The organism is Bacillota bacterium (genome assembly GCA_030705925.1).
GTDB lineage: Bacteria > Bacillota > Clostridia > Oscillospirales > Feifaniaceae > JAUZPM01.
In genome coordinates, this window is sequence record JAUZPM010000013.1 from 1 (window position 1) to 41,322 (window position 41,322).

The 41,322-nt window shown below is 40.1% G+C and carries 36 protein-coding genes, 1 pseudogene and 1 riboswitch; of the genes and pseudogenes, 17 read left to right on the forward strand and 20 right to left on the reverse strand.

Going from position 1 to position 41,322, the window contains the following annotated elements:
- From Q8865_03355 to Q8865_03390, 8 genes are all read left to right on the forward strand, one after another.
- On the forward strand, positions 1-3,936 hold a 3,936-nt coding region (locus tag Q8865_03355), incomplete at its 5' end, for a GDSL-type esterase/lipase family protein (GenBank protein ID MDP4152468.1).
- Positions 3,937-4,053: 117 nt separating this feature from the next.
- Complete coding sequence (locus Q8865_03360) at positions 4,054-5,580, forward strand: hypothetical protein (protein ID MDP4152469.1); 1,527 nt, start codon at positions 4,054-4,056, stop codon at positions 5,578-5,580.
- Positions 5,577-6,662, forward strand: a complete 1,086-nt coding sequence (locus Q8865_03365; protein MDP4152470.1) for a glycosyltransferase — start codon at positions 5,577-5,579, stop codon at positions 6,660-6,662. Before Q8865_03360 ends, Q8865_03365 begins: the two co-directional genes overlap by 4 nt.
- Entirely contained in the window at positions 6,659-7,771 is a 1,113-nt protein-coding gene (locus tag Q8865_03370; GenBank protein ID MDP4152471.1) for a polysaccharide pyruvyl transferase family protein, read from the forward strand. Before Q8865_03365 ends, Q8865_03370 begins: the two co-directional genes overlap by 4 nt.
- A 1-nt stretch (position 7,772) precedes the next feature.
- A complete protein-coding gene (locus Q8865_03375; GenBank protein ID MDP4152472.1) occupies positions 7,773-8,945 on the forward strand; it encodes a Coenzyme F420 hydrogenase/dehydrogenase, beta subunit C-terminal domain in 1,173 nt (390 codons plus the stop codon).
- Positions 8,945-9,427, forward strand: coding sequence for a Cys-tRNA(Pro) deacylase (gene ybaK, locus Q8865_03380; protein ID MDP4152473.1), 483 nt, complete (start codon positions 8,945-8,947; stop codon positions 9,425-9,427). Before Q8865_03375 ends, ybaK begins: the two co-directional genes overlap by 1 nt.
- 30 nt (positions 9,428-9,457) lie before the next feature.
- Positions 9,458-9,592, forward strand: coding sequence for a hypothetical protein (locus Q8865_03385; GenBank protein MDP4152474.1), 135 nt, complete (start codon positions 9,458-9,460; stop codon positions 9,590-9,592).
- A gap of 9 nt (positions 9,593-9,601) precedes the next feature.
- Positions 9,602-9,754: a hypothetical protein gene (locus Q8865_03390; protein ID MDP4152475.1), complete on the forward strand. Its 153-nt coding sequence runs from the start codon at positions 9,602-9,604 to the stop codon at positions 9,752-9,754.
- A 78-nt stretch (positions 9,755-9,832) separates the two neighbouring features.
- Here the strand turns inward: Q8865_03390 and Q8865_03395 are convergent, their stop codons facing one another.
- Complete coding sequence (locus Q8865_03395; GenBank protein ID MDP4152476.1) at positions 9,833-10,063, reverse strand: HPr family phosphocarrier protein; 231 nt, start codon at positions 10,061-10,063, stop codon at positions 9,833-9,835.
- 120 nt (positions 10,064-10,183) lie between these two features.
- Here Q8865_03395 and mtaB point away from each other — a divergent pair, with 120 nt between their 5' ends.
- From mtaB to Q8865_03410, 3 genes are all read left to right on the forward strand, one after another.
- The gene (mtaB, locus tag Q8865_03400) at positions 10,184-11,488 is read left to right on the forward strand and encodes a tRNA (N(6)-L-threonylcarbamoyladenosine(37)-C(2))-methylthiotransferase MtaB (GenBank protein ID MDP4152477.1); all 1,305 of its coding nucleotides are present in this window, start codon (positions 10,184-10,186) and stop codon (positions 11,486-11,488) included.
- Positions 11,489-11,585: 97 nt separating this feature from the next.
- Positions 11,586-15,296, forward strand: coding sequence for a phosphoribosylformylglycinamidine synthase (locus Q8865_03405; GenBank protein MDP4152478.1), 3,711 nt, complete (start codon positions 11,586-11,588; stop codon positions 15,294-15,296).
- 14 nt (positions 15,297-15,310) lie between these two features.
- Positions 15,311-16,237 carry a PHP domain-containing protein gene (locus Q8865_03410; protein ID MDP4152479.1) on the forward strand — a complete coding sequence of 309 codons (927 nt, stop codon included), beginning with the start codon at positions 15,311-15,313 and terminating at the stop codon, positions 16,235-16,237.
- A 104-nt stretch (positions 16,238-16,341) separates the two neighbouring features.
- Here Q8865_03410 and Q8865_03415 read toward each other — a convergent pair whose 3' ends face one another.
- From Q8865_03415 to Q8865_03465, 11 genes are all read right to left on the reverse strand, one after another.
- The gene (locus Q8865_03415; GenBank protein ID MDP4152480.1) at positions 16,342-16,938 is read right to left on the reverse strand and encodes an ECF transporter S component; all 597 of its coding nucleotides are present in this window, start codon (positions 16,936-16,938) and stop codon (positions 16,342-16,344) included.
- Between the two features lie 104 nt (positions 16,939-17,042).
- A riboswitch (TPP riboswitch) is annotated at positions 17,043-17,153 on the reverse strand.
- A 34-nt stretch (positions 17,154-17,187) separates the two neighbouring features.
- The gene (purD, locus tag Q8865_03420) at positions 17,188-18,447 is read right to left on the reverse strand and encodes a phosphoribosylamine--glycine ligase (protein MDP4152481.1); all 1,260 of its coding nucleotides are present in this window, start codon (positions 18,445-18,447) and stop codon (positions 17,188-17,190) included.
- Between the two features lie 11 nt (positions 18,448-18,458).
- Entirely contained in the window at positions 18,459-20,003 is a 1,545-nt protein-coding gene (purH, locus tag Q8865_03425) for a bifunctional phosphoribosylaminoimidazolecarboxamide formyltransferase/IMP cyclohydrolase (GenBank protein MDP4152482.1), read from the reverse strand.
- Between the two features lie 4 nt (positions 20,004-20,007).
- The gene (purN, locus tag Q8865_03430) at positions 20,008-20,616 is read right to left on the reverse strand and encodes a phosphoribosylglycinamide formyltransferase (protein ID MDP4152483.1); all 609 of its coding nucleotides are present in this window, start codon (positions 20,614-20,616) and stop codon (positions 20,008-20,010) included.
- Entirely contained in the window at positions 20,610-21,650 is a 1,041-nt protein-coding gene (purM, locus tag Q8865_03435; protein MDP4152484.1) for a phosphoribosylformylglycinamidine cyclo-ligase, read from the reverse strand. The genes purN and purM overlap by 7 nt, the downstream gene beginning before the upstream one ends.
- An 89-nt stretch (positions 21,651-21,739) precedes the next feature.
- The gene (purF, locus tag Q8865_03440; GenBank protein MDP4152485.1) at positions 21,740-23,149 is read right to left on the reverse strand and encodes an amidophosphoribosyltransferase; all 1,410 of its coding nucleotides are present in this window, start codon (positions 23,147-23,149) and stop codon (positions 21,740-21,742) included.
- Positions 23,142-23,873 (reverse strand): phosphoribosylaminoimidazolesuccinocarboxamide synthase, encoded by a 732-nt coding sequence (locus Q8865_03445; GenBank protein ID MDP4152486.1) that lies wholly within the window; start codon positions 23,871-23,873, stop codon positions 23,142-23,144. Before Q8865_03445 ends, purF begins: the two co-directional genes overlap by 8 nt.
- Positions 23,866-24,375: a 5-(carboxyamino)imidazole ribonucleotide mutase gene (gene purE, locus Q8865_03450; GenBank protein MDP4152487.1), complete on the reverse strand. Its 510-nt coding sequence runs from the start codon at positions 24,373-24,375 to the stop codon at positions 23,866-23,868. Before purE ends, Q8865_03445 begins: the two co-directional genes overlap by 8 nt.
- Positions 24,376-24,699: 324 nt before the next feature.
- Complete coding sequence (locus Q8865_03455) at positions 24,700-25,620, reverse strand: SPFH domain-containing protein (GenBank protein MDP4152488.1); 921 nt, start codon at positions 25,618-25,620, stop codon at positions 24,700-24,702.
- A gap of 27 nt (positions 25,621-25,647) precedes the next feature.
- Positions 25,648-26,079: an NfeD family protein gene (locus tag Q8865_03460; GenBank protein MDP4152489.1), complete on the reverse strand. Its 432-nt coding sequence runs from the start codon at positions 26,077-26,079 to the stop codon at positions 25,648-25,650.
- A 45-nt stretch (positions 26,080-26,124) separates the two neighbouring features.
- Positions 26,125-26,691, reverse strand: a complete 567-nt coding sequence (locus Q8865_03465; protein MDP4152490.1) for a DUF1836 domain-containing protein — start codon at positions 26,689-26,691, stop codon at positions 26,125-26,127.
- 266 nt (positions 26,692-26,957) lie between these two features.
- On the opposite strand from Q8865_03465, the gene pyk reads away from it, so the two are divergent.
- Both pyk and Q8865_03475 read left to right on the forward strand, forming a co-directional pair.
- Positions 26,958-28,709 (forward strand): pyruvate kinase, encoded by a 1,752-nt coding sequence (gene pyk / locus Q8865_03470; GenBank protein ID MDP4152491.1) that lies wholly within the window; start codon positions 26,958-26,960, stop codon positions 28,707-28,709.
- Positions 28,710-28,940: 231 nt separating this feature from the next.
- Positions 28,941-29,102, forward strand: a pseudogene (locus Q8865_03475) (transposase).
- 126 nt (positions 29,103-29,228) lie between these two features.
- Here Q8865_03475 and Q8865_03480 read toward each other — a convergent pair.
- The gene (locus Q8865_03480; protein ID MDP4152492.1) at positions 29,229-29,405 is read right to left on the reverse strand and encodes a hypothetical protein; all 177 of its coding nucleotides are present in this window, start codon (positions 29,403-29,405) and stop codon (positions 29,229-29,231) included.
- 152 nt (positions 29,406-29,557) lie between these two features.
- On the opposite strand from Q8865_03480, the gene Q8865_03485 reads away from it, so the two are divergent.
- Together Q8865_03485 and Q8865_03490 are read left to right on the forward strand one after the other, a co-directional pair.
- Positions 29,558-29,839 carry a hypothetical protein gene (locus tag Q8865_03485; GenBank protein ID MDP4152493.1) on the forward strand — a complete coding sequence of 94 codons (282 nt, stop codon included), beginning with the start codon at positions 29,558-29,560 and terminating at the stop codon, positions 29,837-29,839.
- 23 nt (positions 29,840-29,862) lie between these two features.
- Entirely contained in the window at positions 29,863-30,132 is a 270-nt protein-coding gene (locus tag Q8865_03490) for a pro-sigmaK processing inhibitor BofA family protein (GenBank protein ID MDP4152494.1), read from the forward strand.
- Positions 30,133-30,217: 85 nt separating this feature from the next.
- On the opposite strand, the gene Q8865_03495 is transcribed toward Q8865_03490, so the two are convergent.
- The 6 genes from Q8865_03495 to rplM form a co-directional block, all read right to left on the reverse strand.
- Positions 30,218-31,216 carry a 3D domain-containing protein gene (locus Q8865_03495; protein MDP4152495.1) on the reverse strand — a complete coding sequence of 333 codons (999 nt, stop codon included), beginning with the start codon at positions 31,214-31,216 and terminating at the stop codon, positions 30,218-30,220.
- Between the two features lie 402 nt (positions 31,217-31,618).
- Entirely contained in the window at positions 31,619-32,377 is a 759-nt protein-coding gene (locus Q8865_03500) for a methyltransferase domain-containing protein (GenBank protein ID MDP4152496.1), read from the reverse strand.
- 36 nt (positions 32,378-32,413) lie between these two features.
- Positions 32,414-32,617, reverse strand: coding sequence for a hypothetical protein (locus tag Q8865_03505; protein MDP4152497.1), 204 nt, complete (start codon positions 32,615-32,617; stop codon positions 32,414-32,416).
- An 18-nt stretch (positions 32,618-32,635) separates the two neighbouring features.
- Positions 32,636-33,166 carry an alpha/beta hydrolase gene (locus Q8865_03510; GenBank protein MDP4152498.1) on the reverse strand — a complete coding sequence of 177 codons (531 nt, stop codon included), beginning with the start codon at positions 33,164-33,166 and terminating at the stop codon, positions 32,636-32,638.
- A 147-nt stretch (positions 33,167-33,313) separates the two neighbouring features.
- The gene (gene rpsI, locus Q8865_03515) at positions 33,314-33,718 is read right to left on the reverse strand and encodes a 30S ribosomal protein S9 (protein ID MDP4152499.1); all 405 of its coding nucleotides are present in this window, start codon (positions 33,716-33,718) and stop codon (positions 33,314-33,316) included.
- A gap of 14 nt (positions 33,719-33,732) precedes the next feature.
- On the reverse strand, positions 33,733-34,161 hold the full coding sequence (gene rplM / locus Q8865_03520) for a 50S ribosomal protein L13 (GenBank protein ID MDP4152500.1): 429 nt from the start codon (positions 34,159-34,161) through the stop codon (positions 33,733-33,735).
- A gap of 197 nt (positions 34,162-34,358) precedes the next feature.
- Here rplM and Q8865_03525 point away from each other — a divergent pair, with 197 nt between their 5' ends.
- The gene (locus tag Q8865_03525; GenBank protein MDP4152501.1) at positions 34,359-35,111 is read left to right on the forward strand and encodes an ATP-binding protein; all 753 of its coding nucleotides are present in this window, start codon (positions 34,359-34,361) and stop codon (positions 35,109-35,111) included.
- A 26-nt stretch (positions 35,112-35,137) separates the two neighbouring features.
- Here Q8865_03525 and Q8865_03530 read toward each other — a convergent pair whose 3' ends face one another.
- The gene (locus tag Q8865_03530) at positions 35,138-35,581 is read right to left on the reverse strand and encodes a C-GCAxxG-C-C family protein (protein MDP4152502.1); all 444 of its coding nucleotides are present in this window, start codon (positions 35,579-35,581) and stop codon (positions 35,138-35,140) included.
- Between the two features lie 228 nt (positions 35,582-35,809).
- Here Q8865_03530 and Q8865_03535 point away from each other — a divergent pair.
- The coding region (locus Q8865_03535) for a cadherin-like beta sandwich domain-containing protein (GenBank protein ID MDP4152503.1) at positions 35,810-41,322 on the forward strand (5,513 nt) is incomplete at its 3' end.

Consider the following 41,322-nt stretch of genomic DNA (forward strand, 5'->3'; position numbering starts at 1 on the left):
AATGAGCAGAACAACGATGCATATGATTCTCTTGAGATCTATAATGCATCAGGGCATACGCTTAATTTGAAGGATTACAAGATTGGCGAAAAAGTTGATTCAGGTAAAATGGACGACCCGTTATTTACAGGAGATACTGTTTTTACAAATATTAACGACATAACAAAAACTTCAACTATGTGGGGCAATACTGATAAAGAGCCTTCAGAAATACCAATGAAGGCCGGAGAGGCATGGACGGTTTGGGTCAAATACCTTCCTAGTGTAGTAAATTATGATGTAGACAGTTTCAAAGCACTTAATTATGATAATCTTGCAAATGTTGTGCTCTATGCGGATCCTAATAAATCGGTTCTCGCAGAGTGGCCGGCAGACAAGGGACCTACAGCAGCCCCGTCTGATAAATATGATCCTAACAGAAGCAATTTTTATTTGACGAATTTCGGGATTTACGGCACCAGCGATTCAAAACGTATCTTTTTGTATGTATTAAAAAAGACGGCAGAAATTGACGGCTCAAATATTCAGTCAGTCGTCAAAAATCCTGATGATATAGTGTCATATGCTAAATACTATCGTACAAGCTCCGTCGACAGCGGTGCGTCAAATCTGTTAACATATGCGGGCGACGGCTGCATGAAAATGTCGAACAGCAATGTTGATAACAGCATGGGCAAGATTTACAACTGGCAAAAGCCCGTTTATTCTTTTGACAAAGAAGCACCGCAAATCACTTTTAACCCACCGGCTGTTTTATCACCCGGAAGTGCCAATATTACCGCATCAGTTAAAGATGACTATGATCTAAGGGTCGGACGTGTATATTATAAGACTGATTCGATGAGCGATTGGATGTCTGTTGAAGATGATTTTACATTTGACGATTCTAGAGATAAAACTGCTGCGACTTTAACAACAAAGATTCCTCAGGTGAAACTTGATGGCACATCAAAAGTTGAATATTATATCGAGGTTTCAGATGGCGGCGGCAATAAAACGTATGCCGGATCGAGGGATAACCCTTACACTGCTAAAGTAAGTGACCAGGTAGCACCTGTAGTCAGTGATATTTACCCCGCAGACGGAAAGGCGATTTCCGGAATGTTTACCGGCTATGTCTCGGCAAAACTGTCTGATGATTTTGGGATTGATCCGTCTTCCGGAGTTGTTACGATTAAGCAGGGTGACACGGTAGTCCTTAACAGACAAGTTCCGGCCAAGGGCGTGTCTGATATTGGCCTTTGGTGTAATATAAATGACAAGTACTTTTTGCCCGGCAGTTACAAATTAACCGTTTCTGTTAAAGATAAATCCGGAAATATTGCTGAGAATACGACCTCATTTACCTTTAAGGCACCCGAGGCAGGACATATTTATCACATGTCACCCAAGGTGACAAACCTCGGCGAAAATACTACACTATCTGCTGCTATAGGCGAAAGTGCAGATACAATGACACTGCACTATGGACTTGCGGGAAGCGGTAAGTTTGATACGATTGATATGAGTGCAGCAGAAAAAAATGACGGGTATTCTGTATTTACTGCTGACGCGGCTTCGGATAAATTCGCATCTCTTGGGCGTATCGATTACTATTTTACATCCGGTGATGTAACATCTGATACTTACACAGTTTCGACTGACGGTAAGTCTTTCTCTGAATTACTTTCTTCAGATAAACCTTTACGCTGGCTGTTTATAGGGGATAGTATAACGCATAACTTCTCACATACTGGGGCTATGAATAACTATGTTGAGATGCTCGAACAGCGGGTAAAAGTTGAGATGGGCAGATCGAATGACGTATTTGTCAACTCTGGTGTCAGCGGTCAAAAAACTAATGACGTTTTAGTAGGTATTGAGCAGCAAGCTTTGCAGTTTGAGCCGGACGTCATATTTATAAATATCGGCATGAATGACAGAGGGGCAATCAAACCTGATGACATTGCACTATTCAAGTCAAGACTCAACACAATCGTAGACAAGCTTCGCAATATCAACGGAAAAGTTCCGAAAATATGCCTTTTGACTGTTGTTCCCAGAGGCTCAACATACACAATGGATTATATGGCGAATTATGAAACTGTAAATCAGATCTACTATACTCATCTGGATATTGTTCGCGAACAGGGACTTCAGTATGTTGATCTTTTCAAACCGTTTATGTTGGAGCGTGACGTTGACCCGATAAATAACGTAGCTAATTTCCATACAGACCCTACCCATCCGAACCGCAGAGGTCACCTGCTTATGGCAACAAGCATTATGAAGGGCATTGGCATTTACGATCCCAAAAACAGCGCAGTTTGCAGTCTTAACGGGGAAGATTATTTAAACAATGTTGATATAAGACCTGCTGCGAAAATCGATTATTCTTCTGATGGATCAGTAAGCGGAACATTCAAAAAACTTGTAGGCGGATCAATAGACTGGGGTATCATAGGAGCAAATCAAATGCTCGGCATGAGCACCTATACCGGTGGCAGAAGCCTTTCAAGGCAGTTGGAAAACGGCATTAGAAACCGCACATCGACTGCTTCTGTATATGAAAACCGTGTGCTGAACTTCTCGACGGCCGACGCCACGCCAGGATATTTTGCCGAAAATCTTAATACTTTAATCGGACCAAATACTCCAGACAGCAGTCATCCTATTAAATATTACATCATAATGCCGGAAGTTCCGGACGTTTATAAGGATGGATATCAGCATTCGGCCGACAAGGTTGCACAGTATAAGGCAGATGTTACGGCTCTGCTAAGCAAAACTAAAGCTGATCTAAATATTATTGTGACGCCTCCCGCATCCTCTGATGCGAAAATAAATGGCTATCTCGCCGATTATGTTAAGGCGTTGCATGAGATAACTCTTGATGATTCGTCTGCACTTATTGATGTATATAAAACAATGAATGATAATATGAACAATATCCCGTGGCTGTCACGCAACTGGTTCTTACAGGATGGAACAATCAACTATGTTGCTGCACGTGATATTGCGATGATGATTCTTACATCAATAAACGAAAATGGCGGCGATATTTTATATTCTGACCTTTCAACCACATCTTTCAGAGATACCGGAAGCGGAACCCGTTATGATAATATAGCGCCAAGTTACACAACAGACGGTCTTAATACGGTAATCGATGTTTCAAATATTTTAAGCGATAAACTTTACAGCGGAAAAGACTTAACCTTTGCGGTAAGCAGGGAACCAGCAGTTAATACTCATTTTAACAGCGGTGATGACAAACAGATCGCGTATGCAAAAGCAAATGATGGGAAAATAACGATCCGTGAAGGAAAAGCCGGGACATATACCTATCGTGTGTTAGTACAGGATAAAGGACTAACGACAGAACTTAAAGATATTACCGTTACACTTTCAGGGGGGACAGCCGTTACCGATATTGCTCCTGAACATTGGGCATATGATTATGCAATGGGACTTTTGAACGTGGGAATTATAAGCGGTGAGTCAGCAGATAACGGCATATCATTAAGACCTTCCTCTAATATTACCAGAGAGGAAACTGCAAAGATCCTGACCGGCGTGTTTAACCTTCCGGTTGTGACAGGAGAAATTGCAAACGGTGATAATTCATCCGACTGGGCAAAAGATTATCTTGCGACAGTTAATGCAAAAGGCATCATGCTAGGAACAGACGGCATGATGAACGGCCGAAATACAGCGACAAGAGCTGAGGTTGTCGCAATGCTCGGCAGGGCAATGGGTAACTCTGATGCGGATCTTTCTAAGCTTGAGGGATATGCCGATAAAGGAAGTATTCCTGATTGGGCTAAAAGCGGCGCTGCTGTATTAATTAAAGCAGGCGTCATAGGCGGGTATGATGACGGTTGTCTGCATCTTGAACGCAGCATAACACGTGCTGAACTATTTGCAATGGTTTCACGTATCCTAGCCTCTAAATAATAGCTGACATCAAAAGCGGGAGTTAAAAAACTCCCGCTTTTTTGATGCATTAATGCTTATTGTGATTATCAAAAAATTACTATATAATAAATTTAAAGTTTTTAAATTGAGGTCGCTATGAGCAAAAAATACATGCCGTTAAATCTTGCCTCGAATATTATAATGTTTTCGGTCAGCTTTGGTATAAGTTTCTTTTTATCTCCGTTTATTATAGACAGACTGGGAAGGGAAGCTTATGGTTTTATCGGGCTAATTGGAAACTTTATCAGCTATGCCTCAATAGTGACTATAGCGTTAAATTCAATGGCTGGAAGATTTATAACTATAAAAATACACGAAGACGATATGAAATCCGCAAATATTTATTTTAATTCAGTGCTTATAGGAAATTTATTTTTATCTTTGGTCTTTTTAATTATATCTGCAGTGCTTTTAATTAATCTGCAGCTGATATTGCACATCCCGGAACATTTGACTTCTGACGTTAAAACCGCTTTTTTCCTTGCTACAATCGAGTTTATAATCTCGCTAATATCATCTGTTTTTGGAGTTGCAACATTCGTCAGGAATAAACTATACCTCTCATCATGGCGCAGTATTCAGTCGAATATTATTAGGGTTACAGTAATCATTATTTTGTTCACATTGATGCCAGCTAGGATATCATTTTTAAACATAGCTACGTTAACTGCAGCTGTGTTTGTTTTATTCACGAACATACATTTTACTAGAACACTTACGCCAGATATAAAAATCAGTAAAATATACTATAATGCTTGTGCTGTTATTGAACTTTTAAAATGTGGTGTCTGGAATACATTCAGTCGCTTAAGCCAGATTTTAAATACAGGTTTGGATCTGCTTTTAACAAATATTTTCCTTGGCGCTTCTTTAATGGGTACTCTTAATATATCAAAAACACTTCCGACTTATTTCATTACCTTTACCGCGACAATCGTTTCGGTTTTTGCCCCTGAGCTTACAATAGCATATGCGCACAAAAATACCGAACAAATAATAAAAACGACAAAACAGTCGGTAAAGATAATGACTTTCTTCACCAGCCTGTTTTTCGCATTTATTATCATATATTCGAAGCAGTTTTACAAGCTGTGGCTGCCGTCTCAGGATGCGAATTTAATTTATATCCTTACAGTTTTATCCGTGATACATATGCCTTTATCGAGCGGAGTAAACTCACTTTATAATATATTTACTATAACGAATAAAGTTAAAACAAGCTCGCTGGTGCTTTTATCAAGCAGTATATTAAATGTTATAATTGTTGTGACATGTGTTAAAATATTACCTCAAAATGTAGCAATATATGCTGTCGCGGGGATAAGCTCGATGCTTGCGCTGCTTGTGGTTTTATTTTTTACCGTGCCGTTTGCCTCTGCATGTCTTAAAATTTCGTTAAAAACTTTTTACCACGACTTGATTTTGTGTATTATAGGCAATGTAATTGCGTCGCTTATATTTTTAAGCGTGAAATATTTTATTCCGGCAACAAGTTGGACACTGCTGCTCGCAGCGCTTGCAGTAAGCGGAATATTAACTGTAACTGTGAATTTCTTTGTGCTTCTAAATTCAAATGAACGGGCGTTTTTAATAGACAGGTTGCTGAAAAGAGGGCAGGTATGAAGAAGGTTTTATTTATTAATGACTTTCTCAGCGGTGGAGGGACAGAAAATAGCCTTGGTGCTTTAACGGAAGCACTTGCAGACAAGTTTGATATTACAGTTTTAACGATCTACAGGCATAAAGATCCGTACTTAATTTTAGACAGAAGGATAAAATACAAATATTTATTTTTAAAAAGAGAGTGTCCCGATTTTTTATTAAGGCAGTTAAGGAGAGTTAGACGCAGATTATTTATTGCGTTTCATAGATATGATATTGCGGTTTCATATAAAGAGGGACCTTGCGCTAAACTTTGCTCAAAAATAAAATCTTCTAGAAAGTTTGCGTGGATTCACGCTGACTTTTCTACATTTCACTGGACTGATGGCTATTTTAAAAAAGGTGAAGAAAAGCGTTTACTTGAAAGCTTTGATAAAGTAATTGCTGTGTCTGAAAAATCAAAAGACGGGTTAGTTTCAGCAGTTAGAATAGAAAAAGAAAAAATATCGGTAATTCCCAATATTATCGATAAAGAAAAAATCGAAAAGTTATCTAAAGAAAAAGTCAACATAAAAAAGCCTGAAATGCTGCTATTAAGCATAGGAAGACTCGATAGTATTAAGTGCTATGACGGGTACCTTGAAATTTGCAGAAAGCTTTGGAATGAAGGATATCACTTTGAGGTATGGCTAGTGGGCGACGGACCTATGCGCAGCTTGCTAAAGTCATATATTGATAAATTTGGTCTTATAAATGTAAAACTTATAGGTAATATTGAGAATCCATATCCGTATTTAAAAATGGCTGACTGGTTTGTTCATCCTTCGCATAGTGAAGGCTTTGGCATTGTACTTGCTGAAAGTGCTGTGCTCCACGTCCCAATATTATCGACTGATTGCGGTATAGCACGGGAGGTTATAGGTGAAAACGGGGGAATTGTAGTTAATGATGACGCGGCGCTGGAAATGGGGCTGCGCAGGGTTTTGCAAAATAAAGAACTGAAAAAAGATGCTGAAACATATCTGAAAGAACATGAGCCTACTTACGATAAGAATTATGTTGCAGGTATGGTAAAGAAGTTATTTGAGGCGGAAGATATATGAGAGTAGGAATTTTAACTTTTCATATGGCTCATAATTACGGCGCAATGCTTCAGGCGTATGCGCTTTGCCGGACTGTCCGGAGTCTGGGGGTTAAATGCGAGGTCATTGATTATCGTTTGCCTGAGATATACGAATATTATAGAAAAGAAAATCTGGAAGACGCAATAATAAAAAACGGATACCTGATTGGATTGCTGAAGTTTATAAAATGGCATATTACCGGTTACTACAGACGCGATAAAAGGTGGCTTTTATTTCATAGATTTATGACGAATGATATAGGCATATCGGGTAAATGTTTAAGCAAAAAGGAAGATCTATTAAAGCTAGATTATGATGCATACATTTGCGGAAGCGATCAGATATGGAATAAAGACTTGACCGGTGGAATCAAAGGAGAATACTATTGTGATTTTGCAAAAGAATCCGCACTAAAAATCTCTTATGCTGCAAGCCGTGGAGTCAATTTTTTAACTGATGATGAAAAGAATGAGATATTAAAACTATTAAGCAATTTTGATTTTATAAGTGTCAGGGAGGCAGAATTTCAAAAATATTTGTCTGAAAACACAGATTTAGATGTCCGGCTTGTTTTAGACCCGAGTTTGCTTATAACATGCGAGGATTGGAAACAAATTGCTAAGCCGTCAAAATTAAATGATTATGTGCTTATTTACAAAGTTGAAAAAAATGATTTAATATATGAGTTGGCAAGACGCATAGCTAAAGAAAAGAGGCTTGAGATTGTTGAAATTACATATCAAAACGATACAAGCCTTATTGATGTTATACAGCTTGAGAATGTAGGGCCTAAAGAGTTTGTTGGTTTGATTGAGTCTGCTGAATTTGTCATAACAAATTCTTTTCATGGAACCGGTTTTTCGATTTTATTTAATAAGGATTTTTATTGCATACCGCATTCAAAGTTCAGAAGCCGGACAGATTCTCTGCTTTCAGAGCTGGGACTCGGCTCACGCTGTATTACGGATGCTGAAAAATATAATGTAAATGAGCATATAGATTATACGGTCGCTTATAAAAAACTTAATGATTTAAGAAAAATATCTATCAAATTCCTTAAAAATGCTTTATTTAACAGGGAGCAATAGAATGCCGGACTTTTATCTTGATTCTAAAAACAAATCCCAATGTTATGGCTGCGGGGCATGTGCAAATATTTGTCCTAAAGACAGTATAAAGATGAAACAGGACGATGAAGGATTTTTATATCCATCTGTTAACAAGAAAAACTGTATCGAATGCGGGCTTTGCCGAAAAGTTTGTCCTTTCAAAAATACTTTTAGACAAGATATGTTAACTTTTCCTGAGTTTTATGCCGCTTGGGCTTTAGACGAGAATATCCTCATGGATAGCAGCTCAGGGGGTATGTTTCATATAATTTCAGAGCAGTTTTTAAACCGCGGAGGAGTTATAGTTGGGGCAAAATTTGATGATGATTTTAATGTAATACACGATGTGGCAGAAACAAGAAAAGAAAGAGATCTGTTTAAAAGGTCTAAGTACGTCCAGAGCGAAAAAAAAGACATATACAAGGAAGTTCGCAGATATTTAAAAAACGGTGTTCCTGTTTTATTTACAGGAACACCATGTGAAGTTCAGGGACTTTACGGTTTTCTAGGCGGCGATGACGAAAATCTTTGCACTATTGATTTTGTTTGCAGCGGCGTTCCAAGCCCATTAATATTTGATAAATTTAAGAAAGAACTTGAAAACAGAAATGCTTCTAAAATTAAGAGCATCAATTTTAGAAGCAAGAAAAACGGTTGGGATAAGGCAACATTCGAAGCTGAGTTTGAAAATAATAGTAAAATTAGTTTGCCGCTTAAAGATACTTCTTTTGGAAGGCTGTTTTCAAACGGACTTTCCATTCGTCCTTGTTGTTATGAATGCAACTTTTCTACAAAAGAAAGGAAATCTGACATAACTATAGGCGATTTTTGGGGTATACAAAATATAGATGAATCACTGCTTAATAACAACAGGGGAGTTTCGCTTTTGATAATTAACAGCGGAAAGGGGATTGACATTCTTTCAGGGATAAAAGAACAGTTGTTTTTAAGAAAATGCAGTATAAATGAGGCTATGCAGCCAAGGCTGCATACTCCTCCCGCATATTACGGTGATCGTGAAAGCCTATTTGATTGTATTAAAAAGTTTGACTGCTCAAGGTCGGCGGATTTTGCCATCAGTGGGAAATGCAGATTGGTTTTTAAAATAAAAAGAAAAATAAAGTATTTATACAATAAAGCGAGGGCAATATAATGGCACAGGCAGTAAAAACAAATGCGATGAGAATTTTAGAAAAAGCTAAAATCGATTATTCTGTATTTACATACGATTCTGATGAATTTTTAGACGGCGTAACGGTTGCAGGAATGGTAAATAAACCTGTTGAAACTGTATTCAAAACGCTTTTAACAGTTGGCGCCGGCAACAATGTGTATGTTTTTGTTATCCCTGTCGCGGCGACACTTGACATGAAAGCCGCCGCTCGTGCGGTTTCTGAAAAATCTGTTTCCATGCTGCCTGTTGCAAAAATTACTGCTGTCAGTGGGTACATCAAAGGAGGCTGTTCTCCAATTGGAATGAAAAAACAGTATGCTACTGTTATTGATGAATCCGCGCGTGACTTGAAACTTATTACATTCAGCGCCGGAAAACGAGGTATGCAGCTTGAAACATCGCCTGAGGATCTTGCAAAAGTCGTAGGTGCAACTTTTACAGCTGTAATAGAAAAGGATTGATTTTCGCATAATAACACTGAGGTGATAAATATGCCTAAAGACAGTCAGCCAGACAACAAAAAGGCACGTATAGAAAAAGCTGATGGAAAAACGCCTATTACTGCTGAAAGCAAAAATAACAGCAGAAACGCCAAAAAACAATCTATAAAACACAACGATGTGTAAAGGAGCATTATGGCTAAAGCAGGAATGCGCAGACCCGATCCCAGAGAACCTCATGGAACGGAATCAGATATAAGAATGAATATCCCTAAAAATGATGTAAAACCGGTTCCTGAAATAAAGGGAAAATCTAAGCGCGGGCATGAAAAAGCAAAACCAATGTAAAAAGCCGTGAGATTAACCCTCACGGCTTCAAGCTTTACAGACACATTAATGCATAAGAGAAATTGAACTTCCCTGTTTTTATTTTATTTCAAATTGTTTAATATCTTCAAAGAAAGTATCAACATTATCTCCATATGCAGTAAGCTTTATTGGCTTTGTAAGGTCTAAACTAAATATGCCCATAATGGATTTTGCATCAACGACATATCTGCCGGAAGTAAGGTCAATATCAAAGTCATATTTCGATACAATAGCAACAAACGCCTTGACGTCAATTATTGAATTGAGCAATACGTTAGTAGTTTTCATGCTAATCATCCCCCTAAAAATAAAATGGTTATTTATTTGTGGCATTTATACTGTTATAATATCAGAGAAACAAACAAAAAACAAGGGTAAATGTAAATTTCCTAATGCGGAGGGAAATTAATGAAAGCAGCAGTTTTGACTTTGGGTTGCAAGGTCAACCAGTATGAGTCTGACGTAATAATGCAAAGGCTTGTAGATGAAGGATTTAAAATAGTAGATTTTGATGATTTGGCCGATGTTTATATTGTAAATACATGTTCGGTTACCGCGGTCAGTGATAAAAAGTCGAGACAGGCGTTAAGAAGAGCGAAAAAACAAAATCCTGAGGCAGTCGTTATAGCAGCGGGATGCTATCCCCAGATTGCTAAACAGGAACTTGCTTCAATGGAAGAAATTGATATCTGTGTTGGAACTGAAAATAAATACGATCTTGTAAAACTTGCGAAAGAAGAACTTAAGAACCGCAGAAAAATAATTGATATTCCAGACAATAGAGATTATATTCCGTATGAAATCGATTTTATTACAGAAACTTACTCGCATACCCGTGCACATATCAAAATTGAAGACGGATGCAACAACTTTTGCTCTTACTGCATAATACCATACACCCGCGGCAGAGTAAGGTCAAAGCTCATAAGCGATGCGGTGAGTGAATTTTACGGACTTGCTGAAAAAGGATATAAAGAGATAGTGCTGACCGGCATTGAGGTTTCTTCTTACGGACACGATACGGGTGAACAACTTATAGACCTGCTTGAAGGACTAAATACAGCCGCAAGGAATTATCCTGACCTTAGGGTAAGGCTTTCTTCACTTGAGCCCCGTATCGTTACAGAAGAATTTACAGAAAAATTATCTGCGCTCGAGCGGATATGTCCCCAGTATCATCTATCCCTTCAAAGCGGAAGCGATGCGGTTTTAAAGCGTATGAACCGAAAATACAGCGTTTCAGATTATTACCGCGCACTCATTATGCTGCGAGAGGCAAGAGAAGAGGCAATGTTTACAACAGACGTTATCGTAGGCTTTCCGGGTGAAACAGGGGAGGAATTTTTAGAGACATGCTCTTTTGTGCGTGAAGCGGAATTTCTGAAAGTGCACGTTTTTCCATACTCAGTGAGACCGGGCACAAAAGCTGCGGAAATGGATGGACAAATCACAAAAGAACAAAAAGAAAAAAGGGTTCATTTTTTAGATAATGTATCTAAAAGCATACGTGCTGAAATTATTGAGAAGCAAAAAGGAAAAACATTTGATGTTTTGTTTGAAAGCGAAATCGGGACAGATATGTATGAAGGATTTTCCGAGAATTATATTCCGATAAGAGCCGCAAGCAAAACTGATATCCGGGGAAAGGTTCTTAAAGTACGCATTTCAAAGTCGGAAGATGACTTTTGTTATGGAGTTATAGAAACCGTTTAATTAAGCTTCTATTTTTATAAAGATTTTACATTGTTTTTAACCTTAATATTTGATATTCTATATATATAATTATATATTAAATATAAGGGGTAGCTTTATGGTTTATCGGATATACTCTGAAAAAAAGGCCGGATATAACGTTGAAGCACAGGCAATCTGTAAGGATTTAAACCAAAATCTTCAGATTGCTTCTGTTATTTCTGTACGTATCTTTAACCGCTATGATGTCGAGGGCATTTCAGCCGAAGTTTTTGAACTTGCTAAAAATTCCGTATTCAGTGAGCCGCCTGTAGACGATACATACGCTGAATTGCCGGAAATCATCGGTTCGCACAGGATCTTTGCATCGGAATATCTGCCCGGTCAGTTTGACCAACGCGCTGCATCAGCGGCAGAATGTATCGAGCTTATTACGTGTGAGGAACGCCCGATTGTCAGGACTGCACGTATTTACGTACTGAAAGGTGAAATCAGCGACAGTGATTTCATTGCAATAAAGGATTATCTTATTAACAAGGTTGAAAGCCGCGAGGCTTCGCTTTCCACATATGAAACACTAAAGCAAAAACTGGACATTCCAAGCGAAGTTGAGACCCTGACTGGATTTAATTCATTAAATGAAACCAAAATAGAGGAATTTTTATCTTCTCATGGTCTTGCTATGGATAAGCAGGACCTTTTATTCTGTCAGAAATATTTCAGAGATACAGAACACAGAGATCCAACCATTACAGAGATACGCGTCCTTGATACTTATTGGTCTGATCACTGCCGTCATACGACCTTTCTGACTGAAATCGAAAATATAGATATCAAGGCTCAGTACATCAAAAAAGCTTTTGAAAAATATGAAAACATCCGCAAAACGTTATATGTCAGCCGCAAAAAGCCTATGACATTAATGGATATTGCAACGATCGGTGCTAAAGAACTGAAGCGTCAAGGTATCTTAAAGAACCTTGATGAAAGCGATGAAATAAACGCCTGCTCAGTAAAAGTTAAAGTTAACATTGATGGGAAGCCGCAGGATTATGTGTTGATGTTTAAAAACGAAACACACAATCATCCGACGGAAATAGAGCCGTTCGGCGGCGCGGCAACCTGTCTTGGCGGCGCTATACGAGATCCTCTGTCCGGGCGTTCATACGTATACCACGCAATGCGCATAACAGGCGCGGGCGATCCAAGAGAAGCTGTTTCAGAGACGCTTCCAGGCAAGCTTCCTCAGAAAAAGCTTACAACAACCGCGGCGGCAGGCTTTTCATCTTATGGCAATCAAATCGGGCTTGCGACGGGATATGTTAATGAGGTTTATCACGACGGTTATATCGCAAAACGTCTTGAGACAGGAGCAGTAATAGGAGCTGCACCGATAGACAATATTAGGCGTGAGGAACCTGTAAAAGGCGACATTATAATTTTGCTTGGCGGCAGGACAGGCCGTGACGGCTGCGGCGGCGCAACCGGCTCGTCAAAATCTCATACCGCTGAATCCCTTGCTACATGCGGAGCTGAGGTTCAAAAGGGCAATCCGCCTGTTGAACGTAAAATTCAAAGATTGTTCAGAAAAAAAGAAGTTACATCTTTAATCAAACGCTGTAACGATTTCGGCGCCGGCGGTGTATCCGTCGCTATAGGCGAACTTGCCGACGGGCTTATTATCGATCTATCAAAGGTGCCAAAAAAGTATGACGGACTTGATGGAACTGAACTTGCTATTTCAGAATCGCAGGAGAGAATGGCGGTTGTCGTCTCATCCGAAGATGCTGACAGATTTATAGATCTTGCAAACTTTGAAAATCTCGAGGCTACAAAGGTTGCGGAAGTTACCGACGATGAACGGCTTACAATGCTTTGGAACGGCAAGGAAATCGTCAGCATTTCAAGGGAGTTCATAAATACTAATGGTGCGCCTAAGTATACAGATGTTGTTATAGACAATCCTAAGATCGATAAACTGTTTGAAGAAAAATCAAACGGTTCTATTAAAGACAAATGGATATCAACTCTAACTGACCTTAACGTTTGCTCACAGAAAGGGCTTGTTGAGCGTTTTGATTCAACTATCGGTGCCGGAAGCGTCACATTGCCTTATGGCGGCAAATACCAGCTCACACCGTCACCGTTTATGGCTGCCAAGTTTCCTGCCTTAAAAGGAGAGAGCACAACAGCTTCCGTAATGGCATACGGTTTTAATCCAAATGTAAGCTCTCAGAGCCCATATCATGGTGCGCTTTATGCAGTAGTTGAATCTGTCTCACGTCTTGTCGCGGCTGGCTGCTCATATGAACAGGCTTACCTTACACTCCAGGAATTCTTCCCACGCACAAATGGGGTTCCGTCAAGATGGGGGCTGCCTTTTGCGGCTCTTCTAGGAGCATTGACTGCCCAGCTCGAACTTGGCACAGGCGCAATCGGCGGAAAAGACAGCATGTCGGGTACCTTTGAGCATATTGATGTGCCACCGACGCTGATATCATTTGCTGTATCAACATTAGAGGCAGATAAGATAATAACCGCTGAATTTAAAAAAGCGGGAAGCAGCGTTTATTTGATAAGTCCTTCATACGATCAAGACAAATTAATAGACTTTGAAAGCCTTAAAACTAATTTCAAATATATAAATAAACTTGCAGGTTCTGGCGACATTAGTGCCGCCTACGCATTATCCACAGGCGGAATCGCTGAAGCTGTGTCTAAAATGGCTTTTGGTAATAAATTCGGTTTTGTGTTTGACAAGGGCTTTGATACCTCATTACTGTTTAAGCAGAATTATGGTGCAATCCTTGTTGAGTCGGATAAGGAAATTAACGGTGTAAAGGTAGGAACCGTTACAGAAACAGGGCATATTGCTGTTGAAAATGAAGATATCGATCTCGAAGAAATACTGAGTAAATACGAAAACGTATTTGAAAAAGTGTTCCCAACTAGGGCAAAACAGGACTTAAACAGTGCCAAGGATTATACCTTTACAGGCAGAAGCACTGCCGTGCCGTCTAACAAAGTCGCAGAGCCGCGTGTTGTTATTCCTGTATTCCCCGGAACAAACTGCGAATATGACAGTGCTAAAGCTTTTGAGAGGGCAGGCGGAAAAGCTGATATTTTTGTAATAAATACTCTTTCGCCCGAAAGGCTTGCAGAATCAATTAAAGAACTTGAAAAACTCATCCGTCAAAGCCAGATAGTTATGCTTCCGGGTGGATTTTCGGGCGGTGACGAGCCTGAGGGCAGTGCGAAATTTATTGCCGCAATATTCAGAAACGAACGCATCCGCGACGCGGTCACCGAACTGCTTGAACAACGTGACGGTCTCATGCTTGGTATCTGCAACGGATTTCAGGCGCTTATAAAACTTGGACTTGTACCTTTCGGCCGCATAACAGAGCTAAAATCCGATTCTCCAACATTAACATTCAATAATATCGGTCGTCATCAGTCGATGATGGTAAATACGAAAGTGTCTTCAGTAAAATCGCCGTGGCTTTCACTATGCAATGCGGGCGATATTCATACAATCGCCATTTCACACGGCGAGGGCAGATTTGTTGCGCCTGCAGAGACAATACGCAAGCTTGCCGAAAATGGTCAAATTGCAACCCAATATGTCGGTCTTGACGGTAAGCCGACAATGGATATGCCGTTCAATCCTAATGGCTCGATAGACGCAATCGAAGGCATAACAAGTCCTGACGGAAGGGTATTCGGCAAAATGGCTCACAGTGAGCGTGTGGGCAGTTATGTTGCCAAGAACATTATTGGAAATAAAGATCAGAAAATATTTGAAGCGGGGATACAATATTTCAAATAAGGGAGAGAGAGTTAATGGCTAGACAATATCTTATTAGAAGTGAGGGTAATTGGTATAAATCCAATCTTCACTGTCACACAACCTGTTCTGACGGGAAGCTGACCCCGGAAGAGGTAAAAGAGCTTTATAAATCTCACGGGTACAGCATTGTCGCATACACTGATCATAATAAGCTTATCAACCATAAGGAACTTAATGACGATAAATTTCTCGCTCTATGCGGCTATGAAATTGATGTTATCGATCATTCAAAGCCATATCAGCGTTGCTGTCATTTAAACGCAATTGCAAAAAATCCTGAAACAGCTGAGTTTCAGGGTTCGCTTGAAGAATACTCTGCAGATCATATTAATAAAATGATTGAAAAATTAATTTCATCGGGGTTTATTGTAAACTATAATCATCCGTCTTGGTCGATGGTGGAATCTGAAGAAATATCAAAGCTTCATGGGTTTACGGCTATAGAAGTTTATAATCACAGTGCACAGATGCATTTAAATTCAGGTTGTTCCTCAACGCAATACGGACTGTTTATAAGAAACGGCGGAAAAGCATATTCTATAGCGGCCGATGATAATCATAATTTTGATAAAATCAGAAGCACAAGTTCTGACTCACTTGGAGGTTTTACTGTTTTAAAAGCCACCGATTTATCATACAAATCGATCATTGATTCGTTTGAAACAGGTAATTTCTACTGTTCATCAGGGCCTGAAATATATGACTATTATATAGAAGACGGCAAACTTTGTTTGCACTGTTCGCCAATTGCAAGCGCCCTTCATAGAAATGAAAAGATCATCGGCGGGCATATCTCTTCCTCGGAGAACGACATTACATATGTAGAGTTTCCTATACGCGAAGAACAGCCATTCGGTTATATTGAAATTTCAGATTTAAACGGAAAAACAGCATTTACTAATCCAGTTTATTTTAAATAAAGTTTATTCTTAAATTCAGAAGTTGTAAAAGAGAACCTCCTATTGCAGGTATTCTACAATAGGAGGTTCTTTTCTTTAATTTTTTAAGTTGTTTTAATAAATTTCTATTTTGCTTGAATCAGTTTCTTTACTGCGGGGATAGATGCCAGAACAAAGCATTCTACTGCAGCTATTATTGTTTCAGGCAACATATATGAAATATTATATACGAATGAATAAATTACTGTTGCTAAAAAAGTATCTTTCTGACCGCCTGTCCAGTAACCCCAGATAATGATACCGGCAACAAATAGGCATAAAAAGCGTAAGAATAAACCCAAAACCGCACCTGTTGCAAGTGATACTGAAACTGATTTTTTTGACCATTTTGAGCATAGACCAGCAGCGTAACCTATAAGTGCACTTGCAAAAAGGTATTCAAGAATTACGCTTGCAGTTACAGCCTGCCACGAAACACCATAGCTTAGAAGCTCTGCGAATCCGCTTATAAGCAAATTCAGTACACTAAGTGCAAAACCGGTAAATGCGCCCCACTTGGGTCCGTATTTGTATCCGATTATTATAATGGGGACAAAACGTCCGAAAGAGACAGAGCCGCCCATTGCCCACAGACCCTTAAATTTCAGCATTGGTAATGATAGGATTACTGCGACTGCAAGCATTACGGCTGTCTCTGCCAGTCTTCTGGTTTTTTGATTCATTTTATATTCCTCCAAATAATTAATATACATAAAAAGTCCGCTTATGGATAGCCATAAGCGGACTAAAATTCTTATAATACGTTATGCCCATATTGAAGGCGCACCTGGTATTCTAAAAATCTCCCTACGCTGGCATTATCCATCTCAGGTTATAGGGTTTGAAACCTTAATGGTTTCCTCTCAGCCGAGTTCACTCAGCACCCCTGATTCTTTTAAATTATAACATTATAGAATATTACAAGTCAAGGTTTAACGCGTTTTTCCGATATCATGTCTGAAATAACTGCCTTCAAAATGTATGCTTTCACAGGCTTTATACGCTTTATCGAGGGCAGTATCAAGGTTTTCACCCATAGCTGTTATACCAAGAACACGTCCGCCTGATGTAACGATTTTGCCGCCAGTTATTTTTGTCCCGGCATGGAAAACGGTAATATCCTCAGCGACGCTGTCAAGTCCAGTGATAGGATAACCTGTCTGGTATTTACCCGGATAACCGCCCGAAGCCATTACAACACATGCGGCGGCTTTTTTATCCCATTCTATTTTTATTTTATCAAGACTGCCGTCTATGACAGCATTCATGACTGTAAGAAGATTGGTTTTAAGCCGAGGCAGCACAACCTGCGTTTCAGGATCTCCGAAACGTGCGTTATATTCGATCACATACGGTTCATTGTTGCAAACCATCAGCCCGAAGAATATAACGCCTTTGAAAGTCCGACCTTCTTTGTTCATAGCGTCTACAGTGGGTAAAAAGATCTTATTCATACACTTTTCTGCAATTTCATCCGTGTATAGGGGGTTGGGTGAAATGTTGCCCATACCGCCGGTATTAAGCCCCTTATCGCCATCGAGCGCACGCTTGTAATCCCGTGCACTTACCATAGGAACAATAGTCTTGCCATCTGTGAAAGAAAGAACGGAAACTTCAAATCCGCTTAAGAATTGTTCAATAACGACATGATTGCCCGATGATCCGAATTTGCCGTCGCACATTATTTCTTTAACAGCTTGTTCAGCCTCTTCAAGGTTTTGTGCTATAATTACGCCTTTACCGAGAGCAAGCCCATCTGCCTTTATAACGGCTGGGAAACTGTTTTCTTTTTTAATGTAATTAACTGCGTCTTCGGCACTAGCAAAAGTCTCATAACGTGCGGTAGGAATGCCGTATTTTTTCATAAGGTTTTTTGAAAAAACCTTGCTGCCCTCAAGGATGGCCGCAGCTTTTGAAGGCCCGAATGCCCGTATCCCTTCGGCATTAAGTGCATCAACCATGCCGAGAACGAGCGGATCATCAGGTGTAACTACGACAAGGTCGACCTTTTTTTCTTTTGTGAAGGCAACTATAGAATCTATGTCAGTTGCTTTTATATCTACACACTCACACAGCTTACGTATTCCGCCGTTGCCGGGCGCGCAGTATATCTTTAAGTCTTTGTTATCTTTAAGAAGCTTCCAGATGACGGCATGTTCTCTTCCGCCGCCCCCAACAACCAAAACCGTCATAGCATCCTCCATTAATGTTTGAAATGGCGCATACCTGTAAACACCATTGCAATACCGTATTTGTTGGCAGCTTCGATAGAGTCGTTGTCGCGGATAGATCCGCCGGGCTGGATTATTGCTGTGATGCCCGCCTTGTGAGCAGCTTCAACACAGTCTGAGAACGGAAAGAATGCGTCACTGCCCATAACCGAACCTTCGGCGTTATCGGCGGCATACTTAATTGCAAGTTCAAGTGCTGTGATGCGGTTTGTCTGTCCAGGCCCTACACCTACAGTTTTATCGCCCTTAACAAGAACGATTCCGTTTGATTTTGTGTGCTTTACAACACGCCATGCAAACATGAGCTGCTTCATTTCTTCGTCCGTTGGCACTCTGTCAGTAACAACCTTTAAGTCTTCATCGTTTAACAGCTTTGTATCAAGTTCCTGAACCAAAAGCCCGCCTGCGACTTTTTTCATGTCAAGGAAAGAAGACTTATTTGGCTTTGAGATTTCAGGCAGTTCGAGCAGTCTGATATTCTTTTTCTGGGTGAGGATATCGAGCGCCTCCTTTGTGTATGAAGGCGCAATAAAGATTTCAATAAAAATTTTCTGTATCTCAGCCGCGGTTTCTGCGTCTATTTCTCTGTTTGAAGCTATGATTCCGCCGAAGATAGAAATAGGATCGGCGGTATAGGCGTTCTTATAAGCCTCAACAACAGTATTTCCAAGTCCTACTCCGCAAGGATTTGCGTGTTTTACTGCAACGATGCAGGTTGTGTCAAACTCTTTTAAGAGATCAAGCGCGCCGTTTGTATCGTTGATATTATTATAAGATAGCTCTTTCCCATGAAGCTGTTTTGCACTTGCAAGAGTTCCACCGAAATCCTTTCCTACTTCCTTATAAAAAGCGGCTTTCTGATGTGGATTCTCGCCATAGCGCATGTCCTGAACCTTTTCATATGTCATCGTGAAGGTATCGCCTAGTGCGCTGTCGCCGGCTTCTTTTGCAAGATAGCGGGAAATCATTGCATCGTAGTTTGCAGTGTGATTGAAAACTTTGCGGGCAAGGCGAGCTTTGGTTTCAAGCTTTACACCGCCTGCTTTGAGCTCATCGACAACTAAAGAATAATCAGCAGGGTCTACTACAACCGCAACATCTTGCCAGTTCTTTGCCGCCGCCCTTATCATTGTCGGCCCGCCTATATCTATATTTTCGATTGCCTCTGCGAAAGTAACTCCATCTTTAAGGATCGTAGCCTTGAAAGGATACAGGTTGATGGCAACGATATCAATTGTATTGATTTTTAATTCTTCAAGCTGGCGCATATGGTTTGGATTGCTGCGCATTGCAAGCACTCCGGCGTGAATCGCTGGGTGAAGGGTTTTCACACGCCCGTCGAGGCATTCTGGGAAACCAGTGATTTCACTGACTTCGATAGCAGGAACGCCAGCCTCTTTTAAAGCCCTGAATGTGCCGCCTGTCGAAATGATTTCAAAGCCGAGACCTACAAGCTCTTTTGCAAAGTCGGAAACGCCAGCCTTATCTGAAACGCTGATTAATGCACGTTTTTTCATTTTTCTATTTATCCTCCACATTTAATTTTCCATCACAGAACATAGAGACAGCCGCCGGAAGCAACTGCCATTCCGCCTCTTCCATCACTCGGCGCTGCAAAGTTTCCGGGGTATCACCATCAAAAACGTTTACAGCCTTTTGCAGGATTATTGAACCGCCGTCTGTTATCTCGTTAACAAAATGGACTGTCGCCCCCGTTACTTTGACGCCGCGCTCAAGTGCAGCTTTGTGGACACGAAGACCGTAGTATCCGTCCCCGCAGAAAGACGGAATCAGCGACGGGTGAACGTTGATTATACTATTATGAAATAGTGACACGAATTTTGAAGTAAGTACGACTAGAAAACCGGCCAGTACAACCAACCCGATATCGTTCTGCTTTAATATATCCGCAAGGTTATCACAATAGCTGTCCTTAGTTGCAAAATCCTTTGGCAGGATTACTTCGGTTTTTATGCCGGCATCTTCTGCTCTTTTCAAAGCAAAAACGCCTGCTTTATTGCTCACGACAAGAGTGATATGACCGTTTTTTATTTCACCGCGCTTCTCGGCATCGATAAGCGCCTGCAGATTCGTGCCGCCGCCCGACACCAGAACAGCTATATTTACCACAGGATCACGCCCTCGTCACTTTCAACAACTCCACCCGCAATATATGCTTCTTCTCCGTTTTCTCTAAGTACGGAAACAGCTGCATCAGCTTTGTCTGCGGAAACTGCAAGCATCATGCCGACACCCATGTTGAAGGTATTGAACATATCGCGGGCATTTATATCTCCTACCCTTGCGATAAGCTCAAATATAAGTGGTATGTTTATATCGTCTGTGTTTATGCTTGCTGAAAGTCCTTTTGGAAGCATGCGCGGTATGTTTTCGTAGAATCCGCCCCCTGTGATATGGCAGACAGCGTTGATGCCGACCTTTTTCATTGCGGCGAGTACAGGTTTTACATATATTTTAGTAGGCGCAAGGAGAACTTCACCAAGCGGTGCCCCAAGATCTTCTGTATACTGTTTTAATACTTCTGGATTGTTGTCAATGTCAAAAACCCGTCTGACAAGGGAAAAACCGTTGCTGTGCACGCCGGACGAAGGAAGCGCGATAAGCTTGTCACCGGCTGAAACACGGCTTCCGTCTAAAATCTCGCTTTTTTCAACAGCGCCGACCGCAAAACCCGCAAGATCATAATCGCTCTCTTTATACATGCCGGGCATCTCGGCAGTCTCGCCGCCGACAAGAGCACAGCCGGCTTTGACGCAGCCGTCAGCCACGCCGCGGACGATTGATGCGACATTTTCGGGGTAGTTTTTGCCTACAGCGATATAATCGAGGAAAACGAGGGGCTCAGCGCCGCTGCAGACTATATCGTTGACACACATAGCGACACAGTCTTGACCGACTGTATCATGCTTGTCCATCAAAATCGCAAGCTTTAATTTTGTTCCGACACCGTCAGTTCCTGAGACAAGAACCGGATGATTAAACTTTTCGGTGTCAAGCTCAAACAAACCGCCAAAGCCTCCGATTCCGGTAAGAACACCTTTGGTAAATGTGTTTTCCACGCTGCTTTTCATGAGCCTGACCGCTTCATATCCGGCGGTTACGTCAACGCCGGCTTTTTTATAGCTTTCACTATGGCTTTTCATATTAACTCCAAATTTCACTGTATAGTAAAAAGAATTAACGTCTAAACAGTGACCGCCGCCTTTTACGGTGAACGGCACACCGAATTTAATTACTTTTCAAGCATGTGTTTTCCATACTCTTCGTATGGAGCAACATCCATAGGATACTTGCCGGTGAAGCATCCGTCGCAAAAATCGCAGTTTGCACCAACCGGGATCTTGTGGAGATTTTCGATGGAAAGATAGCCTAGACTGTCAGCACCAAGCTCTTTGCAAATCTCCTCGTTTGACATTATGCACGCAATAAGCTTGTCGCGTGAGTCAATATCAGTTCCGAAGTAACAGGGATTGAGAAACGGGGGGGATGATATACGCATATGAACCTCAGTCGCCCCAGCAGCCCGGAGTTCTGAAACAATGCGCTTAGAAGTCGTTCCACGGACTATCGAGTCGTCAACAAGCACAACTCTTTTCCCTTTTACCGTCGATTTTAAAACATTCAGCTTGATTTTTACTGCAACGTCACGCTGACCCTGAGTCGGCTGAATGAAAGTCCTCCCGACGTAACGGTTCTTAATAAATCCTATTCCATAAGGTATGCCCGATTCACGTGAGTAGCCAAGCGCTGCGTCGAGCCCTGAATCCGGAACACCGACGACAACATCGGCCTCAACAGGGTATTCGAGGGCAAGATACTTTCCGGCCTCTTGTCTAGCGGTATGGACACTTGCGCCTTCAATAAAAGAATCCGGACGGGCAAAATAAACAAATTCAAAAATGCAGAGCTTTGCCTTGCCGGTGCAGTTTTCGCGAATACTTTGAAGTCCTTTTTTGCCGACGACTACGACCTCTCCCGGCTCGACATCACGCACAAATTCAGCGCCGATTGCGTCTAGTGCACAGGTTTCTGATGCAAAAACATATGAATTTTTGATCTTTCCGATGCAAAGCGGGCGAAAACCATATGGGTCTCGAGCGGCAATCAGCTTTTCGGGGCTCATTACAACAATCGAATAGGCACCCTTTAAAGATGCCATGCTGCGCAGAACCGCCTCTTCAATAGAGGATGAGCGCAGGCGTTCACGCGCAAGTATATACATTATTACTTCACTGTCATTAGTAGTTTGAAATATAGCGCCGTTCATTTCGAGTTCGCTGCGCAGCTGATGACTGTTTATCAGATTACCGTTGTGGGCAAGCGCAAGCATTCCCTTTATATATTTCGAAACCAACGGCTGTGCGTTCTCAATAGTAGAATTTCCTGTAGTTGAATAACGACAGTGCCCTATAGCCATTTTACCCTTTAAATGATTAAGCATTACAGAATTAAAAACGTCAGGCACAAGCCCGATGCCTTTATGAGCAAAAATCGTTCTGTTATCATTTACAGCGATGCCGCAGCTCTCCTGTCCGCGGTGCTGAAGAGCATACAGAGCGTAATAGGTTAGGCGAGATGCATCAAGGTCGTCGTTATCATATATTCCGAATATCCCGCATTCCTCATGGATATTATCAAACATTACTGTTCTCCTTTGACCTTCCGGTCAGTCTCTTTAAGATTTCCTGATACGCTTCCTCAACATCGCCGAGGTCGCGTCTGAATCTATCTTTATCGAGCTTCTCTTTTGTGACGCTGTCCCAAAAACGGCATGTATCCGGCGAAATTTCATCTGCCAAGATGATTTTTCCTCTGCTGTCCTTGCCAAATTCGAGCTTGAAATCTATAAGTTCGATGTTTAGATCTTTTAAATAATCTGCTAAGAACTTATCAATAGCAAGAGCCGTATCCTCAAGATATTTTATCTCTTCATCATTTGCAAGCCCAAGTGCTTTGATGTGGAAGTTATTAACCATAGGATCGCCGAGTTCATCGTTTTTATAAGACATTTCTACAACGGTGACAGGCAGTTTTGTTCCTTCCGGCAACCCCAAACGCTTTGAAAGAGAGCCTGCCGCAATATTTCTCACTATAACCTCAAGAGGAATGATTTTAACTTTCTTCACAAGCGTTTCATTATCTGAAAGTTCTTTTACAAGATGAGTTTCAATGCCCTTTTTTTCGAGCATCTTCATCAAATGATTAGAAACAACATTATTTATAGCGCCTTTTCCTGCGATAGTTCCTTTTTTGAGACCGTTGAATGCTGTCGCATCGTCCTTGTATTCAACAATGTATAGATCGGGATCGTCTGTTTTGAAAACCTTCTTTGCTTTTCCTTCGTATAACTGCTCCAACTTATTCATATTTTTCTACCTCCGACTGTATTTTTTGATCTTTTTCAATAACTTCGAGTTCCATTGACTTTTTAAATGCCTTCAGCTTTGTTTTAAGATCTGTGTCTGAAAGCGCAAGCATCTGTACTGCGAGAAGCGCCGCATTGTCAGATCCGTCAACTGCAACTGTTGCAACTGGAATACCTTTTGGCATCTGAACCGTGGATAACAGCGAGTCCAGCCCGTCCAGCGTCGATGATTTAATTGGAATGCCTATAACGGGAAGTGTTGTAAGGGAGGCAAGAACACCCGCAAGATGAGCGGCTTTCCCGGCTGCAGCTATGATAACACCAAAACCGTTTGCCTCTGCATTTTTTGAAAATTCCTCTGCCTGCCGCGGCGTTCTGTGGGCCGAAATCACTCGGACCTCAAACGGCACTTCAAACTGCTTAAGCACTTTGAATGCCCCTTTTAAAACTGGCAGGTCACTGTCACTCCCCATGATAATTGCAACTTTCTTTTTTACATCCATATAGCTCTCCTCATTCTCTGTGATATTGTGTTTTAAAACAGAAAAAAGGCGCACTCTGCGCCTTTTTATTGCACTTATTTTGTTGCACCTAGAGCCGCGCTCCCGAATCCGCATTTCATGCGGGTGGAACCGCGGGATGGAAAATTCAAATTCATTATTGAAAGAAGATGTAACATATTAATTCTCCAATACTGAAATCATAACATATTTATTCTAATGCATTTTACCCATCTATTCAAGGCTTCTTTTCTAGAAAAATAAACAAACTTATACAATAAAAAATGTGGGGAAGTACACACTCCCCACAATTTTTATGTTACAATTTTATTCTTTATCAACAATCCCTGTCAAAGCAGAGGCAAGACCTGCGATACTTTGTATTTCAGATGGAATGATAATCTTAGTTGCCTTGCCGTCCGCTGCCTTGGCAAATGCTTCAAGACTTTTTAGCGCAAGAACCTGTTTTGTAGGCTCAGCCTCATTTAACATTTTCAATCCCTGAGCAAGAGCCTCCTGAACCTTTACGATAGCAGCAGCTTCACCTTCTGCCTGCCGTATACGCGATTCCTTTTCACCTTCTGCATGAAGGATAGCAGCTTGTTTTTGTGCTTCTGCTGTTAAAATCGCGCTTTCCTTCTGTCCTTCTGCAACCAGTATAGCGGAACTCTTTTCACCTTCTGCGCGAAGGATACTTTGACGTCTTTCACGCTCTGCTTTCATCTGTTTTTCCATGGCGTCCTGGATCTCACGGGGCGGCAATATATTTTTGAGTTCTACACGGTTAACCTTAATGCCCCACGGGTCGGTCGCTTCGTCCAATATCATACGAAGCCTTGTATTGATGATATCCCTTGAAGTAAGGGTTTCGTCGAGTTCCAAATCGCCGATGATGTTTCTAAGTGTGGTCGCTGTAAGTACTTCAATTGCCTGCATTGGGCGCTCGACACCGTACGTATACATTTTTGGGTCAGTGATCTGAAAGTAAACGACCGTGTCGATCTGCATGGTAACGTTATCTTTTGTGATAACCGGCTGGGGCGGAAAATCAACAACCTGTTCTTTTAATGAAACCTTTCTTACGATCCTGTCAAAAAACGGGATTTTCACGTGAAGACCTGTTTGCCATGTCGCGTAATATGCACCAAGACGTTCAACAACCATTGCGTATGCCTGAGGTACTATACGGATGTTAGTAATTACGATGAGTATAATAAGTATTGCTATGCCTAGGAAAACGTAAAGCATTTCTTTTCCTCCTTATAAAAATTATAATTAAATTTTTTCAACAAATAGACGGACTCCCTGAATCTTTTTTATCAGAACTTTTTCACCGGTGCTTATTGGGTCGCCATTTTCTGAGCATGCAGACCATATTTGACCCTTTACTTTGACCTGTCCAACTGCTTCAAGATTATTAATATCGGCAATTACTATTCCGGTCTGACCGATAAGACTATCTGCATTTGTTGGAGTAATTGTTTTTGCTAAGAATTTTTTATATAACGGCCTTGTCAGGAAAACAAGAATTCCTGAAATAATAACAAATACGGTGAGCTGCATCCAAAGGGGCAAGCCAACAGCTGCCAAAATAAGTGCAACAACTGAGCCAAAAGCAAACCAAATGCTTATAAACTGAGGCGTTATTAATTCTATAACCAAAAATATGACCATTGCAGCGAACCATGCATAAATAATAGGTGTCAAGTTTTTCCCTCCTTCTTTAATATTAATTTATTTATAATTATTTGTTTATATAACTCCAGCAGAAATAAGTGAGCTATCTGCCATTTTTTTATACTGCGCTGAAAGAAAAGCGGCCGTCATTACTTTTAGCACATTAAACAACCTAAGTCGGCTTTCTTCATTTGGCTCATTATATCTGGAAAGAGCGTCACGTACTGCAGTATCTATATTGTCAAAAGTCAATAATTTATCTGACGCAAGAGCCGAAGCAATATGCACAAACAGGTTATAAAGTATGCTGTCATCTATTATGTCGTCAGACTCATCGTCGAGCTCGCCGTTAATATAACTTATTAGTTTTGTGATCGTGTCGATTTGAAGACTGTCTTTAAGCATATTGATGATAACTATGCGGCAAAACTGCCTTTTGGAGTATTTTTTTGATACAGGTGATGAAACAAAACCACGCTTTACCCAGTTTTGAATAACATGTGATTTTAATCCTGTCATCTGTGATACTTGTGATAATACTACTCCTCCGGTTAAAAAAATTGAGTTCAGTATTCTTTCTGCACTTTCTGGGATAGACAGATCAGCCACAATCGTCATACCCGGAAGTTGCATTTCTCTCATGCTCTTTTCCTCCTTTAATAAAGTGACTTAATTATATCACGTGGTCGAGTGACTGTCAATAGCAATCTTAAGATTTTTTAAAATGAATATTTTAACTTTTTAGGAATTATGATATAATCAATAAGTATGATAATGGGAGGGGTAATCACAATTTTATACAGTTTAAAGGTAGAATTCGATTCTGCTGATAAATAAATCGGCGCGCCGCCCGCTGAAAATGACGGCAGCCGCGGCAACTATCCTGTCTCGGCATAACGGAGCTTAATATGCGTAAAACCAAAATCATTTGTACACTCGGTCCCGCCACTGATGATCCAGAGATATTACGAGAATTGATGCTTGGCGGCATGAACGTAGCTCGTCTCAACTTTTCCCACGGAACACACGAAGATCATGCAATACGTGTTGAAATGGTAAAAAAGATGAGGGAAGAGCTAGGGCTGCACGTTGCATTGATGCTGGATACGAAGGGCCCCGAAATCAGACTAGGTCGTTTTGAACACGATAGTATTACATTAAATGAAGGTGATTTTTTTACACTAACACCAGAAGACTTTTTAGGAACAGAAACAAAGGCTCATATTTCAACAGATAAGCTTGCCGATTGCATGCATCCAGGTCAATCCCTGCTCATTGATGACGGGCTTTTGCGTTTAAAGCTGGATCATATTGATGGTAGAGATCTTTGCTGCAAGGTTGTTGTTGGCGGCCCACTGTCAAACAATAAAAGTGTTAATGTTCCGGGCATACATCTTGACATCCCATATCTATCGGACAAGGATGTTAGCGACATACTTTTTGCAATAAAGTATGACTTTGATTTTATTGCGGCATCTTTTACACGCTCTGTTGAAGACGTATTTGATGTGCTGCGTATACTTGAGGAAAATGGCGGATCTCATATACAAGTCATTGCGAAAATCGAGAACGCCGAAGGCGTTGACAATGTCGAGGATATAATAAAGGTATCTGACGGCATTATGGTGGCTCGTGGTGATATGGGTGTTGAAATTGATTTTGAAGAGCTGCCGCGTATACAAAAACTCTTAATCAAAAAAACACATCTAGCAGGAAAGAAATGTATAACTGCAACTCAAATGTTGGACTCAATGATAAAAAACCCGCGGCCTACGCGTGCTGAAACGACTGATGTCGCAAATGCTATTTATGACGGTACCAGTGCGATTATGCTTTCAGGGGAAACGTCAATTGGTAAATATCCGGTTGAAAGCCTTCAAACTATGTGCAAAATAGCCGAGAGAACTGAAGCAGATATAAACTATAAGAAACGTTTTTCAACGTTTGAAAATGAAAGCTCATTAAATGTTACTGATGCGATTAGTCTTGCAACATGTGCAACTGCCCACGGATTGGGAGCCGCTGCAATAATTACAGTTACAAAAACAGGAAAAACAGCCCGCCTTATTTCAAGGTACAGACCGGCTGCTCCAATAATAGGATGTACACCGGATCCAAGAGTGGCTCGTCAGCTTTCTATGTCATGGGGCGTTACTCCGCTTATTGTTGAGGAAATGATGAGCACAGACGAACTTTTCGACCATGCGGTCGATCTTGCAATGAAGTCTGGTTATGTTAAACTCGGTGATCTTGTTGTCCTGACTGCAGGAGTTCCATTAGGTGTTGCAGGCACAACAAATCTTATAAAGGTCCATACAGTTGGGCATGTACTTGTAAAGGGTTTGGGAATTTCGAAAAAATCAGTTATTGGCAAACTTTGTGTTTGCAACTCTGAGGAAGAGGCTGTAATGCGTTTTTCCGACGGGGATATTCTAGTTATACCAGAAACTTCAAATGCTATTATGAAAATACTTAAACGTGCAGGCGGAATAATCACGGAGAAGGGCGGCGCCGCATCACATGCTGCGACTGTGGGCTTAGTTCTTGATATTCCTGTTATCTGCGGGGCTGAAGGAGCTGTGAGTATTTTGAAAAACGGGGCGACTGCAACTGTTGATGCTTCTCACGGACTTGTTTATAATGGAGAAACCAAAGTTTAATAATTTTACATTATACAAAGAAGCGCGGTTTAACCGCGCTTCAGCCTGAAGACAAAAGCACCGGGTTTATGGCAAAATAGAGCCATAAACCCGGTGCTTTTAATGTAGGTAAAACGGGATAAAAAAGGCTGAAGCAGGTACACTTTATGTGTCTGGAGGATTTATTACCGGAGAATCACCTTATGCGAAGACTATTGAGATTGCCGATGCCTATCGGTACACGCCGGAGTACAGGAAATATATGAGCGCCGCAAGGAGACGATAGAGCGCATTTTTGCCGATGCCAAGGAAAAGCACGGTATGCGCTATACAAGACTGCGTGGACTGCAAAAAGTGAAGATGCAGGTCACGCTTACTTTTGCATACATGAATCTGAAAAAGCTGACGAAATGAAAGCGAAAGAACTCTCCAAAATCGGCTTTTTCTAGTTTCCTGTTCTCGTTTTTTCCACAATATGTTCAAAAAAGCGCCCCATGCATTGATGAAACGCTTTTTGTATGCAGTCTGAAACAGAGCCGTTCAGGCTCTGTTTTTGCAGTAGCTGTTTTGACAGCCACCAAATTCTTTATTACATATATGACTATTCAAACAATTTTCCTCGCTGCAGGAATCACCGTTTCGAGCGGTTTGAAACAGTACATTGCTTTTGATTACCGGGCAGTAGCGCTGTGTAACTTCTGAAATATTAAAATTCATCCATGCTCTCCTCCCACAATATTTTTGCTAATACACTTTTATTTTATTCTTTGATTCAAATTTGGTGATGGAATTTCTTAAAAAGGTATAAATTTGTAAAAAAGGAATAATAATAATAACGGGTGTTTTAATAAATATTATTGGAGGATAGGATGTACGCAGTTTTAAAAAATGACCGTCTTGAAAGTATGCCGGTTACAAAGGAAAGTTTAACAGAGGAGCTTCGTGAAATAAATGGAAGAATAGCGGCCGTCAACCGTGAATTTAATCTTGTAACGGATGAAAAGTTAATTGATGGCCTTATTTACGAAATGCTTTCGTTAACTGAACGTCAGGGGTATTTAATTAAGACACTGAAGAAAATTATAGCTGAGAGTGAAAATGAAAGTTTATCTCATTTTGAGGCAGTTGATGAATTGCCAAGCGGGGCTTAATGCTATAAGAGAGGGGACATAGCATGGAGTTATATGGAAATTATATGCTTGGGGCAATGGGAGTTGCCGCAGTCATGATAGGTATTGGACTATTTTTAGGACCTATTCGAAAAATAATAAAGTTTCTTCTGAATAGTCTGCTTGGCCTTCTCATTTTATTAATAATAAATTACGTGGGAAAATACATAGGTGTTACAATAGCATTAAACTGGATCACAATATTAACGACCGGAATATTAGGAATACCTGGCATAGCAGCTTTATTGCTTTTAAAATTGATATTTGGAGTTTAATAAAAAAAGAATCCGGTATAACCCGGATTTTTTTATTGCTAAATTACAGAAAAGAACCTCAGTGTATTACTGAGGTTCTTTAAATTTAATTATCAAGAATATAAACTCTTACGGTACGTCTCCCAAAGCTTCTACATTCATTTTCAGAGTTTAAAAATAAGTCTATCCGCTTGCCTTTGATTGCGCCGCCCGTATCCTCTGCAACTGCATACCCGTAAGACCACTTGCCGTTTGGGTAGGATATATATAACCTTGTTCCAAGCGGAATAACCGTTGGATCCACTGCGACCCGGCCTACTGATGCTCTTTTGCCGGTGGCAGTAATGTTGGACCCATTATTATAAGTGTAGGCTGTCGCTTCCATATCTACATAATAATTATAACGGAAAGCATCGCCGCGGCTTGTTACCTGCTCTCCACCAGTTCCAATTTGCAGGACTGCTGTTACTGGCTGAGTAACAATGCTTTTTTCTAAAACCTGTGAAGTAGATAATGCATCATTAACATAAATGTTCTTTACAACTGAACGCGAAATACCGTTTTTCCCCTGTACTAATTCCTGAATTTTGCCTCTCGGAATTTCCGTGCTTTCAAGGCGTTTTACATCATATGGTATTTCAGTGTCGGTTTTAACTGTTTCAACCCTAACACGGCTTACTTGAATATTAATATTAGGGTATAGAGAGTCATACATTTTTTTATCGGTATAATCATACTCAGTCAGTGTAATGCCGGCTTTTTTAAGCGCTGAATCAACTGTTCCTTCAACCATGTTGATTACGTTGTCTTTTCCGTCACATAAAATATGGATCGGATAAGCCCTTTTGATTACAATTTCTTTTATAAATCCTTTATTATTGCTGTCGTCAACCAAGTCGTTTTCGGAAACCTTAATTCCAGCAGCGCTTAAAATCTGTTGCGTTTTGTGTTGCATGGTTTTTACTGTGGTCGTTTTGCCGTCGTCCGTAATTCTTACGATACTTGTTTGGTTTATGATAAGCGTAAGTGCTAATAGGTTTATTATTGCTAAAAATAAGAGTGCACTATTTCGCTTAAACAAAACCTCCCTCAATCTTTTTTTCATTTTAACCTCCATGCGTGCGCAAAAAAACAGCGCATCACTCGGTAATTAGTTTATACCTTGCTGTAGTGTATTTGTCGACTCCGTATACATAGTATTTCCATTTGTTTGCCATATTATACATATGGGTTAGTATTTAAGCCCTTAGTAAATATATAGTATAAACTATTTTATTTTATGCAATTTTACAATGCTCTGTGAGTTGGAACAAGTGATATTTTACCATAAGAAAACTGAAATGTATAGTGAAAATGAGTAAATTTGTGCATTTTTACATGTTGCGTGGCGAACACAACCCAAAATATTGCAAAAAGTGGCGTGAATTGCCCATTTTCGCATATCGGCTTTGTACAATACATACAAAGTATAGATTTATAAATCTGTGTATAAAAAAAGACTTGGCTCTTAAGCCAAGTCCTTCTCAAATATCATATTCAAAACCTGCTCTGTTATGTATATTTCGTCATTAATAACGTTTATATGATATCCATCTGTGATTTCCTTACTGTGCTTATTCAGTAAATACTCATATGATTTTGCATTTTTTCGGGGGAATGTTATTTCTGAACAAGTATTTGATATAAATTTGAAATTTGCCTCTTTTGCCAGCAAAACATATTCCTGCAAAGAGTAAAACTGAATATGCCCATCTTCTTTCATTTGCATAAACTCGTCAACAAATTTACTTGAATCATTACTATTTGGCGTTGGATCTGAAATAACAAGCTTTCCATTAGCCTTTAATACCCTATTCATTTCGCTAAATGTAACATTTAATTTAGGAAAATGGTGTAATGCATAACGGGAGATTATATAGTCGAACTCATTATCTTTAAATGGGAATGTGACACCATCGTAAGCACAAAATTTTAAATTGCCAATTCCCATCATTTCGGCTTTGCTTCTATTTTTTGAAAGTGTCTGTTCAACGATGTCTAACCCAATTACTTCAACACCGGGATTGGATACGGCTATCGGAAATGCCATATACCCGTTGCCTGTTCCAAGATCTAATATTTTCATTCCATTTGTGAGCTTTAGACTATCCAAAATCAGTTTAAGATGTTTCTCATCCTGTGTTTGTTTATTATAAAACTGTTCTTCACCAAAACTTAATTCAAAACTTTTTTTAGTTGTCTCTATACTTCTTTTAATTGAGTCCATTGCTATGTCCTTTCACTAAGATTATGAGAAATGAATCTATTTTGCAGTTACTTCTATTATAAAGTCATTCAAGGTATTAATAATTTGTTCTTTTGCCTCTTGCGGGTAATAATAATGTCCCGAGTTATTTATTTTAATCACGCGGATGTTTTGCTTATTTTCAGCATATGTTAAAGACTTATTACTAACGATTTCATCATTTATCGACTGTTCAAGAACTACTGGCAGCTGCAGTTGCATTAAAAGCTCCCGCGTTGATTAACTTTTTTTTAATAGCTCAATATATCGCGGTATACATGCCACATATTCAAAAGGATTAGATGTGGAAACGCTGTTTCCTTTTCTAGCTGCAGCAACAATTTCATTCTTATCAGTTTTACAGAAGGCCGCCAATAAATTATTTTTAATATAAGAATATTTAATATGAATATTGAGTGGCATTGCTATCAAAAATAGCCCTCGTATTTGATTGGGATAGGAAATTCCTGATTGGACAGAAAGAAGGCATCCCATTGAATGACCAACTAAAATAATGTTTTTATATTCGCTTTGTAATTTCTTGACACTTTCATCGACATAATTCTGCCATTGTGCCATGCTGCTTTTTCTAAAATCATACGCTGTCTTGCCATGCCCTGGCAAGAGAAGGTTCTCAATTGAATATAATCCATTGAGCATTTGAATCAAATAGTCAAGCTGCAAAGGGCTTCCTTGAATACCATGAATAAAAACTATGACAGTATCTGACTTTTCTAATTTGTAATGATATTCGATATGTTTGTATTCCATACGAGGCTCTCCATATTCTCTGGATTATTTATACATTATAATAGCATTAATTGTTGGGGGAGTAAACCATTAAAAAAATAAAGCTCGACACTATAGAACAGTGTCGAGCTCTTTTGCTTGATTGAATATCGTTGAATATTGTGCAAATTATCTCTTTGAGAACTGTGGAGCACGTCTTGCAGCTTTTAAGCCGTACTTCTTTCTTTCTTTCATTCTTGGATCGCGGGTTAAGAAACCTGCTTTTTTCAGAGCGAGACGAAGAGATTCATCTGACTGAAGAAGAGCCCTAGCAAGTCCATGACGGATGGCGCCGGCCTGACCGGATACACCGCCACCTATAACTTTGCATATGATATCAAATTTTCCGATAAAACCGGTGAGCTCAAGCGGCTGTCTTACTATCAGCTTTAAAGTCTCAAGACCGAAATAATCGTCAATGTCTCTGCCGTTAATTGTTATATTACCTGTACCCGGAAGAAGTCTAACACTTGCAACAGATTTTTTTCTTCTGCCGGTTCCGTAAAAATATGGTTTATTATCTGTATTTGCCATTTCTAACTTCCTCCTTACTTATTATACACTTCGGGCATCTGAGCCTGATGATTGTGTTCTGCGCCATTGAATATATGCAGGCGGGTTAAACTGTTTCTGCCAATAGAATTCTTCGGCAGCATACCGCGGACAGCTATTTTAATAGCAAATTCCGGCTTGGTTGCTAGAATTCTCGAATACTGGACTTCTTTAAGTCCCCCCGGATAACCGGAATGTGTGCGGTAATACTTTTGCTCTGGCTTTTTACCAGTAAGCTTGACTTTAGCAGCGTTTAAAACAATAACATTATCGCCACAATCGACATGGCTTGTGTATGTTGTTTTATGTTTACCGTTTAATAAAACAGATATTTCAGCCGCAAGTCTTCCAAGGGTTTTCCCATTGGCGTCAACAATATACCATTTACGCTCAACAGTCTGTGGATTAGCCATAAATGTTGACATTTTATATTCCTCCTGATTAATTAAAATTCCATGCAAAAAATATTATAACCACACTCAAATAATTTGTCAACAGTAAATTTGATTTATATTTATAACACTTTAAAATGCTCACTATATCTTCAATTTGCTCGTTAATGCTAACGTTTGATTTTTATTTTTCTGTTCAAGTATAATAAAATGTAACGGGAGGGTTTATTATGAGGCAACTATTAAGCAAAGTCCGCCGTGCGGTGGATGATTATAATATGATAAATGATGGAGACAAAGTCGCGGTAGGATTGTCGGGTGGGAAGGATTCGCTCACGCTTCTATCGGCATTAGCAGAGCTTAGAAAGTTTTATCCGCAAAATTTTGAAGTTATAGCTATTACACTTGATATGGGTTTCCCCGATTCTGATTTTTCCGCGCTCTCAGAATACTGCAAAAGTTTGAATATACAATTTATTTTAGTTAAAACTGAAATTGCCCCTGTTGTCTTTGATATTAGGAAAGAAAAAAATCCATGCTCGTTATGTGCGAAGATGAGGAGGGGCGCGCTTCATGATGCGGCAAAGTCTGCGGGGTGCAATAAAATAGCACTGGGTCATCATTTTGATGATGCTGTTGAAACTTTCTTTCTTTCATTATTTTATGAAGGCAGAATATCATGTTTTTCACCAGTAACATACCTTGACCGTAAAGATATTACATTAATTAGACCTCTTATATATATGCATGAGAAAGATATAAGGGGATTTGCAAGGAAAAATGAACTTCCCATTTATAAAAATCCATGTCTGGCGAACGGAAACACACAGAGACAATTTGTTAAAGATCTTTTATTTCAGCTTGAAAAATCAAACCGCGGTTTGAGGGAACGAATATTCGGGGCAATGTGCCGGTCAGGCGTTGGAGGGTTTATCCAACCTCAGATTGGAAGAAAGGTTTATAAAACTAAAGATAATGAATAAAAAAATCAGCCCTAGGGCTGATTTTTTTATTTTAACAGAATTTTTTCTGCAATTCGAGCGGCCTCTTCAACAAACACAGCACAAGGGCGTTCTTTATAATATTGCTCAGATCTAAGCGAAGGTAAGGGAAGCGCAGCACATTCTGATTTTTCTAATAGCTCTTTACAGATGCAGGTTCCGAATTTTTCTTTAAAAGCTTTATCAAGTTCTTTGATAAGATTATATAATTCTGCTTTTGCCTCTCTGTCACTCGGATCATAATTGCCATATTTAAGACCGGCAGCCATAAACATACCTGTTACAGCGCCGCACTTTTCGCGCAATCCGCCCATTCCACCACCAAAACCCGCTGAAATATGTAAGGCAGTTTCGCGGGGCAAACCTAGTTCTTCGGCAAGCGCGGAAAATACCGATTGCGCACAGTTGTAACCGCTGTAGAAATTATTCGATGCTCTTTCTGCTATATCCATTTTATTCCTCCGTATAATACTTATATTATTATAACTCAAAGTAACTCTATTGCCATGATAAATTTGGTATACGAACTAAGTATATTAACCAAAAAAACAGTTAATTAATAGTACAAAATTCACAATTTTTGTATAATAAACATTAAGTTTATTGACATTGTATATATTACTAATTACACTTAACCTGTAGCAAAATAGTATATTTTGATTTTTGAGAGGAGAGGTAAAATGAAAAAAACCAACAGATTGCTGTCTATTCTTCTTGTGTTTGGCATGATAGCGGGGCTATTACCTGTTTCCGTATTTGCTGACGGGGAGACTGGTACTACGATTAATCCGATTCCGGAAATCATAGTAACAAAGGTAGTAATAAACGGCGCAAACTACACTGCTAGTGACGGCACAAGTATTGCTCAAGATGCTTATGATGTACTGGAGATTTATAATGCATCAGGCAAAACGTTAGATCTTAGACAATATGGAGTAGCATTTAAAAAAGATACTCCTACAGATTTGCTGACAGGAAACTCTACTTTTTCATCATTTGTAGGAACTACTACAGGGACGCAGATCAACCGTTTTACAGCAGGGTCAAGTTATTGGACAGGTTATACTGAGGACACAAGTAAACCTATACCATTTGCTCCTGGTGAAAGCAGACTCGTGTGGGTCAGATATATACAGTCTGGATACCTTGCAGGAGGCACATATAATAAATACTTGGATGAGTATTTGAACTTAGGTCTTGAAAAAGTCGCTAAGGCTTACAAATATGATCCTAGTAAGGTCGTTGTGGCGGAATATCCAGAACAGAACGGACAGATTGTAGCTCCGCCAACTACAAATACTGCTGGCACTAACTTTTATCTCGATATGAAAACGACCGAGAGAAGCTGGTTCTACATAGTAAAACAAGATTCTAGCGGTAATATAACAGCGTCACAAAATACCAATGAGGTATTAAGCGCCGGAACAGTAGTTAGTACTAACTCTTGCATGAGACCTAATACGAGTGACAACGGCGCATCGTGTTCCCTTGCATATGATGCGAATACAGGCGTTTCTCATGTATCATATACTGACGCCACTACAAACCGTTACAATGTTGCAATTTCTTTAAATGATTATTTTGGTGCGTTAAACTATAATGAATATCCGGTTTATATTTCAGAGACAAATGCGCCAACCATAACGAATAAAACCTCTGAACCTCTTAGCGATTCGACAATTTCAGCAGATTTTGCTGACGATCAAAGTATTAAATATATTGAAGTTGACTATAAAAATCCAAGTGACACAGCTTACACCGTATATAAGAAAGATTTTGTTGAAGACGGCGACGTTTTTTATGACGCTACCGGCGCAACTGGATCTGTAAAGAATTATTCTTTAAATTTAAAATTATCGGCTGACTTTATTAAATCACCAACAATCCAGTATACAATAAAGGTTATTGATACCGCTAATAATACTACGATATTAGATAACAGCGGGTCTCCGCTTACTGCAACAGCTATTACAACCGACGATACAGCAGCAGCGGCAACTTTAGACACTGCGATTGACGGACTTGGCGCAACGCCAACAATCGACGCTGTAAAGGCTGTTCGTTCTCAGTTCGAACTTCTTACCCCAATACAAAAAACATTGGTAACGAAATACAGTGCTTTAGTGGCGCTTGAATCATCACTATATACTTACGGTCTTAGAATAACAGAAATTGCTCCTGATCCTAATTCGCCTTTGAAAAAAGCTTCCGCTGATGGTGCTGACCACACAGAATTTATTGAAGCGACGGTAATTGGCAGCGATCCAATTCCTCTCTCGGATCTTAAAATCGATATGGTTATGGGCACTTCGTATACTGCTTATACAGATTCAGTTTTCCTGACAGAAGACGGAGCTCCTAAAGTATTGATGCCGGGTAAGACCTATCTATTCGGAGTTTATCAAACGGATTCATATAGCTCAGGCTATAAGTATAAATCATATACAGAGAGACAGGCATATTGGCAGTCGTTTACTGATATTTACGGTATTTCAGCTGAACCGGGATGCCGCATTATTGTTCCGGCTAAGAGTGATATCGATAATTCAACTTATGATACTACCTGCACAAACCTATGGAACAGCGGTGACAAAAACGTCATTACATTCACAAAGATTTCTACAAGTACGGCTGTTGCAACTGCAGGATATAGTACAACAGCAGTTGGCTACGGCGGTAATGGCACTTCATTAGTTTATGTGTATTATCCAGGCTGTGCCACAAATCCAGTTGAGAGCTTGCTTTATAATCAGGCTGGCGGGATGACGCCAGGAACAATTTATCCGTTCCAGATATCTGCGGATCAAGATTCATTTAATGCTGCTGTGGCTCCTTATAATGCTGCAGTTGTTGTAGATGCTCAGATTGCAGCGCTAAATTCTGCATCTGCCACATATAAAGATGATGTGAAAGCAGCACGTGCAGCATATGATGCTCTTACTGCAGATCAAAAAGCATACGTATCCAAGTATGCGCTTTTAAGAGCAGCAGAGAAAGCTGTTTATGATTATAAACTTGCTGTAACCGAGATTTTATTCAATGCTGAATATCTGGCGAAAGGAACGGCAACTCTTGGAAATGAACACTCTGAGTATGTTGAAGTAACTGTAAAAGGTACAGATCCAGTTTTACTTGATGATCTAACCATGAATCTTATAATGGGCGCAGATGATAAGCAGCTTACAAACCCCAGTGCGTCTTTTGTGACACAGTCAACTGTAAGCAGATGGCTGCAGCCGGGACAGACTTACGTTTTCAGCAACTACAACGGGGATTCTTATAAGTGTGGTTATAAATACTCGTCAGATGCTGATCTTGAAACGATCCGTACAGATTTCAATACTTTCTATAGCTCCAACGTGGCTAAAGAAAACTTTATAGTTGTAGTAATGAATACTGAAACTGATGGATCAAGCATCGATCTAAGAGGCGGACTTTATAACAGCGGAACTGATGATATAGTAGAATTTTTATCAACGTTGCATGACAACAAGACAATAGCACATGCGGAATATGATCCTGAAGGTTTATATCCGGATGCACAAAGCAACTCAGCAATTTCTTACGGATACTTTGATAACCAAGTCAATGATATGATAGTTGACACTTCAGCATATCCGACTCCGGGTACAATCAAGGCCGTTCAGAATAATCCAAATGCAACAACAATTGATGCATATATTGATTCGATTGTAAACGAAATTCCAAGTCCTAAAATGCTTGGTATTCTTAAGAGCCTGATTGACACTTTAACGCCTGAACAACAGGCAACTCTTACTAATTTAAATGAATACAATACGTGGATTAATAAGTATAAATCTCTAGGCGCGGCAACTAATAATTCAGTTGTTGTAACCGGCATTTCTTCAAATCCTGCAGGTACAAACAACCAATTTGGTTATGTTGAAGTGCTTAATAACGGAAATACTGCTGTTGATTTGAGAAACTATAAACTTGCATATACTAAGTCTACAATTAACTATGTAATGTTTAACGAGATCCAGAAGTATGCATCAGGCGACGCTATGGCAGAGCCAGGAACAGATGATACAAATCACGATAACCCTGCTTTCTTAGAGCCAGGTGAAGTTGGGGTAATTTGGATTAAGAATGATACATCTACTACAATAAAGAATTATACAACTGCACAATTCCTTACTGAATATGGCGCAAAAGCAAAGATATTTGTTGTAAAGCCTATGGCTGTTGGAACCAGTGCCGGTCAAACACCAGCGGCAGCAGGAACGAATTTCTATATTGACAACTATAGTGCGACTACAGGCGGTTTCGTCTATCTGATTGATAAGGCGGCAGATAACACAACGCTCTCCATAAAGCCACGCAGTGATGAATCTACAAGCTTTGATACATTATACTTAAAGAATTATCCTAATGGATTTATAAGCGGCGTAGCTGCATACGGTCCTGACCTTGGCGGAGGACTTACCTCAACTGCCGGACATCTTGATGGAACATACGCAAATTTCAGATATGACGCTAATAACGATGCTTCTTTATTCGTTGATGCGGAATACTTGATAACAGGCAGTACCATAGCGGCAAGTGGAATCAACGCTGTTACAGTTGCATCGTCAACTGAATCTCATAAACAGTCTAATCTTGGAATTTTGAAATACACTTATATTCCTTATGATTTAGGCGATGTTACAGCCCCTAAAGCGGATGATTTTAAAGCAACTGGCAATAATACAACAATTTCATTTACTGGTACTGTAACAGATGATACTGATGTAAGATATGTTGAATTTGGTTATAAACTGCCAGGCGATACTGCCTATACAAAGACCACTCTTGACCTTGTACAGCAGCAATGTCTTGCAGAAAAAAATGATTCAGCTAAGACTTCAATATCTGTCGCTAATACAACATCTTATCCATTCTCTAAAGATGTTACCGGTACTTTTACAGATGGAACGGTTGTCTCTTATTACCTAAAAGCTATTGACGGTAATAACAATACATTAAGCAGCGGAACTGAAGAAGCTCCTTTAACTCTAACAGTGAGTACGTCAGGAACTTCACAGGCAGTAACTGATACAATTAATCTTATTAATGCAATTGGATCTACGCCGACTGAGACAACAGTCGATGCTGCACTAAGTGCCTATACTGCACTTTCACCGACAGACCAAGCTCTGGTTACAAACTATTCCACACTTACTGCTGCGATGGATACACTGGCTGTAAGCATTGCAAAAGCAGCTGTTACGATTCCATCTACAACCATAACTGGAGATTTTAAAGTTTCTACAAGCTATTCAACGAAGTATGGCCTTGTATTTCTGTCATGGAACTCAACAAATGCTGCAATCGTTTTCGAAAATGACAGCGGTAATGCTTATGTAACACGCCCTGCATATGGGCAGCAGGATGCGGCGTTTACTGTAGCTGTAGGATTTGCCAAGGGCGCAGCGAACGATTCAAATTCGTTTAACGTTACTGTTCCCGCCGAAACTGCTACATTATCAACGGATGCAACATTATCAAACATAACGCTTGACGGAACGCCAGTAGAAGGATTTAGTTCTACAAAATACACCTATGATGTTGTACTTCCATATGCGGCGACCCAAGCTCCATTAGTCGCATTTACTACAACAGATAAAAACGCTAATGCTGTTACTTCACAAGATCAAACCATCCCGAGCTCTGTTGTTATTAACGTAACTGCGCAGGATGGAGCGACAAAACTTGCGTATACAGTAAACTTCACACGAGGCTTACCATCAACGAATGCAAACTTATCGAATATAGAACCGTCAATGGGAACACTTGATAAGACATTCGATACCAACACAACGGATTACACAGTTGTTCTTCCAACCGGAACTACAACAGTTCCGAATATAACGGTAACACCGGAAGACACAACAGCGACTGTTGTACCTATTTCGGATAGCCCAATAGTGCCGGCGACAATAACAATAACAGTAACAGCGCAAGACGGCACAACAACAAAACAGTATTTCGTTCACTATGTAATAGGCAAATCGAAAGATGCGACACTGAAGGATCTGCAGGTCAACGGTACAACAGTAAGCGGCTTTAGTTCCTCAGTAGATACCTACAATGTGACGCTTCCATACGGAACATCAGTTATCCCGTCAGTAACGGCAACAACTAACAGCACACTTGCAAACGCAGTTGTAACGCCAGCTGATAAAATTGACGG

Excerpts from the sequence above, each read along its gene's own strand:
- Q8865_03360 (MDP4152469.1), top strand. The coding sequence starts at position 4,054 with ATGAGCAAAAAATACATGCCGTTAAATCTTGCCTCGAATATTATAATG.
- Q8865_03365 (MDP4152470.1), top strand. The coding sequence starts at position 5,577 with ATGAAGAAGGTTTTATTTATTAATGACTTTCTCAGCGGTGGAGGGACA.
- Q8865_03370 (MDP4152471.1), top strand. The coding sequence starts at position 6,659 with ATGAGAGTAGGAATTTTAACTTTTCATATGGCTCATAATTACGGCGCA.
- Q8865_03375 (MDP4152472.1), top strand. The coding sequence starts at position 7,773 with ATGCCGGACTTTTATCTTGATTCTAAAAACAAATCCCAATGTTATGGC.
- ybaK (MDP4152473.1), top strand. The coding sequence starts at position 8,945 with ATGGCACAGGCAGTAAAAACAAATGCGATGAGAATTTTAGAAAAAGCT.
- Q8865_03385 (MDP4152474.1), top strand. The coding sequence starts at position 9,458 with ATGCCTAAAGACAGTCAGCCAGACAACAAAAAGGCACGTATAGAAAAA.
- Q8865_03390 (MDP4152475.1), top strand. The coding sequence starts at position 9,602 with ATGGCTAAAGCAGGAATGCGCAGACCCGATCCCAGAGAACCTCATGGA.
- Q8865_03395 (MDP4152476.1), bottom strand. The coding sequence starts at position 10,063 with ATGAAAACTACTAACGTATTGCTCAATTCAATAATTGACGTCAAGGCG.
- mtaB (MDP4152477.1), top strand. The coding sequence starts at position 10,184 with ATGAAAGCAGCAGTTTTGACTTTGGGTTGCAAGGTCAACCAGTATGAG.
- Q8865_03405 (MDP4152478.1), top strand. The coding sequence starts at position 11,586 with ATGGTTTATCGGATATACTCTGAAAAAAAGGCCGGATATAACGTTGAA.
- Q8865_03410 (MDP4152479.1), top strand. The coding sequence starts at position 15,311 with ATGGCTAGACAATATCTTATTAGAAGTGAGGGTAATTGGTATAAATCC.
- Q8865_03415 (MDP4152480.1), bottom strand. The coding sequence starts at position 16,938 with ATGAATCAAAAAACCAGAAGACTGGCAGAGACAGCCGTAATGCTTGCA.
- purD (MDP4152481.1), bottom strand. The coding sequence starts at position 18,447 with ATGACGGTTTTGGTTGTTGGGGGCGGCGGAAGAGAACATGCCGTCATC.
- purH (MDP4152482.1), bottom strand. The coding sequence starts at position 20,003 with ATGAAAAAACGTGCATTAATCAGCGTTTCAGATAAGGCTGGCGTTTCC.
- purM (MDP4152484.1), bottom strand. The coding sequence starts at position 21,650 with ATGAAAAGCCATAGTGAAAGCTATAAAAAAGCCGGCGTTGACGTAACC.
- purF (MDP4152485.1), bottom strand. The coding sequence starts at position 23,149 with ATGTTTGATAATATCCATGAGGAATGCGGGATATTCGGAATATATGAT.
- Q8865_03445 (MDP4152486.1), bottom strand. The coding sequence starts at position 23,873 with ATGAATAAGTTGGAGCAGTTATACGAAGGAAAAGCAAAGAAGGTTTTC.
- purE (MDP4152487.1), bottom strand. The coding sequence starts at position 24,375 with ATGGATGTAAAAAAGAAAGTTGCAATTATCATGGGGAGTGACAGTGAC.
- Q8865_03455 (MDP4152488.1), bottom strand. The coding sequence starts at position 25,620 with ATGCTTTACGTTTTCCTAGGCATAGCAATACTTATTATACTCATCGTA.
- Q8865_03465 (MDP4152490.1), bottom strand. The coding sequence starts at position 26,691 with ATGAGAGAAATGCAACTTCCGGGTATGACGATTGTGGCTGATCTGTCT.
- pyk (MDP4152491.1), top strand. The coding sequence starts at position 26,958 with ATGCGTAAAACCAAAATCATTTGTACACTCGGTCCCGCCACTGATGAT.
- Q8865_03480 (MDP4152492.1), bottom strand. The coding sequence starts at position 29,405 with ATGAATTTTAATATTTCAGAAGTTACACAGCGCTACTGCCCGGTAATC.
- Q8865_03485 (MDP4152493.1), top strand. The coding sequence starts at position 29,558 with ATGTACGCAGTTTTAAAAAATGACCGTCTTGAAAGTATGCCGGTTACA.
- Q8865_03490 (MDP4152494.1), top strand. The coding sequence starts at position 29,863 with ATGGAGTTATATGGAAATTATATGCTTGGGGCAATGGGAGTTGCCGCA.
- Q8865_03495 (MDP4152495.1), bottom strand. The coding sequence starts at position 31,216 with ATGAAAAAAAGATTGAGGGAGGTTTTGTTTAAGCGAAATAGTGCACTC.
- Q8865_03500 (MDP4152496.1), bottom strand. The coding sequence starts at position 32,377 with ATGGACTCAATTAAAAGAAGTATAGAGACAACTAAAAAAAGTTTTGAA.
- Q8865_03505 (MDP4152497.1), bottom strand. The coding sequence starts at position 32,617 with ATGCAACTGCAGCTGCCAGTAGTTCTTGAACAGTCGATAAATGATGAA.
- Q8865_03510 (MDP4152498.1), bottom strand. The coding sequence starts at position 33,166 with ATGGAATACAAACATATCGAATATCATTACAAATTAGAAAAGTCAGAT.
- rpsI (MDP4152499.1), bottom strand. The coding sequence starts at position 33,718 with ATGGCAAATACAGATAATAAACCATATTTTTACGGAACCGGCAGAAGA.
- rplM (MDP4152500.1), bottom strand. The coding sequence starts at position 34,161 with ATGTCAACATTTATGGCTAATCCACAGACTGTTGAGCGTAAATGGTAT.
- Q8865_03525 (MDP4152501.1), top strand. The coding sequence starts at position 34,359 with ATGAGGCAACTATTAAGCAAAGTCCGCCGTGCGGTGGATGATTATAAT.
- Q8865_03530 (MDP4152502.1), bottom strand. The coding sequence starts at position 35,581 with ATGGATATAGCAGAAAGAGCATCGAATAATTTCTACAGCGGTTACAAC.